Origin of the sequence: Hymenobacter sp. NBH84 (assembly GCF_014217645.1) — a bacterium.
Classification (GTDB): domain Bacteria; phylum Bacteroidota; class Bacteroidia; order Cytophagales; family Hymenobacteraceae; genus Hymenobacter; species Hymenobacter profundi.
This window is the reverse complement of record NZ_CP043644.1, coordinates 1,719,280-1,776,724: the sequence shown is the minus strand read 5'-3', so window position 1 is coordinate 1,776,724 and position 57,445 is coordinate 1,719,280. Positions and strand designations below refer to the sequence as shown.

Annotated in this window: 53 protein-coding genes, 1 tRNA gene and 1 pseudogene (2 of these 55 running past the window's edge); 24 read left to right on the top strand and 31 right to left on the bottom strand. The window is 56.9% G+C overall.

The annotated features are described in order from the left end of the window. Positions 1-94, bottom strand: partial view of a tetratricopeptide repeat protein gene (locus F1C16_RS07425; RefSeq protein ID WP_185283694.1) — the start only. Its footprint begins 902 nt before the window's first position; the window shows 94 of its 996 coding nt (coding positions 1-94); its start codon is at positions 92-94; the stop codon falls past the left edge of the window. 128 nt (positions 95-222) lie between these two features. After that, complete coding sequence (locus tag F1C16_RS07420) at positions 223-1,197, bottom strand: tryptophan 2,3-dioxygenase family protein (RefSeq protein WP_185283693.1); 975 nt, start codon at positions 1,195-1,197, stop codon at positions 223-225. A 400-nt stretch (positions 1,198-1,597) separates the two neighbouring features. Here F1C16_RS07420 and sdaAB point away from each other — a divergent pair, with 400 nt between their 5' ends. From sdaAB to F1C16_RS07390, 6 genes are all read left to right on the top strand, one after another. Further along, positions 1,598-2,278, top strand: a complete 681-nt coding sequence (sdaAB, locus tag F1C16_RS07415) for an L-serine ammonia-lyase, iron-sulfur-dependent subunit beta (RefSeq protein ID WP_185283692.1) — start codon at positions 1,598-1,600, stop codon at positions 2,276-2,278. A gap of 33 nt (positions 2,279-2,311) precedes the next feature. Continuing rightward, positions 2,312-3,847, top strand: coding sequence for a TolC family protein (locus tag F1C16_RS07410; protein ID WP_185283691.1), 1,536 nt, complete (start codon positions 2,312-2,314; stop codon positions 3,845-3,847). A 70-nt stretch (positions 3,848-3,917) separates the two neighbouring features. Further along, positions 3,918-5,306, top strand: coding sequence for an efflux RND transporter periplasmic adaptor subunit (locus F1C16_RS07405; protein ID WP_185283690.1), 1,389 nt, complete (start codon positions 3,918-3,920; stop codon positions 5,304-5,306). Between the two features lie 134 nt (positions 5,307-5,440). Then, positions 5,441-6,430: an NAD(P)H-dependent glycerol-3-phosphate dehydrogenase gene (locus tag F1C16_RS07400; RefSeq protein ID WP_258049055.1), complete on the top strand. Its 990-nt coding sequence runs from the start codon at positions 5,441-5,443 to the stop codon at positions 6,428-6,430. Between the two features lie 290 nt (positions 6,431-6,720). After that, positions 6,721-7,887, top strand: a complete 1,167-nt coding sequence (locus F1C16_RS07395; protein ID WP_185283689.1) for an MFS transporter — start codon at positions 6,721-6,723, stop codon at positions 7,885-7,887. A gap of 99 nt (positions 7,888-7,986) precedes the next feature. Further along, on the top strand, positions 7,987-8,397 hold the full coding sequence (locus tag F1C16_RS07390; RefSeq protein WP_185283688.1) for a DUF4259 domain-containing protein: 411 nt from the start codon (positions 7,987-7,989) through the stop codon (positions 8,395-8,397). 142 nt (positions 8,398-8,539) lie between these two features. Here F1C16_RS07390 and F1C16_RS07385 read toward each other — a convergent pair whose 3' ends face one another. The 5 genes from F1C16_RS07385 to pdxH form a co-directional block, all read right to left on the bottom strand. After that, positions 8,540-9,145 carry a Maf family nucleotide pyrophosphatase gene (locus F1C16_RS07385; RefSeq protein WP_185283687.1) on the bottom strand — a complete coding sequence of 202 codons (606 nt, stop codon included), beginning with the start codon at positions 9,143-9,145 and terminating at the stop codon, positions 8,540-8,542. After that, positions 9,114-10,430, bottom strand: a complete 1,317-nt coding sequence (locus F1C16_RS07380; protein ID WP_185283686.1) for a DUF1015 domain-containing protein — start codon at positions 10,428-10,430, stop codon at positions 9,114-9,116. The genes F1C16_RS07385 and F1C16_RS07380 overlap by 32 nt, the downstream gene beginning before the upstream one ends. A gap of 88 nt (positions 10,431-10,518) precedes the next feature. Further along, complete coding sequence (rffA, locus tag F1C16_RS07375) at positions 10,519-11,670, bottom strand: dTDP-4-amino-4,6-dideoxygalactose transaminase (protein WP_185283685.1); 1,152 nt, start codon at positions 11,668-11,670, stop codon at positions 10,519-10,521. A gap of 39 nt (positions 11,671-11,709) precedes the next feature. Continuing rightward, on the bottom strand, positions 11,710-12,672 hold the full coding sequence (locus tag F1C16_RS07370; RefSeq protein WP_185283684.1) for a glycosyltransferase family 2 protein: 963 nt from the start codon (positions 12,670-12,672) through the stop codon (positions 11,710-11,712). Positions 12,673-12,829: 157 nt separating this feature from the next. Further along, positions 12,830-13,480, bottom strand: a complete 651-nt coding sequence (gene pdxH, locus F1C16_RS07365) for a pyridoxamine 5'-phosphate oxidase (RefSeq protein WP_185283683.1) — start codon at positions 13,478-13,480, stop codon at positions 12,830-12,832. 174 nt (positions 13,481-13,654) lie between these two features. Here pdxH and F1C16_RS07360 point away from each other — a divergent pair, with 174 nt between their 5' ends. From F1C16_RS07360 to F1C16_RS07345, 4 genes are all read left to right on the top strand, one after another. Further along, positions 13,655-14,221, top strand: a complete 567-nt coding sequence (locus tag F1C16_RS07360; RefSeq protein ID WP_185283682.1) for a YqgE/AlgH family protein — start codon at positions 13,655-13,657, stop codon at positions 14,219-14,221. A 61-nt stretch (positions 14,222-14,282) separates the two neighbouring features. After that, complete coding sequence (locus tag F1C16_RS07355) at positions 14,283-16,634, top strand: DUF349 domain-containing protein (protein WP_185283681.1); 2,352 nt, start codon at positions 14,283-14,285, stop codon at positions 16,632-16,634. A 167-nt stretch (positions 16,635-16,801) separates the two neighbouring features. Further along, positions 16,802-16,874: transfer RNA gene (locus tag F1C16_RS07350), tRNA-Thr, on the top strand. 343 nt (positions 16,875-17,217) lie between these two features. Continuing rightward, positions 17,218-18,066 carry an alpha/beta fold hydrolase gene (locus tag F1C16_RS07345; RefSeq protein ID WP_185283680.1) on the top strand — a complete coding sequence of 283 codons (849 nt, stop codon included), beginning with the start codon at positions 17,218-17,220 and terminating at the stop codon, positions 18,064-18,066. 108 nt (positions 18,067-18,174) lie between these two features. On the opposite strand, the gene F1C16_RS07340 is transcribed toward F1C16_RS07345, so the two are convergent. The 3 genes from F1C16_RS07340 to F1C16_RS07330 form a co-directional block, all read right to left on the bottom strand. Further along, positions 18,175-19,020, bottom strand: coding sequence for an alpha/beta fold hydrolase (locus F1C16_RS07340; protein WP_258049054.1), 846 nt, complete (start codon positions 19,018-19,020; stop codon positions 18,175-18,177). Between the two features lie 256 nt (positions 19,021-19,276). Next, positions 19,277-19,543: a hypothetical protein gene (locus F1C16_RS07335; protein WP_185283679.1), complete on the bottom strand. Its 267-nt coding sequence runs from the start codon at positions 19,541-19,543 to the stop codon at positions 19,277-19,279. 312 nt (positions 19,544-19,855) lie between these two features. Further along, positions 19,856-20,188 (bottom strand): hypothetical protein, encoded by a 333-nt coding sequence (locus tag F1C16_RS07330; protein ID WP_185283678.1) that lies wholly within the window; start codon positions 20,186-20,188, stop codon positions 19,856-19,858. Between the two features lie 359 nt (positions 20,189-20,547). On the opposite strand from F1C16_RS07330, the gene F1C16_RS07325 reads away from it, so the two are divergent. The 6 genes from F1C16_RS07325 (at position 20,548) to F1C16_RS07300 (ending at position 28,100) form a co-directional block, all read left to right on the top strand. Next, the gene (locus F1C16_RS07325) at positions 20,548-21,219 is read left to right on the top strand and encodes an HD domain-containing protein (protein ID WP_185283677.1); all 672 of its coding nucleotides are present in this window, start codon (positions 20,548-20,550) and stop codon (positions 21,217-21,219) included. 72 nt (positions 21,220-21,291) lie between these two features. Beyond that, the gene (locus F1C16_RS07320; RefSeq protein ID WP_185283676.1) at positions 21,292-21,864 is read left to right on the top strand and encodes an MltR family transcriptional regulator; all 573 of its coding nucleotides are present in this window, start codon (positions 21,292-21,294) and stop codon (positions 21,862-21,864) included. Positions 21,865-22,008: 144 nt separating this feature from the next. Next, a complete protein-coding gene (locus F1C16_RS07315; RefSeq protein WP_185283675.1) occupies positions 22,009-22,251 on the top strand; it encodes a hypothetical protein in 243 nt (80 codons plus the stop codon). A gap of 127 nt (positions 22,252-22,378) precedes the next feature. Continuing rightward, positions 22,379-24,961, top strand: coding sequence for a DNA gyrase subunit A (gyrA, locus tag F1C16_RS07310; RefSeq protein ID WP_185283674.1), 2,583 nt, complete (start codon positions 22,379-22,381; stop codon positions 24,959-24,961). Between the two features lie 104 nt (positions 24,962-25,065). Beyond that, positions 25,066-26,202: a tetratricopeptide repeat protein gene (locus tag F1C16_RS07305; RefSeq protein ID WP_185283673.1), complete on the top strand. Its 1,137-nt coding sequence runs from the start codon at positions 25,066-25,068 to the stop codon at positions 26,200-26,202. Between the two features lie 902 nt (positions 26,203-27,104). After that, positions 27,105-28,100, top strand: a complete 996-nt coding sequence (locus F1C16_RS07300; RefSeq protein WP_185283672.1) for a hypothetical protein — start codon at positions 27,105-27,107, stop codon at positions 28,098-28,100. Between the two features lie 70 nt (positions 28,101-28,170). Here F1C16_RS07300 and F1C16_RS07295 read toward each other — a convergent pair whose 3' ends face one another. Both F1C16_RS07295 and F1C16_RS07290 read right to left on the bottom strand, forming a co-directional pair. Then, complete coding sequence (locus tag F1C16_RS07295; RefSeq protein ID WP_185283671.1) at positions 28,171-29,850, bottom strand: glycosyltransferase family 39 protein; 1,680 nt, start codon at positions 29,848-29,850, stop codon at positions 28,171-28,173. An 89-nt stretch (positions 29,851-29,939) separates the two neighbouring features. Beyond that, positions 29,940-30,857: a glycerophosphodiester phosphodiesterase family protein gene (locus tag F1C16_RS07290; RefSeq protein ID WP_185283670.1), complete on the bottom strand. Its 918-nt coding sequence runs from the start codon at positions 30,855-30,857 to the stop codon at positions 29,940-29,942. 133 nt (positions 30,858-30,990) lie between these two features. Between F1C16_RS07290 and F1C16_RS07285 the strand changes: the two genes are divergently transcribed. Then, positions 30,991-31,962, top strand: a complete 972-nt coding sequence (locus F1C16_RS07285) for a GDP-mannose 4,6-dehydratase (protein WP_185283669.1) — start codon at positions 30,991-30,993, stop codon at positions 31,960-31,962. A gap of 246 nt (positions 31,963-32,208) precedes the next feature. Further along, a complete protein-coding gene (locus tag F1C16_RS07280) occupies positions 32,209-32,823 on the top strand; it encodes a carboxypeptidase-like regulatory domain-containing protein (protein WP_185283668.1) in 615 nt (204 codons plus the stop codon). 63 nt (positions 32,824-32,886) lie between these two features. Here the strand turns inward: F1C16_RS07280 and F1C16_RS07275 are convergent, their stop codons facing one another. The 3 genes from F1C16_RS07275 to F1C16_RS07265 form a co-directional block, all read right to left on the bottom strand. Further along, positions 32,887-33,588, bottom strand: coding sequence for a lipid-A-disaccharide synthase N-terminal domain-containing protein (locus F1C16_RS07275; protein ID WP_185283667.1), 702 nt, complete (start codon positions 33,586-33,588; stop codon positions 32,887-32,889). A gap of 22 nt (positions 33,589-33,610) precedes the next feature. Continuing rightward, complete coding sequence (locus tag F1C16_RS07270; RefSeq protein WP_185283666.1) at positions 33,611-34,366, bottom strand: glycosyltransferase; 756 nt, start codon at positions 34,364-34,366, stop codon at positions 33,611-33,613. Positions 34,367-34,442: 76 nt separating this feature from the next. Next, positions 34,443-35,387, bottom strand: coding sequence for a sugar phosphate isomerase/epimerase (locus F1C16_RS07265; protein ID WP_185283665.1), 945 nt, complete (start codon positions 35,385-35,387; stop codon positions 34,443-34,445). 128 nt (positions 35,388-35,515) lie between these two features. Here F1C16_RS07265 and F1C16_RS23205 point away from each other — a divergent pair, with 128 nt between their 5' ends. The 3 genes from F1C16_RS23205 to F1C16_RS07255 are packed head-to-tail and all read left to right on the top strand — an operon-like array spanning position 35,516 to position 37,185. Further along, on the top strand, positions 35,516-35,731 hold the full coding sequence (locus F1C16_RS23205) for a Gfo/Idh/MocA family oxidoreductase (RefSeq protein ID WP_308461651.1): 216 nt from the start codon (positions 35,516-35,518) through the stop codon (positions 35,729-35,731). Beyond that, on the top strand, positions 35,667-36,578 hold the full coding sequence (locus F1C16_RS07260; protein ID WP_308461650.1) for a Gfo/Idh/MocA family oxidoreductase: 912 nt from the start codon (positions 35,667-35,669) through the stop codon (positions 36,576-36,578). Before F1C16_RS23205 ends, F1C16_RS07260 begins: the two co-directional genes overlap by 65 nt. A 13-nt stretch (positions 36,579-36,591) precedes the next feature. Beyond that, positions 36,592-37,185, top strand: coding sequence for a cupin domain-containing protein (locus tag F1C16_RS07255; RefSeq protein WP_185283664.1), 594 nt, complete (start codon positions 36,592-36,594; stop codon positions 37,183-37,185). A gap of 21 nt (positions 37,186-37,206) precedes the next feature. Here the strand turns inward: F1C16_RS07255 and F1C16_RS07250 are convergent, their stop codons facing one another. The 10 genes and pseudogenes from F1C16_RS07250 to hisG all read right to left on the bottom strand — a co-directional run bounded on the left by F1C16_RS07250 (position 37,207) and on the right by hisG (position 46,936). Continuing rightward, positions 37,207-37,485, bottom strand: a complete 279-nt coding sequence (locus F1C16_RS07250; RefSeq protein WP_185283663.1) for a hypothetical protein — start codon at positions 37,483-37,485, stop codon at positions 37,207-37,209. Between the two features lie 281 nt (positions 37,486-37,766). Further along, a complete protein-coding gene (gene hisIE, locus F1C16_RS07245; protein WP_185283662.1) occupies positions 37,767-38,408 on the bottom strand; it encodes a bifunctional phosphoribosyl-AMP cyclohydrolase/phosphoribosyl-ATP diphosphatase HisIE in 642 nt (213 codons plus the stop codon). Between the two features lie 138 nt (positions 38,409-38,546). Next, positions 38,547-39,305 carry an imidazole glycerol phosphate synthase subunit HisF gene (gene hisF, locus F1C16_RS07240; protein ID WP_185283661.1) on the bottom strand — a complete coding sequence of 253 codons (759 nt, stop codon included), beginning with the start codon at positions 39,303-39,305 and terminating at the stop codon, positions 38,547-38,549. Between the two features lie 30 nt (positions 39,306-39,335). Then, positions 39,336-40,595, bottom strand: coding sequence for a M1 family aminopeptidase (locus F1C16_RS07235; protein ID WP_185283660.1), 1,260 nt, complete (start codon positions 40,593-40,595; stop codon positions 39,336-39,338). A gap of 41 nt (positions 40,596-40,636) precedes the next feature. Further along, the gene (gene hisA, locus F1C16_RS07230; RefSeq protein ID WP_185283659.1) at positions 40,637-41,353 is read right to left on the bottom strand and encodes a 1-(5-phosphoribosyl)-5-[(5-phosphoribosylamino)methylideneamino]imidazole-4-carboxamide isomerase; all 717 of its coding nucleotides are present in this window, start codon (positions 41,351-41,353) and stop codon (positions 40,637-40,639) included. 92 nt (positions 41,354-41,445) lie between these two features. Continuing rightward, a complete protein-coding gene (hisH, locus tag F1C16_RS07225) occupies positions 41,446-42,033 on the bottom strand; it encodes an imidazole glycerol phosphate synthase subunit HisH (protein WP_185283658.1) in 588 nt (195 codons plus the stop codon). 212 nt (positions 42,034-42,245) lie between these two features. Next, positions 42,246-43,353: pseudogene (gene hisB, locus F1C16_RS07220) on the bottom strand (bifunctional histidinol-phosphatase/imidazoleglycerol-phosphate dehydratase HisB). 186 nt (positions 43,354-43,539) lie between these two features. Beyond that, positions 43,540-44,589 (bottom strand): histidinol-phosphate transaminase, encoded by a 1,050-nt coding sequence (gene hisC / locus F1C16_RS07215; RefSeq protein WP_185283657.1) that lies wholly within the window; start codon positions 44,587-44,589, stop codon positions 43,540-43,542. 97 nt (positions 44,590-44,686) lie between these two features. Continuing rightward, positions 44,687-45,985: a histidinol dehydrogenase gene (gene hisD, locus F1C16_RS07210; RefSeq protein ID WP_185283656.1), complete on the bottom strand. Its 1,299-nt coding sequence runs from the start codon at positions 45,983-45,985 to the stop codon at positions 44,687-44,689. 99 nt (positions 45,986-46,084) lie between these two features. Then, entirely contained in the window at positions 46,085-46,936 is an 852-nt protein-coding gene (gene hisG, locus F1C16_RS07205; protein ID WP_243900103.1) for an ATP phosphoribosyltransferase, read from the bottom strand. Between the two features lie 485 nt (positions 46,937-47,421). On the opposite strand from hisG, the gene F1C16_RS07200 reads away from it, so the two are divergent. Beyond that, positions 47,422-48,402, top strand: coding sequence for a DUF2911 domain-containing protein (locus F1C16_RS07200; protein WP_185283655.1), 981 nt, complete (start codon positions 47,422-47,424; stop codon positions 48,400-48,402). A gap of 227 nt (positions 48,403-48,629) precedes the next feature. After that, the gene (locus F1C16_RS07195) at positions 48,630-49,097 is read left to right on the top strand and encodes a hypothetical protein (RefSeq protein ID WP_185283654.1); all 468 of its coding nucleotides are present in this window, start codon (positions 48,630-48,632) and stop codon (positions 49,095-49,097) included. A gap of 79 nt (positions 49,098-49,176) precedes the next feature. Here the strand turns inward: F1C16_RS07195 and F1C16_RS07190 are convergent, their stop codons facing one another. The 6 genes from F1C16_RS07190 to mnmA form a co-directional block, all read right to left on the bottom strand. Next, positions 49,177-51,711 (bottom strand): carboxypeptidase-like regulatory domain-containing protein, encoded by a 2,535-nt coding sequence (locus F1C16_RS07190; protein WP_185283653.1) that lies wholly within the window; start codon positions 51,709-51,711, stop codon positions 49,177-49,179. A 133-nt stretch (positions 51,712-51,844) separates the two neighbouring features. Then, positions 51,845-52,528: a ribulose-phosphate 3-epimerase gene (gene rpe, locus F1C16_RS07185; RefSeq protein ID WP_185283652.1), complete on the bottom strand. Its 684-nt coding sequence runs from the start codon at positions 52,526-52,528 to the stop codon at positions 51,845-51,847. A gap of 122 nt (positions 52,529-52,650) precedes the next feature. Beyond that, the gene (locus tag F1C16_RS07180; protein WP_185283651.1) at positions 52,651-52,965 is read right to left on the bottom strand and encodes a hypothetical protein; all 315 of its coding nucleotides are present in this window, start codon (positions 52,963-52,965) and stop codon (positions 52,651-52,653) included. A 64-nt stretch (positions 52,966-53,029) separates the two neighbouring features. Next, a complete protein-coding gene (locus F1C16_RS07175) occupies positions 53,030-54,718 on the bottom strand; it encodes a S8 family serine peptidase (RefSeq protein WP_185283650.1) in 1,689 nt (562 codons plus the stop codon). Positions 54,719-54,886: 168 nt separating this feature from the next. Then, positions 54,887-55,630: a hypothetical protein gene (locus F1C16_RS07170; RefSeq protein WP_185283649.1), complete on the bottom strand. Its 744-nt coding sequence runs from the start codon at positions 55,628-55,630 to the stop codon at positions 54,887-54,889. A gap of 170 nt (positions 55,631-55,800) precedes the next feature. After that, on the bottom strand, positions 55,801-56,943 hold the full coding sequence (gene mnmA / locus F1C16_RS07165) for a tRNA 2-thiouridine(34) synthase MnmA (RefSeq protein ID WP_243900102.1): 1,143 nt from the start codon (positions 56,941-56,943) through the stop codon (positions 55,801-55,803). A 275-nt stretch (positions 56,944-57,218) separates the two neighbouring features. On the opposite strand from mnmA, the gene F1C16_RS07160 reads away from it, so the two are divergent. Next, positions 57,219-57,445: the start of a hypothetical protein gene (locus tag F1C16_RS07160; RefSeq protein ID WP_185283648.1), read on the top strand. The gene runs 385 nt beyond the window's last position; 227 of the gene's 612 nt are visible here — the first part of the coding sequence; it begins with the start codon at positions 57,219-57,221; its stop codon lies off the right edge, out of view.

Genomic DNA, 57,445 nt, shown 5'->3' with positions numbered 1-57,445 from the left:
GCAACCTATCCGTGGGAACGTAGCGCGGTGACTGAGCCCACACGCCGAGAGAAAAAACGAGCAGCCAGCTAATTGCCAATAAAATACGCTTCATATATCTGTATCTGCCAGATAGTGCTGTAAGATAGGAGCAAGGCAGAGCTGACGCCGCTCCCCGGTTGCGCCGTATCCTACAAATCTTAAGCCGCTATTGAGAGCAAACAGGCGCCTGTGTATGCCTGTCTACGCTTCCCCCAGCACCTCTTCCACCCACGCCTTGCCCCAGTCGGCTTGCTCTTGCTCGGTCCAGAGCTGGGGGTAGAAGATGCGGCGCTGAAACTTGGGTGGCAGGTAATTACGCCAGTTGGTGCCGCCCGTAGCGGGCACGTCGGTGGGGTCGCGCTGGAGGTAGCGCACCGCCGATTTGAAGTGCATCAAGGGCCAGTTCACGTTCACGCTTACGTCGAGCTGGCGCAGGGCGCGCACCAAGCGGGGGTGGCGCTGGTCTTCCTGGGGTAGGCGTTGCACCACACTCCACACATTGCGGTGCTGGTACTCGGCGGCGTGCTGGTGCAGTTGTTTGGTGTATTTCTCCTCAAACTGCGTGAGCGTAAGCGCCTTGGCCCCAGTTTCTTCCATAGTAGCCCCGGCTTTCCAGTAGATGCAGCCCATCAGCTCCGTCGCGTCGGCCGACTCGCCCAGGAGGCGGCGCTTTTCCTTGTCTACCAAGTTGTCGAGGGAGGTAGAGGCCAGCTCAATCATGCGGTACTGCACGCTCTGAAAACCCGAGGCTGGCATCAGCGCCATCCGGAATTGCAGGAACTGCTGCTTGTCCATGCCGTCCACCATCACATCAAACGAGTCGATCAGGTTTTCGAAGTAGCGGTTGATGCGCCCTACCCGCAGCACCACTTCTTGGAGGGTAGGCGCTTGCAGGTCGCCGATTTGCTCGTACTCGCAGAGGCAGAGCTTGAAATACAGCTCTGTAATCTGGTGGTACATGATGAAAATTCGCTCGTCGGGAATCTGCGTGAGTGGGCGTTGCAGGCTCAGCAGCGTGTCCAACTCAATGTAGTCCCAGTAATTGACGTAGTCGGCATAGTAGAGACCTTCGAGGTAGGCAGCCAGGTCCTGGCCATCGGCGGCGTATTTCTCTTGCAGGCGGCGTAGCTGGGCCAGCACGGCGGGGGAGAATTCTTCGGAAGTGGGGGTAGGCATAAGCAGGAGCAAGCGCGTGTCAGCAACAAGGTAGACCGGTATAAATTTTAAAGCCAGACGGACTACTGCGCAAAGAACGACAAACCCCACCAACCAGCTCTACACTGACGATTAGAACGGTATGTCAAACGCAGTGAAAAATCTTACAGGATAGTACTCCCGATAGGGTCTCTGCGAAAGGCTTCGTCTGTTGTGCGATGTGTAAATAGGTCAAGAAGGCTACGCGTAAGGAGCTGTTAATGGGCTGGCCTGATTGTGTGTTAAGCTGACTAATATATTGCATACCTGTTAAATACTGTAAAGCGACTCAGGCAACGCCTACCTACTTATTGGTATCTAGTAGGCAATGGCAGCTACCGGGTATGGCCGTTCCCCGCGAATCTGATACCTTTAGCCCGTTATGGCAGAGAAGAGCAGTATTTTCGATATGATCGGGCCGGTGATGATCGGGCCGAGCTCCTCACACACGGCGGGTGTGGTGCGCATTGCCAGCGCGGCCATCCGCATTCTGGGCAGCTTGCCTACCCACGCTACCGTCACCTTCTACAATTCGTTTGCCCGCACCTACGAGGGCCACGGCTCCGACCGCGCCATTATTGGCGGTCTGCTGGGCTACGCCACCGACGACGTGCGTATCCGCGACGCGTTCGACCACGCCAAGGAGGCGGGCTTGCAGTACACGTTTCAGAGCGTAGGCAACGCCTCTACCATGCACCCCAATACCATTAAGCTGCAACTGCGCGACGAGCGCACTGGCCACCAGGTAGAGGTAGTGGGGCAGAGTCGGGGCGGGGGCGTCATTCGCATCGTGGAGGTAGACGGCTTTCCGGCTGATTTCTCGGCGGCGCTGCATACGCTAATTCTGGATGCCGACGACCGCACGGGCTCCATTGCCTTTATTGCCTCTGTTATTGCGCACGATGAGTGTAATATTGCGACCATGTCGGTGTCGCGCAAGGGTCGCAACGACCGGGCGCGGCATTTTATCGAGATGGACTCTGATCTGAAACCCATTACCCTGGAGTACCTGCGTCAGTTGCGCTGGATACACCGCGTTATTTATATTCCGAATATTGCTTAAAGAAATTGCTTCCTGTTTCTTTCGCTTGTGCTTATGAAAACAACGTTTACCTTGTTTCGGCGGCCGCTGGTGGCTGGCCTGGGCCTCTTGCTACTGGTAGGGAACGTGCCCGAGGCGCACGCCCAGCAACGGACTCCGCCCGCGCAGCCGCCTGCCGGTAGCATGCAGGCCCCAACCCCCAGCGGCCCCTGGACCCTACAAGCTGCCGTAGACTATGCCCTAGCCAATAACCTGAACGTGCGTCAGTCTCGGCTGTCAGCGCAGTTGGCAGACGTGACACTGCTGCAGAGCCGAGCGGCGCTATGGCCTACCGCCAACCTGAACGGCTCTCAGACCTGGAACTACGGTACCAGCATCAACCCCCTGACCAACGACTTCCAGAGCCAGACTACGCGCTCCAACAACTTTTCCGCCAACACGCAGGTGACGCTGTTTTCGGGATTTCAGTTGCGCAATACGGTGAAACGCAACGTGCTGGACTACGAAGCAGCTCTGGGTGATATTGAAAAAGCTCGTAATGATCTTTCCCTGAACGTAGCCTCAGCGTTCCTGCAGACCCTGCTGGCGCAGGAACTGGTGCGTACCAACCAAACTCGCGTAAACAGCACGCAACAGCAGGTGGAGCGCACACAGGTGCTCTTGAAAGCAGGTAGCGTGGCCGAAAGCAACCTTATTGATAGTCGGGCGCAACTGGCTACGGATCAACTTAACGTCATTACGGCGCAAAATCAGGAAACGCTGGCTCGTCTGCAACTGGCTCAGTTCATGAACCTGAACGAAGCCGCCACGCAGGCGCTGGAAATTACTACCCCCCCGCTGCCCGACCCAGACGAGTTGTCTTTGGCTGATGTGAATCCTTCGACTACTTACCAAACGGCCCAGGCCATCCAACCCGAAATAAAAGCCGCTGATTTGCGCGTGCAGAGTGCCTTGCGCAACGTGGAGGTGGCGCGTGGCGCGTACTACCCACGCTTATTCTTTGGGGCTGGTATTTTCACGGGTTACTCCTCTGCCCGTAACCTGACGGTTATTGGGGATGACTCAACCGCCAGACGTACAACATTTTACGTTGAGAACCCGAACGGAGGCGGGATTACTCCGCTAAGCGTGACGACCTACCAGCGCGACGTATCGACGCTGCCGCAACGCTACTGGGACCAACTGGATAATAACCTGGGTCGCTCATTGCAGTTCAGTCTACAGGTTCCGATTCTGAATGGCTTGCAGGCGCGCACCAACGTGCAACGCTCGAAGATTGCGGTGAGTCAGGCAGAACTACGCGCTGAGCAAGAGCGCCTGCTACTGCGGCAGAACATTGAGCAGGCTTACGCTGATGCCCTAGCTGCTCAACGCCAGTATATAGCCTCAAAAGAGCAGGTAGAATCTCTGACGTTGGCCTACCGTAACGCGGAAATCCGCTTCAACAACGGTCTGCTGAACGGCACGGAGTTCAATATTGCCAAGAACAACCTCACGGCTGCTGAGTCGAGCATGATTCAGGCGAAGTACAGCTTCATCTTCCGCCGCAAGGTGCTGGACTTCTACCAGGGTAAATCGATTGAATTGTAAGAGAGCTTTGGGGCTGGCTGGCAGAACGTCAACTAAGCCTTAAGCTTCTACTCAAGACTCAAAAAAACCTATGAAAAATAACCGCTTACTCTATATTCTGCTGGGCCTGGTCGTGGTGGTCGTACTCGTCGTGATAGTCGGGAAGAAACAGGGCTGGATTGGGCAGCCAACGGGCACGGAAGTGCTGGTAGCCAAGGCCGGTCCGAGCAACATCGTGGAAAAGGTGAGTGCCTCGGGCAAGGTACAGCCGGTGGTAGAAGTGAAGATTTCGCCCGACGTATCGGGCGAAATTACGGAGCTGTACGTGCAAGAGGGCGACTCCGTGAAGCAGGGCCAGCTGCTGCTGCGCATCCGCCCCGATAACTATCAGGCCATTGTCAGCCAGCAGTCGGCAGTAGTGAACACGCAGCGTGCCAATGTGGCCCAGAGCCAGGCCCGCTTGCAGCAACTCATTGCCAATGCCAAGCAAACCGAGCTGACCTACCGCCGCAATGCGTCGCTCTACAAGCAGAAGGTGATTTCGCAGTCGGACTACGAAGCCTCGCAGGCGGCCTACAATGCCTCGCAGGAAGAGCTGAACAGCGCCCGCGCCAGCATAAAAGCAGCGCAGAGCAACGTGTCCAGCGCGCAGGCCTCGCTGGAAGAAGCCCGCCGCACGCTGGATAAAACCACCATTTACGCTCCCGTGAACGGTACCGTGAGCAAGCTTAGCGTGGAGAAGGGCGAGCGGGTGGTAGGTACGTCGCAGATGGCTGGTACTGAAATCATGCGCATTGCCAACCTGAACTCCATGGAGGTGCGCGTGAACGTGAACGAGAACGACATCATCAACGTGCACCTGGGCGACTCGGTGGACGTGGAAGTGGACAGCTACGCCGCCCAGGACAAAACCTTCCGGGGCCTGGTGACCAGCATTGCCAACACGGCCAAAGACGCAGTAACGGCCGAAGCCGTGACCGAGTTTGAGGTGCGGATTCGCCTGCTGCCCGCCTCGTACCAGGACCTGATTACGACCGTAAACGGGCGCACGCGCATTCCGTTCCGGCCCGGCATGACGGCCTCCGTTAACATCATTACCAACCGCAAAAGCAACGTGCTGAGCGTGCCGCTGGCCGCCGTGGCCACCCGCTCCGACTCTACCGCCTACAAGGCCGCCATGGCCCAACGCGGCGGCAACAGCGCCAACAATGCCGAGGCCGACAAAGGCGCTCCGAAAGTGGATGTCCAAGAAGTGGTATTTGTGGTGCGGGGCGGCAAAGCCGTGATGACGCCCGTAAAAACCGGGGTGAGCGACTTTGCCAACATTGAAATAAAGAGTGGCCTGCAAGCGGGTGAGCAGGTGGTGAGCGGTCCTTTCCGGGCCGTGTCGAAAACCCTGAAAAATGGGGATTTGGTGACCATTAAAGATGCCAATACCATCAACAAAGCGGAGATGAAGGAAGACGTAGCCGCGAAGTAGCGCGCGGCCCTACCCTCCGTGTCATCCTGACGAAGGAAGGACCTTATCACGCCGGGGCAGTTGCTCGACGCATGATAAGGTCCTTCCTTCGTCAGGATGACATCGATTTATAACCGATAAAGGAAACCAATACGTTGGAAAAAATAGCCATGTTGGGCGGCGGCTCCTGGGCCACGGCACTCACCAAAATCCTGTCCGAAAACGGTGCCCGCGTAAGTTGGTGGCTGCGCAGCAAAGACGACGTGCAGCACCTGCGCACCACCCGCCACAACCCGCGCTACCTATCGTCGGTGGCCTTTGATCTGACGCGCGTGTTCCCTTCCACGGATATTGCGGAGGTAGTGAAGGACGCCGATTGGGTGGTGCTGGCCGTGCCCGCCGCCTTCGTGAAAGAGGCCCTCGACAAGCTCGACCGCGACGCGCTGAAAGGCAAGCGCATTATTTCGGCCATCAAAGGCATGATTCCGGGGCGCAACGAGTTGGTGACGGACTACGCCATGGAGCGGTTTCGACTGAAGGAAGGGTGTATGGGCGTGGTGGCCGGCCCGTGCCATGCCGAGGAGGTAGCCCTGGAAAAGCAAAGCTACCTCACCATCGGCTCGCCCGACGTGGCTCTGGCCGAGCAGTTTTGCCAGCTGCTGCGCAACCGCTACGTGCGGGCCCACGCCGCCGCTGACCTCGACGGCATTGAGTATTGCGCCGTGATGAAGAACATCATCGCCCTGACCTGCGGCATTGCCCACGGCCTGGGCTACGGCGATAATTTTCAGGCAGTGCTGGTGAGCAACGCGGTACAGGAAATTCGTCGGTTCCTGCACGCGCTCAGCCCCGAACCCCGCGACCTGTCGGCCTCGGCCTACCTGGGCGATTTGCTGGTGACGGCCTACTCGCAGTTTTCGCGCAACCGCACCTTCGGCAGCATGGTGGGTAGGGGCTACTCCGTGAAATCGGCGCAGCTGGAAATGAACATGATTGCCGAGGGCTACTACGCCGTGAAAAGCATCTATGAACTGAACCGGGAGCTGAAGGTAACGATGCCCATCACCTCGGCCGCCTACCACGTGCTCTACGAGAAAATTGCGCCGGCCGTAGAGTTGGAAATACTCAAGGAAAAGCTGCGGTAGGTAGCGGCCATTTGGTTTTTTTTGGTGCCTTTGCGGGGGTAGGGGAAAACGATGCCGAGAGGGGCAAGTAGGGAGGCTGTGGGGCTATCTAAATAGCTTCTCATTTCCGAAAAATCAAACCGAAACGTTTGCGCCCGTTGCGGCAAGGGCCGGGGAACGAGGCCGCGTAAATTCCCTTTTAGAACCTTGAAAACGGCTTTTCTGAAAGCCCAGGGCCGCTGCAATGCGAGACGAGTTCCTACCTTTGCGGCCAGGGAAATACATAGTTCCCTGCTCAGGAGGGTTCTGTTATGGAGTTGAGTATTCCGTCTTTTCCGGCGGCGCGGGCGCGCCGGGTGTACCGGGCGGCCGTGGCCACGTGGTTTTTCTTGCCAGGGCTGGTGTTTGCCAGCTGGGCTTCGCGCATTCCGTTTGTGCAGCAGCGCATGGGCTTCAGCGAAACGGCGCTGGGGCTGGTGCTGCTGGCTATTCCGCTGGGGCAGTTGCCTTCGCTGCCGTTTTCGGGCTGGCTGATTGCTAAGCAGGGTAGCCGACGCACGCTGCTGCTGGGCGTGGCAGGCTACTGCCTGGCCCTGGTGGGGCTGGGCTGGGCGCCCACGCCGGCCCTGCTAATACCCTTCCTGGTGCTGTTTGGGTTTGCCAGTAACTTGATGAACATTGCCGTGAACACTCAGGCGGTGGGCGTGGAAAGCCTGTATGAAGGGCAGCACATCATGGCCTCGTTCCACGGTATCTGGAGTACGGCGGGCTTCGTGGGCGCGGCCATTGGCACGTTTATGAGTGGGCATGGTGTGGTGCCGCTGTGGCATTTTCTGGTAATTGTGGGCCTCATTGCCATCGTAGGGGCCTTTAGCCAGGGCAAGCTGCTGCTACGCGATACGCACACGGCTACCGACCAGCCCATCTTCGTGCGCCCCGATGGGCCGCTGCTGGGCCTGGGCCTGATTGCCTTCTGCGCCATGATCTGCGAGGGCGCCATGTTCGACTGGAGCGGGGTGTATTTCAAGAAAGTGGTGCAGGCGCCGGGCGCGTGGGTAGGGGCCGGCTACACGGCCTTTATGAGCACTATGGCGCTGGGTCGCTTCGGCGCCGACTGGCTGACCGGCCGCCTGGGCGCACGCCGCATGATCCAACTCAGCGGCCTGCTGACGGCGGCAGGACTGCTGGTCGCCGTCGGGTTTCCTACCCTCGTTACGGCCCTGATTGGGTTCATGATGGTCGGCTTTGGGGTGTCGGCGGTGGTGCCGCTGGTGTACAGCGCGGCCGGTAAGTCCAAGGTGATGTCGCCGGGCATGGCGCTGGCGTCCGTCTCCACTATCGGGTTTCTAGGCTTTTTGATTGGGCCGCCCATGATTGGATTGGTTGCCGGCGCTACCAGCCTACGCGTGTCCTACTCCCTCATTGCCGTAATGGGCCTGTGCGTAACGTGGGCCGCCACGAGGGCAAAGCAATTGTGAGGTTGTGAGTGGAGAAGGTGTGAGTACTGGAATTGAAAGAACGATTCGCATCAAGCAGCCGTACCTTATTCACCACTCACAATTTCACCACTCACCATTATGGGCGCCTGGGGCCATTTCAACTTTGACAACGACGACGCCGTAGATTTTGCCGGCGAATTTATGGACACAGGCAGCGAAGTGACGCTACTAGAAGCCCTGGTACCCGCCGCCGAAGCGGATGAGTACCTAGAGGTAGACGCCGCCGCCGCGGCCCTAGTAGCCGCCGAAATCGTAGCAGCGTGGCGCGGCCACCCCGGCTCCGACTTCCTGCCCGGCCTACTCCCCAAAGTCCAGCACCTCGACGTAAGCGACGAGGACGAGCTAACCGACTTGGCGCTACGCGCCGTGGAGTCGGTGCTAAAAGAATCGGAAATGCAGGAGCAATGGGCTGAGGGTAGCGAATTGGCTGCGTGGGAAGCTGCTCAGCAAGATTTGCTGGGTAGGCTGAAGGCAGAGCCGGTGGAGTAAAATAGGTAAGAAGTAGAATAAAATAGTTTGTCCTCCTGAGCAGCGCGAAGGACCTTATCACGTGAGAACGAGTCGTTATTACGCTTGTCGTTCTACGGGCAGAAGGTCCTTCGCGCTGCTCAGGAGGACAAACTATTTTATTCTACTTCTTACCCAATAAACTCGCAAAGTCGTCCCCTAGCAATTGTTCCAACTCCGCCCATACCCTGTGCACGGGCAACCCCATCACGTTGAAGTAGGAACCCTCTAGGCGCGTTACGCCTACCATGCCTATCCAGTCCTGGGCACCGTAAGCGCCAGCTTTGTCCAATGGTTGATAGCGCTTCACGTAAAACTCAATTTCAGCCAAAGACAGTGGGCGGAACGTCACGCGCGTTTGGTCGGAGAAAACCACTTGGCGGCCGTCGCCGGTAAGCAAGCACACGCCGGTGAACACGTCGTGGGTGCGGCCTTGCAGGCGTGTGAGCATCTGCACGGCCTCGGCCGCGTCGGCGGGCTTGTTGAGCACGTCCTCGTCGAGGCAGACGATGGTGTCGGCGGTGAGAATTACTTCATTTTCGGCTAGCTCTTCGCGGTAGGCGGCGGCTTTGCGGGCAGCCAAGAACTCGGCTACCGCGGCGCGTTGCAGGTGGGGCGGAAACTCCTCGTCTACTTCCTTCAGGCGGATTTCGTAGGGTAGGCCCAGCTCGGTGAGCAGCTGGCGACGGCGGGGCGAGTTAGAAGCAAGCAGCAAATGGGTGATGGGCATCGTCGTCACGAATGGAGGAGAACAAGAAGCCTCCGATGGTTTTGGGGTAGAAAAACGTTGATTTGGGCGGCATCACGGCCCCGGAGTGGCACACGCGCTCCACGGCCTGCATGGTCACCTCGTTGGTGATGAGGGCGGCGCGGGCTTCGCCCCGGTCTACGCGGGTAAGGCACTCGGGGAAGTTGCGCACGTAGGCCACGCCCGGCCAGGTACGCTGGGCGTCCATATTGCCCAGCCCCAACGCCTTACCCAGCACGAAGTAGTGCAGCACGGTCAGGTCGAGAGCTTTCACCTCAGGGGTGGTGGGCCAGTCGAGCTGGGCGTGTACCTCGGGCCGCAGCCGGATTTTGTAGGACTGCCCATCGAGGTATAACCCGAAGGCCCAGGGCTTGCCGGCAATCAGCTCGGGCAGGCAGTAGGGGTCGTCCTGGGGTAGTACCGTAAAGTAGGGCGTCAGGCGGGCTAGAAATTCCTCCGCCGTCAGGTTGCCGGGTAACTCCAGCAGCAGGCGATGGGTAGGCAGGATGCGCAGGTCATCGGCAGCGGCGTTGGTCAGGTACATCAAGTGGTAATTCCACGGTTCCTGGCCGGTGTAGGCGTCGCCGGCGGCGGCGCGGCGGGCCTGGCGGTAGGCCAGGGAGCCTTCGTAGCGGTGGTGACCATCGGCCAGAATCACCTGTTTATCGGCCAGTAGTTGCTGAAAACGCTGAATCACGCGGCGGTCCTGAATTACGGCCAGCACGTCGCGGGCACCTTGGTAGTCCTCCTCGGTCTGGTAGAGCGGGTCCTGGATGGCCTCGTCGAGGTAGCGTTCCAGCTCGTGGGCATCGTCGCGGTAAAGGCCGTGGGTGGCGCTGGTTTGCAGCTGCAAGCGGCTGAGCAGCTCGGCGCGGTCGTTCACCGAAGAGGGTAGGGTGTTCTCGTGCCGCAATACCACGTTATCGGCCCAGTTGTAGGCCCGAATGTGGCACATAAAGCCCTTGCGGCAATACTCGTAGCCGGGGTTGCCTGGCAGCCGAAAATACTGGTAGTATACGTAGATGCCCGGCAGCACATCCTGAGTCAGCACGCCCTGCTGCTGCCACTCCCGCAGGCGCACCAGGGCCTCAGCAGCCGGATCGTCGCCGCGGGGTACGGTCAGGTGCAGGCTGTTGAGCGGATTGCGGTACAGCGCTTCGCGCTGTCGCGCCGACACCACATCAAACAGCGGCGATACGTAGTCGTCAATCTGCTGACTCAAAGCGGGCGCATACCGCCAGCCGCGTACGGGTTGAATTTCAGCCAAGTAGGTGAGGTTGTAAGTGAAAGGAAAGTTAGTAGAGCTAGAGTTAGTAGAATTAGCTCCCCTGCTTTTTCAAGGAGGGGAGCTAGCTTTAGCTCTTATCCCATACAGCATAAAATTCCAGAATAGCATCTATAATCCGGTCCTGGTCCGCTTCGGCCAACTCATAGTAGAGGGGTAGGCGCACCAGGTGGTCGGTATAATAGTCGGCCCAGGGGAGGGTGCGGCCGTCGTGGTAGGGCGCGTAGTAGGGGCTGCGGTGCAGGGAAAGGTAGTGAAACACCAGTAGCACCTGTTGCCGGGCCAGGTGCTCGATCAGGGCCGTGCGCTCGGCCAGGGAGCGGCACGTGAGGTAGTACATGTGGGCGTTATTGGTCGCATATCCGGGGATAACGGGTAGGCCCACTTGCCGGGCCGCCAGCGGGCCACGGAGGGCGTCATCGTAGCGCTGCCATAGCACGTGGCGCCGTTGCTGGATGCGTGTCATGCTCTCCAGTTGCGCCCACAGGAAGGCGGCCGTGAGGTCGGAGGGTAAGAACGACGAGCCTGGCTCCAGCCACGTGTACTTGTCTACTTCGCCCCGAAAAAACGCTGCTCGATCAGTGCCCTTTTCCCGGATTATTTCAGCCCTCCGCACCAACTGCGGGTCGTTCACGGTCAGCAAACCACCCTCGCCAGCTATAATATTCTTGGCTTCGTGAAAGGAGAAAGCCCCCAGCGTACCGAGCGTGCCGAGCGGCCTACCCCGGTGAAAGCTGTCGATGGCCTGGGCGGCGTCTTCCACCACGGCCAAGTTGTGCCGGGCGGCTACGGCCAGCAGCACGTCCATGTCGCAGGCAATACCGGCGTAGTGCACCGGTACAATGGCGCGGGTGTGGGGGGTAATGAGCGTCTCTAGCTGTGCAACGTCGAGGTTAGGATTCTCTGGGGTGCTGTCTACGAACACGATGCGCGCCCCCCGCAGCACAAACGCGTTGGCCGTCGACACGAACGTGTAGGAGGGTACCAGCACCTCATCGCCGGGCTGAATATCGAGCAGCAGCGCCGCCATTTCCAACGCGTCGGTGGCAGAGGAGGTCAGCAAGGCTTTCTGAAAACCTAGTTCCTGCTCAAAAAAAGCGTGGCATTTTCGGGTGAATAGTCCGTCGCCGGAAATCTTGCCCGAGCGCACGGCCTGCTCCATATACTGGAACTCGCGACCGGATAAATAAGGCTTGCTGAACGGGATAGGCGAAACGGACATGCGCGGCAGGAACTTCGGCAAAGGTACAGCCCGCAGGGATTACGCGCGCGGTGGGGTAGCAGGGGCCTCATCGACGATATAGAGCGGGCGGTTCTTCACGCCATCAAACGTTTTGCCCACGTACAGCCCTACTATGCCCAACACGCTGAGTAGTAGACCCGAAAAAAACCAGATGGAAATAATCAGGCTGGCGTAGCCGAGTACCGTAATTTGTCCCAGCCAGTAGCGCACCAGCTTGTAGAGCACCGCCAGAAACGCCGTGCTCGAAATCAGCAGGCCCAGCTGCACGGTTAGGCGCAGGGGTTTATCGGAATAGGCCAGCATCACGTCCAGGGCTAAATGCAACCGCTTGCGGAAGCTGTAGCCGGTGGCGCCGCTGGCTCGCTCGGCGTGGATGACATTCACCGTAGCGGCCCGAAACCCTACCCAGCGGGCCATGGTAGGCAGGTAGCGCGCACTCTCGCGCATCTGCCCGATGGCGTCCACCACTTTGCGGTGGTAGAGGCCAAAATTCGCCAGCGTACGGTCCTGAGGCGTATCGGTGAGGTAGGCCAGCGTGGCGTAGAACAGCCGCGACAAGGCTTTTTGCACCCAACTATCCTGCCGTTGGTGGCGCCGGGCCAGCACCAGTTCATATCCTTGTTGCGCCTGGCTGTAGAGGGTAGGGATTTCCTCGGGGCGGTCCTGCAAGTCGCAGTCGAGCACCACCACCCACTCGCCGCGGCTGTAGTCGAGGCCGGCTGTGATGGCGCGGTGCTGCCCAAAGTTGCGGCTCAAGCGCACCCCGCGCACGCGGTGGTCCTGGCGCATGAGTTGCTCAATCACTGGCCAGGAGTTGTCCGGGCTGCGGTCATCCACCAAGATAATTTCGAAACTCTCCGTAATTGGCTGCACACTGGCCACAATGCGTTCCACCAGTTCCACCAGCATCGCCTCGGCCCGATACACCGGGCTGACAATGGAGAGATGGGGCACTGGCGGATCGTGACCGATGGGAGGCATGGGGGGTGAGGTGGGGAGTTAGAAAACGCTTGTCATCCTGAGCTTGCGAAGGACATTCTCACGCATGAACGAGAGGCGTAACAACGACTGGTTCTACCGTGAGAAGATCCTTCGCTCCGCTCAGGATGACAAAGCAAAGCTAGCTGCCAGATGACTCTTACGGTGCCAAACGGCTCAAACGCCAGGTGTCGCCGGCCTGTTCATACACAATGCGGTCGTGGAGGCGGGAGGGGCGGCCCTGCCAGAATTCCACCCGCGTAGGACGGAGCAGATAGCCGCCCCAGTGCGGGGGGCGGGGTAGGGGATCTTGCCCAGCAAACTGCGACTCTACCTCGTGCTCCCGGGCCTCCAGCGTCTCCCGGTCGGCAATGGGCTGGCTTTGGGGCGAGGCCCAGGCGCCTACCTGGCTGCCGCGCGGCCGGCTCTGGAAATACTCCGTTGACATAGTTTCCGGCGCTTTTTCAATGCGGCCTTCCACGCGCACCTGGCGTTCCAGGCCGGGCCAGAAAAATGTAAGCGCTGCCCGCGGCTGCGCGGCTAACTCCTGGCCCTTGCGTGAGTCGTAGTTGGTGTAGAATAAAAAGGTGGCGTCGTCGGGTAGGCCTTTCAGTAACACCACGCGGGCCGAGGGCTGACCGTCTGGGCCGACGGTTGATACCGTCATGGCCGTGGGCTCGTCGAGGTGGGCGGCCAGGGCCTCGTCCAGCCAGGCCCGAAATTGAGGAACGGGTGTGGGTTGTACGTCGGCTTCAGAAAGGGTGCGTTGGGAGTAGCTCTGGCGCAGGTCGGCAAGTTCCTGGTCGGTCATGGCAGCGAAATAAAAAGGAATGCGTAACGAAGAAAAAGGACTACTCCACTTCCGGCAGCCACTAGGCAGCGGAGCGAAGCAGCCGAACCTCCGGTCTTACTTCCAGTAAAAGTACTTTATTGACCTTCTATTTCCCTAACTATCCTATCGGCTACCCTTTTCACTCATTGTCCTATGCCTCAGCTACGCACCAGCAGCCTCCTGATTTCCCAGCCTTTTCTAGGTGACCCAAACTTTGATCGTTCCGTAGTTTTGCTCTGCCGTCACGATGAGGAAGAAGGATCTTTCGGACTCACCATCAACCGCTTATCGAACTTGCGCCTGGGTGATGTGCTAGAGCTGCCCGGCCCCGACGACTCGGTGGTGGCTACCCTGCCGCTCTACCTGGGTGGCCCCGTAGAGCCCGATACCCTGCACTACCTGCACCGCCAGCCCGACCTGCCCGATGCCCTACCCTTGGGGGACGGCGTATACTGGGGCGGCGACTTCCGCCAACTGCTTGGGCTGGTGGAAACCGGCGTGCTGCCGCCCACAGATATTCGGCTCTACGCCGGCTATTCGGGCTGGACGGCGGGGCAGCTGCGCGAGGAGGTGCGGGAAAATGTTTGGATCGTGCACCCTAATGCTGCCGGGAAAGTATTTACTTTGGATAATGATGCCTTCTGGCAAGCTATTTTGCGGGAGAAAGGGGGCCGCTACCGGATGCTGTCCAATTACCCCGTCGATCCTCGCCTGAACTAAATCAGTTGGTCATGTGCCGCGCCGGCGCCCACCCAAGCCGCCGACTTTTTGTTTGAATCGTATGCAACCCGAGAACCCCAACACCGCCCCTCAGAGCCCCGAGAATGCCGCGGAAACCCCGCAGAGCATTCTGGAGCGCCGCCTGGCCGAAATCAGCGCCCAGAAGCAGCCCACCACCACACCTAACGCCGACTCGGAAACCGAGCAAATTCAGGAGCGACCCGCCCAAGGTACGCCTGCGCTGCCCGAGGGTACGCCGCCTGGTGCCGGCACCGCCGAACCAGAGCCCGACGCCACCCCGGCCCCCGCACCTGGCAGCGCCGAGTCGCCGGCCGATGTGGAGCCGGAAACCACGCCGCCCGCTTCTGATATTTCGGCTTCGCAGCAGCGGGCCCAGGCGCACGAAGGCGCCCAGAACGACGCAGCACTGGCAGATACCGCATCTGCGCCCGCTGCGTCTGTTGCCACCGAAGAACCCACTACCCCGCACGGCATTGCCGATATCAAGGAGATAGAAGAGCACGTGCCGCACGTGTCGCTGTCTTCGGCTGAGGCCATCGAGCAGGCTCCCGAAGGCGTGGCGATGCTCTCTACCTCCGCTGAAACGCCCGTGAGTGGCGAATCCGTTGTAGCCGAGGAAGCTGATACTACTACGGATGAAACGAGTGAATCTGAGGATTCTGCTGCCGCTGGTCCCGATTTCAGTTCTCTGAGCCTACCCGAACAAGGTACCTATCTGCTAGGCCTGTTGCGCGACAAGGGCGCCCGTAAGAACCGCAAGCGCATTTTCGACTTCAACCGCCAGTACGAAACTGCCGTAGCTGCCGACCGCACCGCTGCCCAACAGCGCTTCGTGGACGAAGGCAACCCCGCCGACGCCTTCGCCTACCTGGGCCCCGAGGGATATGCAGAAGTGGGCAAAGCCGTGCAAGATTTCCGCGAAAGCCGCGCCCGTGATGCCAAGGCCGAAGATGAGGAGCGCGCCCGTAACCTCACGCACAAGCAACACCTACTGGCCCAGCTCCGGCAGCTAGTAGAATCGGCTGAAACCAAAGACAGCTCGGCTCGTCTGAAGGCCTTGCAGAACGACTGGAAAGCCATTGGCCCTGTGCCCCAGCAAGACTCGCAGGAACTGTGGAATAACTACCACGCGCTGCTTGATATTTACTACAACAACCGCGGCCTTTTCTTCGAGATGAAGGAGCTGGACCGTCGCCGCAACCAAGAGGCCAAAGAAGCTCTGATTGTGCGGGCCGAAGGCCTAAGCGCACAGTCCAACGTCAACAAAGCCCTACAAGAGCTACGGCTGCTGCACGAGGAGTGGAAAAACATTGGGCCCGTGCCCAATGAGCAGCGCGAGCCACTGTGGGCTCGTTTCCTAACGGCCTCAGAGCAAGTACACGCCCGTAAGCAGGAACTTCTGGACGCCCGCGGCACGCAGGAAAAAGAGAACCTGACACGTAAGCAAGCCCTATTAGAGCGCCTGCAACCGCTGGCTGATTTCCAGACGGAACGAGTAAATGAATGGCGCGCCAAAACCGATGAGCTGCAAAAACTCAAAGAAGAATGGGACGCCACTGGGCTTGTACCCCGACAGCAGGCCGAGGCCATCAACAAGCAATTTTGGGCGGGCTATAAGGGCTTCTTCCAGCGCAAGAATCAGTTCTTCAAGGCCATGGACGAGGAGAAGAACGCCAACCTGAAGCGCAAGCAGGAAATGTGCGAGCAGGCCGAAGCCGCTCTGGCTAATCCTAACTGGGAAGAGGGTAGGGAAATCGTAATCCGACTTCAAAAGGAGTGGAAGACGGTGGGTCGTGTGCCCGAGAAACAGTCGGACAAAATCTGGAACCGCTTCCGTACGGCCTGCGACGCATTCTTCGAGCGCAAGCACGAGGAAAGCCGCCAGCGTCAGCAACAGCAGCAGCAAGTGTCGCAGGAGCAGTCGGCCTACCTCGATCAGTTGGAGGAAAGCATTGCACTGCTCACTCCCGAAGCACCGGGCACGCTCGAAGGCTTCCGCCAGCAAGCTGCTGAATGGCGCACGCAGGCCGGAGCCAGCGGTGGCCGTGGTGCCGACCGCGCCGAGGAGAAATTTCAGTCTCTGATGGGGCAATACCTGGATGCCGTACCTGGGGTGAGCTATTCGGAGCGTGCCAACTTATTATTCCAATTGCAGGTAGAGCGGCTGAAGGCCAGCCCCGACTCGCAACAGGCCCTGCACAAGCAAGAGCAGACGCTTCGCCGCGAAATCAACGAGCTGGAAAACGATATTGCTACCCTGCAAACCAACCTCGACTTCTTTGCCCGCTCAAAGAATGCCGATCAGTTGCGCGGGGAGTATCAAGGCCGTATCGATGAGGCAAAAGTTCGTATCGAGCAGTTGAAAAAGCAACTGAAGGTAGTGCGCAGCTAGTCTCCTGCTGACAGAAAGACAATAAAAATGGCCTGCTACACTAGCAGGCCATTTTTATTGTAAAATTTAAGGTGTTGATATGGAGAAGGATACAGGTATGCAGTGTAAAATTATTCGTCTACTATTTGCAAAATAGCCCCGCATGGCTACTTTTGCACCACCAACACGCCTCCATAGCTCAGCTGGTAGAGCAACTGACTTGTAATCAGTAGGTCGCTGGTTCGATCCCGGCTGGGGGCTCACGGTTCCTAAAACGCCTTGCAAATCAAGATTTGCAAGGCGTTTTTTTATTCTGCTCGATGGTAGCCAAACAGGCCATCATATAGAGTCCTTCTCCTGATATAGATCTGCTTATATACCTGCCGATAGTACTTCTACTTGTTTTTGATAGGTGGGCAAGAGGTGAATAGTTTCAGAGTGGGAATACTATTGGAATAGAGTAGGATTGTGCATCAGGGTTTTCACGAACCAACGATGGGAATTACACCCAAAAAAATGAGGTTCTTCATGATACTTACTTATCTAATTGTACTTTTGGGATATGTTAAGAGTAGTGAAATGACGATAAGTTCTTTTTTCGATTATGACGATACCCGCCAATAACCCAGAGAATGACAGGGGGCTTACCTCCACTGCTACTGAGCAATTACTACGGCGTTATAATGTGCACGTACAGGGAGAAGGAGAGGAAACTCTGTTGTTCTGCAATGGTTTGGGTTGCAGCCAGGAAATCTGGCAGTATCTCACGCCTCGCCTCAGAACCCGCTACCAGTTAGTATTATTTGATTATCCGGGTACTGGAAATGCACAGCCAGATGCATATGACGCGCAGCGTCATAGCACTCTGCAAGGATACGTAGAAGATATTATAGCTATTTGCCAAGCACTGCAACTACAGCGCATCATTCTCGTTGGGCACTCAGTGGGGGCTAGCATTGCGCTGGTAACAGCTGCGTATGCGCCTACTTTGGTGTCGTCGGTGGTATTGCTGGCGCCATCTCCTTGTTACCTCAATGAGCCAGGCTATTACGGAGGGTTCGAGCGGGTAGACGTAGACCAACTCCTATCGCTAATGGAACAGGATTATGATGGTTGGGCTTCGTTATTGGCTTCGTTGCTAATCGGGTCGCAAAACCCCGCTACGCTGGGCGAACAACTGAATGGTTTCTTTTGTCAGGCCGACCATCTTATCACGAAAAACCTCGCGCGCTTAACGTTCTATACGGATGTTCGTCCTGTTGTGCCCAGTGTGCGTATGCCTACGCTCATTTTGCAGTGTCAGCAAGATGTAGCTGCTCCCGAGGAGGTAGGCGCTTATTTATCACGGCACTTACCCCAAGGCACCCTCGTGATTATGCAGGCAACGGGACACTGCCCCCATTTAAGTGCTCCACTAGAGACACTTGCTGCCATAGAAGCTTTTCTGGGGTAGCACTGCCGGAAAGAGAAAGTTCTGTAGTGTTACCGGCCAGTTAAATGGTGAGGTCTGCACGGGCACATCATTTGGTCTTGCCTCAGGGTATAGAAAAAGCCACCTTTTTTATGCGGAAGCGAAAGCGGTAGGAAGAGAGGCTAAATAATGTTCCATGTGAGCAATAGTAGCGACAGGTGCATTCAAATGAGGATAATGCCCCGTGGTGTCCAGGATCTGTAAGGTACTGCCTTGCAGATGCTGGTGCAGGTAGTGGCCCACACTGGGGGGAGCTATAATATCCTCTGCGCACTGAAGAATGAGCGCTGGTACTTGCAACTGGGATAATATATTTCGGTAATCAGACAGAAACGTGGCGCGGGCAAACTGCCGAGCAATAGCTGGGTCTACGCGGGAAAAACTTTGCAATACTTCGTCCACCAAATCCGGGCGTAAATCGCCGCCTACCAGGTTTGGGACCACATTACTGCTCCAAGCGTGATAATCCCGATCCAGAAACCCGAGAAGCTCTTCCATGTCCGCTGGGTCGTAGCCGCCTGCGTACTCGCCGTCATTAAGATAACAAGGGGAAGCAGCCAGCAAGATCAGTCGTTCAAACAAAGCGGGTTCCCGAATGGCCGCGAGCACCCCAATAATGCCACTAACGGAATGCCCTACATAGACCACTTTAGGGATCTGCAAAGCACGGATCAGTTCCAGTAGATCAGATACGTAGCCGTCTAGGGTCTGATACCGAGTGAAATCATAGGCTGCTTTATTGGAGTCGCCAGCCCCCATCAGGTCAAACAGTACGACCTGGTAGTGTGCAGCGAAAGCAGGCGCTACATAATGCCATACCTGCTGATCAGTTCCGAACCCGTGCGAAAACACAATGGGGCGTGGTCCAGCACCATAAGAACAGACGTGGTGGCGACAAAAAATATTCATAGGAGGTAAATATTTGTGTGCGCGCATTGTGTAAACTCATCTGAGCGTACCGTACGATGCGAAGTAAGCAGATTCGTATCTGTAAGAGAATCGAACTAAAGCTGCTAATACTATTTGCATAAGACAAGCTCTTCCCAACAAAGTACATGTTTTCCCGTCGTGGGGCTATACTAGAGGGTGAGGATGCACGACGGGTTGTAGTAGCCATAAAAACGCCAGGGGGCCAACTTCACGATGAAGTTGACCCCCTGGTAAATGCGATGCCGGTAGCTTTTCTATCCATTCAGCTCCCACTCAGGCGGTGGCGGGTGAGTGTAGCCAGGTAGGCAGGAGAAGGCTGCTGCTCAGATTCTATCCGGGCCAGCTCTTCGATAGAAAGTACGCCATTGATGTAGGCTTGTAAGCCGGCAATAATGGTATCATCAAGGGGGGCACCACCCATACGGGCAACGGCAACGCCCCACTCGGCGTGGCGTTGGCGGCGGCGGCGGGCAGTAATTTCAGCCACCGGTAAATCTGGTGGTAGGGTAGTAAAGTAGGAGTGAGCCATAGAGTAAACAGTTAGTAGAATACTCCGATGGTCAAATGGTATGCCGATCTGCTGCTCAATCAGGCGTAGAGCATAAATTTGAAATACAATATATGGCGAATGGTTATTTATATAACTATAGAAAGGTAATTATAGTGTATTATCTACTGTAAATGGTGCCAAATAGCATATACTAAAGCTGCGAGTGCTACAGCACTCATCAGAATATACAAAACTCTATTCTGGCGGGGTTCTATTTCGCTTGGTTTCATAGCTGAAGACGTAGGAGTTCCTGCAGCTAACGAATAGCAGTTGGCAAAGTTGGTAATGAGCTTAATTGCGGGCGAAAACGGCGTAGAGTTGAGTGGGCATCAGCAGTCGTGCCAGTTGAGCTGAATATGCATTTTGCTTGAAATGCAGTCCGCGCAGGTATGTGTTCTGAATGGCATGAGCCAGTTGCTCGTCTTCCGCCCGCAGCAGATCCGCTACTACGAGGCATTCCTTCAACGTTGTTAAGCTGCCTTCTTCTGCTGCTTGCTGGGTGAAAACGGCAAAGATTCGGAGTTGACGAGGAAGTGAATGCTGGTTTTCCGGTACGTTCAATTCGGGTGCTAATTCCGGAAAATGACTAACTAAAAACTCTTTAACATGGGTGGGAGAAATCATAGCTATTACTGGTAAAGTAACCCGATACACAACAAAGTCACTGCTAGTGTGCTGTACTAAGCCAACTGTTGTGCCACCTACCTGCTGTGTCTTCCAGTCTCTATCTATCAACTAGTTATGCGATAATGAGTCAACGCTATAAGGTGAATGTTTCCATATTTGAGAATAAATAGCTGTATAATGGGATATTATGGAGATAATATATGCAAAAATAAATATTTTGTATTTTCACAATGGTTTATTGCACGCGACTCTATAATATATGAATTGAAATACCCTTTGATTGTCGTTTGGATACGCACTCTATTAAGGAGTCCTGTACTTTTGCCGCCTGTATCATCCAGTACCACTCGTACGCTATGTCCATACCATCCGCGCCTACTCTGATTTCCCATACTGCCGCATTTGTTCGAGAAAAATTTCTGCATGAAGGGTCGGGCCACGATTGGGCACACATTGAGCGCGTGTGGCGCACCACGCAGGCACTGGCCCGCCAAACACCCGGTGCCGATACCACTATTGCCGAACTAGGCGCCTTACTACACGACATAGCAGACTGGAAATTTCATGGTGGCGATGAAGAGGCCGGTCCCCGTGCTGCCCGCACGTGGCTGCTTGACCAGGGGGTAGGCGAGGAGGTTATCCAACCTGTAGAAACCATCATCCGCGAAATCAGCTTCAAGGGGTTGGGTGTGCCTACCCCCATGAGCACCCTGGAAGGAGCCTTGGTGCAGGATGCCGACCGCCTCGACGCGATTGGGGCCATTGGCGTGGCGCGGGCTTTTGCCTACGGCGGACACAAAGGTCGCCTACTCCACGACCCCGCCGTGCCGCCCGTGCAGCACGATTCCTTCGAGAGCTACAAGAAAAACGACGCGCCCACCATCAATCACTTCTACGAGAAGCTGCTGCACCTGCGGGAGCGGCTGAATACGCCCGCCGCTAAGCGCGTGGCCGAGGGTAGGCAGCGGTTTATGGAAGAGTTCCTGGCGCAGTTTCTGCGCGAGTGGGAAGGGGAGGATGCGGGGTAGGGGGAGTTGGTTTACTATTTCTAGTATCGTAATCATATCTTAGTTGCTTAACCTTACATCGTTCTTTAGCTTATGGAACCTGGACAAAGACCTATCGAAGAATCTAATCGTTATCAATACCAAACTGCCCTAGAGGAGATAACTAAAGGCAGTGACCGAAATGCTGCTATTCTAGCTGCTAGCATGTTGGATTACAATTTAAAACACATCCTCATTAGCTTCCTGATAGATCGAAAAGAAACAGTAAGTCTATTTCGTGATACAAATGCTCCACTTACTACACTTAGTGGTCGGATCAATCTAGCATATGCCCTAGGACTTATTGCAGCAGATGAGTATGAAGACTGCCATATCTTCCGCAAAATTCGGAACGATTTTGCGCATCGGTTTGAGGTGAACTTTTCTTTTCAGGATCCAGAGATATCAAAGCTTAGTAAAAAGTTGAAGAATAATTTATTCATCGGGGAAGGCCGTCTATTTGGAGGAGCAGGGGAGCTAACTGAAGCACGAGAATCCTTCAACTTAGCTATTGAATTCCTGTCAACGCGATTAGAGGATAGAGCAAATTTCGTGATTCAGCAAAGATTAACGGAAGTTAAATGGCCAGGATCTAGCTTGGATGACTACGAATACCAAGTAATATAATGACGTATCTTCAGCACGTGAGTGGCGTGTAGCTCTATAAGCTCCTGTATAAAGTGGCTCAGTTAGAAGTAGAGGTTGACGATTCCCTCAACACCCCGGCCCGGCTTTTGCGCACGCCCTGCGTAACCTGCCTACCTTTGCCGCATGACGCTTCGCTACCCCTTCTCACGCCTGTATCTTCTGTTACTTGTGCTGCTGCTAGCCGCCGGCTGCCGCACGTGTCCTATTGCGTCCTGCCACACCCGTAAGGTGCACATGCACGATGGCGCCAAGTATCGCGGGCAGCCGTTGTGGAAGAAACAGAACCCTGCCATCGGTGAGAAAATCAAGTGGCACCGGCAGACGACAGGCAAGCGCAAAGCCGATAAGAGCAAGCCGTTGAAGTAGGCTGCTGAAAGCCCGCCAAGCCGAAAAAAATGGCCTTTTTTTCGTATCTTGCCAGCTTAACGCAGTACACATTCACCGGTGCCGGCGCGACCCTGTAAGGGCCTGCGCTGGCCGACTTTGTTCTCTTATGGCGGAAGGCGAAAAGATCATTCCGATTAACATTGAAGACGAGATGCGTGGTGCCTACATCGATTACTCGATGTCGGTTATCATCTCCCGGGCCCTGCCCGACGTGCGCGACGGCCTGAAGCCCGTGCACCGCCGCGTGCTCTACGGCATGTCGGAGCTGGGCGTTTCCTACAACAAATCCTACAAGAAATCCGCCCGTATTGTGGGCGAGGTGCTGGGTAAGTACCACCCGCACGGCGACTCCTCCGTGTACGATACCATGGTGCGCATGGCCCAGGATTGGAGCCTGCGTTACCCGCTGGTAGACGGCCAGGGGAACTTCGGTTCCGTGGACGGCGACTCGGCAGCGGCTATGCGTTACACCGAGGCCCGCCTCAAGCGCCTCTCCGACGAGCTGCTGGGCGACCTGGACAAGGACACGGTAGACTTTCAGCCCAACTTCGACGACTCCCTGGAGGAGCCGTCGGTGATGCCGGCCAAGTTTCCGAACCTGTTGGTGAACGGCACCTCGGGCATTGCCGTGGGTATGGCTACTAACATGGCTCCTCACAACCTCACGGAGGTAGTGAACGGCATTGTAGCCTACCTCGACAACGAGGACGTGACCATTGCTGAGCTGATGGAGCACATCATCGCCCCGGACTTTCCAACGGGTGGTATCATCTACGGCTACGAGGGCGTCAAGCAGGCCTTCGAAACTGGCCGGGGTAGGGTAGTGATGCGTGCCAAGGCGCACATCGAAACGCTACCCTCGGGGCGCGAGCAGATTGTGGTGACCGAGATTCCCTACATGGTGAATAAGGCCGCTATGCTGGAGAAAACTGCGGCGCTGGTTGACGACAAGAAAATCGAGGGCATTTCGGCCATTCGCGACGAGTCGAACCGCGAGGGGATGCGGGTGGTGTACGAAGTGAAGCGCGACGCTATGCCCAACGTGGTACTGAATCAGCTCTATAAGTACACCCAACTGCAAAGCTCGTTTGGGGTCAACAACGTGGCGCTGGTGAAAGGCCGGCCCATGACGCTGAACCTGAAGGATCTGATTGTGTACTTCATCGAGCACCGCGAGGAAGTGGTGGTGCGTCGCACCCGCTACGAATTGGCCGAAGCGGAGAAGCGCGCCCATATCCTGGAAGGCCTGCTGATTGCCCTAGACCACCTCGACGAGGTGATTGCCCTGATTCGTAGCTCCCGCGACGGTGAGGTAGCCCGTGGCCAACTCATCGAACGCTTCAAGCTGAGTGAGGTGCAGGCTCGTGCCATTCTGGATATGCGCTTGCAGCGCCTGACGGGGCTGGAGCGTGACAAGATTGTGCAGGAGTATGAGGAGCTGATGCAGCAGATCGACTACCTGAAATCAGTATTGGCTTCACCTGCCTTGCAGCGGCAAATCATCAAAGATGAGCTGACCGATATTCGGGAGCGGTACGGCGACAAGCGCCGCACGGAAATCGAATACGCTGGCGGCGACTTCTCGATGGAGGATATGATTGCCGATGAGAGCATGGTAATTACCATCTCCCGCGAAGGCTACATCAAGCGTACTGCCCTGGACGAATACCGTTCGCAGGGGCGGGGAGGGGTAGGCGCCCGCGGCGCTGCCACCAAGCAGGACGACTTTACGGAGCACCTGTTTGTGGCGACTACTCACGAATACCTGCTGTTCTTCACCGAAGCCGGCCGCGTGTTCTGGCTGAAAGTGTACGAAGTACCAGAAGGAGGGAAGGGGGCCAAAGGCCGTCCGATTCAAAACCTAATTGAGATTCCGCGTGAAGACAACGTGCGCTCTGTGCTGAACGTGCGCGGCCTACGCGACCCCGACTACCTGGAAAATACCTTCCTGATGTTCTGCACCGAGCAGGGCACCGTGAAGAAAACGCCGTTAGAAGCCTACTCGCGTCCTCGCACCGCCGGTATCAACGCCATCAGCATCAATGAGGGCGACCGACTGCTAGATGTGCAGCTCACCACCGGCAACAGCCAGGTGATTCTGGCCTCCAGCGCTGGCCGGGCCGTGCGTTTCGACGAGGAGAAAGTGCGCTCGATGGGCCGGAACGCGGCTGGGGTGCGCGGCATCTCGCTAGCTGAGGATGGTAATGACAAGGTGGTAGGCATGGTTTGCCTCTCCGATCAGACCCAGGAACTGCTAGTGGTTTCCGAAAATGGTTACGGAAAACGCTCGGAGTTGGAGGAATACCGCACGACCAACCGTGGCGGTAAAGGTGTACGCGCCATGAAGATTACCGACAAAACCGGGGCGCTGGTAGCCATCAAGGCCGTGACGGATACCGATGATCTGATGATTATCAACAAATCGGGGATTACTATCCGCCTGCGGATGGCCGACTTGCGGACCATTGGTCGGGCTACGCAGGGGGTGCGTCTGTTGAAAATCAACGAGCGTGACGAGATTTCGTCTGTAGCCAAAGTGGCCGCCGAGGATAAAGATGAGGATGCCGTTGACGGCCTACCCGAGCCGAATGGCACCCCGGGTAATGGGGGCGGAGAGGGCCTAACGGAGGACTCTACGACAACGGATCTAACCTCGCTAACCGATCCGGATGCGCTTAGCGCAAACTAAAAAGCTGAGCTAAAACGGCGGAACCTGGCAATGGGTTCTGCCGTTTTGCGTTAGTTTACATTCTGAATTCACCCATTCTCTACCTATTCTTCGCAAAGAACACCATGAAGAAACTTGTGTTAACCCTCGTGGCTGCGGCTGCGCTAACTACTGCGTCGGCTCAAAATTCGGCTGTCAATAACGCGTTGCTCTACCAAAAGCAAGGCACGCTGGATAAGGCCCGCACCGAAATAGACAAGGCTATTGCCCACGATAAAACCAAAGACAAAGCCAAAACCTGGTTCACCCGCGGCGAGATTTACGACGCCATGACCAGCAACCCGATCTACGGCAAAACGCTAAAGGCTGGAGAGGGTATGAACATAGCTTACGAGTCGTACCAGAAAGCTATTGAGCTAGATGGCAAAGACGGTGAGTATGGCAAACAAGCGGCTGCGAAGATGCAGGGTCTGTATGGCTTGGCGTTGAATGCTGGTGTAGAAAGCTACAATGCCAAAAATTACGACGAGGCGATCAAGTCGTATAAGATGGCGCAGCAGATGAACCCCCAGGATACGACGGCGTATCTGTATGCCGCTTATGCATCGTTGGCCAACGAGAACACGGCTGGCGCTAAGGAAAATTATGGCAAGCTGATGGCGATGAACTACAAATCGCCTACCATGTACAGCCAGTTGATGCAGATTGCCCGGCAGGAAAACAATACCAATGAGTACAACAAGCTTCTACAAAGCGGCTTGCAGGCGTATCCGAACAACAAAACCTTTGTGCTGGAAGATCTGAACCAGTTGATTACCGCTGGCAAGGATAAAGAAGCCATCAGCAAACTACAGCACGCTATTGAACTGGATCCAAAAAATTCCAACCTACAAAGTGTGCTTGGCTCGGTATACGACAAGCTAAAGCAGCCTGAGCAGGCGGAAGCGGCTTATAAGAAGGCCATTGAACTAGACGCAAACAACTTCGATGCGCAGTACAACTTGGGAGTGTACTACTACAACAAAGCAGCCGAGTTGTATACCAAAGCCAGCAAAATGGATTTGGCAGCGTACCAGAAGTCAGGTAAGGCTTTAGAAGCAAACGGCAAGAAGTACTTCCAGCAGTCGTTGCCATACTTTGAGAAAGCGCTAGAACTACAGCCAGAAGAGAAGGCTGTAATTGTACCCTTGCAAAAAGTATACGTTCGGTTGGGACGCAACGCAGATGCTGACCGTTTGAACGCCAAGCTGGAAGGCAAATAGAGTATGAGGAATAATCTCCTTATCCAAAAGGATAGGGGATGCTACCCGAAGCCATTTATACGCTTCGGGTAGTTTTTTGAAAACTCTACTTAACATAATATAAATTATAAGACAAATAGATAGTTGCTTTTTTTGGGAGACGAGTAAAGCGGTTAGAGATCAACGCCCTTGTAGATCTGATAGGCCGGCTGCCTTAAGAGTTTGTGAAGTTCACACTGTTTGACGTGCCACTGATGCGGGTAACCGTGAAGTACGGTTGAGGCAGCGTAAGCATTAAGTATAATCGAGAATAACTGTAAAACTCTAGTTGGTATTTGCAGTATTCGGCACGCCGTCTACAGTTCCCATAACCTTATAAAAGAGCAGTATTTGTTTTGTTATTCGCTTTAAGAGCAAAAGGTTTATTCGTGGACTCGATTTTATAAGTTGATTATTAGATAAGGAGCAGATAAGCTACGCGATTAAAAAAGCGTAGGTAGCGCAATTAGAAAATGAATTTAAACCTCTCTCCTATTACGTGTTACTCTTCTGTGTTAAGCGATATTTCTTAAGATGGTTTAAAGACGCTTTTCCTTCGTTCTAGACGAAGCTTTAATCTAGCCTTCATACTATCGTCTCACGATTGTTGAGTGATTGGAACAAGGTAAAGTAGCTTTATAAGAACAGCTCCCTGCCCTAGCCCCCGGCCCCGGGGTTATATAGATAGTAATTAAAAGAGAGACAATGACAATAGGTAGTAGATTAAATAAGAGTATTAATAATGCCAATACATGTACTATAAAGTAATAAAAAGTATAAAATAATATAATTTGGTATAGCTATTTTATGCTTTATACTACTTTTATATGCTTTTATTGTATATACTTGCTACAGAAAACCGACCTCCATAATCTTCCCCTTTTATGCCAAAGACCATAGACTATCCTCGCACTACCTATGCTAGTGCTTGGGAAGTAGCTGAAGTTGTAGATGATACTGGTGGCAAGTGCGCTATTGAAACAAGTGCAAAGAAGCTGGATCGTAAAGTCAGTGGTTCTTATAAAGCCATTATTGGCTCTGCCGTAAAGTTTGGTTTGCTTACTAGTAAGCGGGAGATTCTCACCACAACCAATCTATACCGCCGTATTAAGCATGCTTATGATAAATACGAGGAGAAGATCTATCATAGGGAAGCATTTCTGCATCCACCGTTGTTCATGCAGATATGTCGCAAATTCCGTAACAGGGAATTACCGGTACATATGTTCGACGTTATGCTGATTCGGGAGTTCGGCGTAGAGGAGATCAACGCGCAGAACGTGGCCAAAGCCTTTGTGGAGGGAGCACGTATGGTAGACATCCTGGATGAGCGCAATGTAATCGCCGACGTAGATCAATTAGCAAATCAACAGACTCCACGTCGGCAGCTAGCCAGCACGGAGATGCCCACTAATCTATTTGCTACTCCTACTACCAACACTGCAAGTCTACCGGAGGCCGAGTCTACCTCTACTCCTACCACTTATACCAATGGTATATCCCCCACTCCTGCTTTTGTGCCACCGGCTCCCCCCTTACGAGGCGGCGATGCTGTCTCGGCCCTCTTTGGCTTAGACACCGATGATTTAGATCATGACGAATCAGAGCAAGATGATACTCCAGCAACTGAGACCTTAGAAAACCCACCGATTGCGCAGCGTGTTTCCCCTATTCCTGTAACGCCACCACCCGTGGCCACCCCCACCGCTACAAAGGCGACTACCCCTCCACCGGCCCCGGCCGTTAGTAGTAGCAGCACGAGCTACTCCATCCATATTAGCGGGCCGGGAATTGAAACTCAACTGCTTATTCAGGATGCGCAGGATCTAGCAATCGTATCTATCCTTTTGGAGAAGATACGCAAGCAACTTTCTGCTTAGCTCAACTACATTGTAAACCCATTACCCAACGCGACTAGGTAGCGGAGTGTGCTACCTAGTCGCGTTGGGTTTATTTTCGGCGCAGTACTGTGTAATACCAGATACCGGCGCCCCGGTCCCGACCCAAGTAGAAACTATCGGAAGGCATCGCATCGACGGACGCCTGCCAGGCCTGGGGCAGATCTTCGTCGTCGTACGGTTCGTCGGAGAGAACCACTACCGGCAGACGGGACAGGGTATGCAACGTATCGTCGGAGATATCGGGCATGGGCTCACCAATCATCCATATTTGCTTGACTGGCACCTCCCCCATACTATACCAGGGTAGCTTTCGAAGGGTAGGCTGCCGCCGCACGTCAACTAAATGGCGTAGACCCTGCTCATCCCGCCGCCCCTCCCATCGCGGATACGCCGGCAGCAATAAGGCCAACAGTGCCGCCATGGCCGTGAGGGAGGTAGCCATGAGCGCTGTCGGGCGCAGGTGCTGCCACCCCTGCCGGATAGCGACAACAGCAACGCTACCTAATACGACCACTACTGCCACAAAACGTAGGGTATTCGGACCGAAGCCGGGTAGGCGTACCACCATCATGGCGAGCGGAGCTAGTGCGCACACGACCACCAATACCACGGTCCACGCCCGCACCAACCGGCGCTCGGTAGGCAATACGGTTGTAGGCCTTTGAAAAGCAGTTTCCAGATAGCGCAGCATTCCTGCTATCAATAATGCTATGGGCGGCAACAGGGGTAGCATGTAGCGTTCTTTTTTCTCAGGTACTAGGCTCAGCAGCACCAGGCTGGTCACCAGCCACCCCAGCAACAGCAGATACGGCACGTAGGCACCAGCCCGATGTCGGGCATAGGGCACATACAGCGCTACCAAGGCCACGAGGGTCCAGATACCCGAAAACACCGGAAAGTTGAGGTAGTACCACGGGGGCTGTACGTGCCGCTCGCCCCAGGAGGTGGTTTCGACTTGCGCCACGGCCAGCACGGCCGCCGGCACATGACTGTATACATACAACGGCCATGACAACCCAATACCCAGCCCCAGCACAGCCGCTAGCGCAGTTCCCTGCCAATGTGCCCGCACGGTAGCCCGCCACGGGTTCAGGCGCGACAGGTAACATGCTACGTAGGGCAACAACATTGCGTAGGGAGCTACGGGTCCCTTGCTGAGCATACTGGCACCCAGGGTAACCCCAGCCGCAGCAAACCACCCATACCCCCGCCCGGCACTGTTCCACCCCCGCGTAAGCAGCCAGAGCGTGCCTACCATAAAGCTATTCGAGAAGATGTCCCACTGCCCTTCCCGCCCACTGGTAATGATAAGCAGACTGCTAGCCAGCACCAAGGCCCCCAACCAAGCAGTGCGCCCAGGCTCGTCGGTCTCGGTGGGTAGACGCCGGGTTAGCTCGCGGGCCAGCCCCCAGAAAAAGAGTATCAACAGCGTAGCCATCAGGGCCGCTGGCAGGCGCAGCACAAACAGATTGGAGGTTGTACCGGCAAGCTTCATGGCCGTTGCCACGGCCCAGGTAGGCAGTGGGGGCTTTGCCAGCCGCAGTTCCAGATTCATGGTAGGAATTAGCCAGGAGCCACCGTTTACCATTTCGCGGGCAGCTACAAAGTTGCGGGCTTCCATCAGACTCACGTTGGGCGTACCCAGGTAGGGAAAAAAGCTGAAGAAGCAAACGACCAGCACCGTTAGTGTACGGAACCAGCCAGCACGCAGAATAGAGGTAGGCAACATACTGAAGTAGTGAGAGTGCCGCCCCACGCGCAACGCAGGCCGGCAGAACAACATAATGGAACTATGCAACAGGGTGCAGCAATAATTGCCTAGCGGCCTAACAACGTCAGGAGTTGGGGAACATTATCTACTTCTATCGCATCCGGACGGCACGCCAAGATCCGGCGGATGGAAGCCGAGGACCGCCCGCCGAAGACCACCACCTCCAAGCCTGCGGCCCGGGCGGCAGCCGAGCGGGCCGGCGTAATCACGTCCTTATGCACCACAATGGCTTCCACCGCCTGCTCCCGGGCAGCCTGCACGCCTTTCGCAAACTCATCGTCCTTGGCAATTTCTACGGCCAGCGGCGCCCCGGGCACGGCGGCGCGTAACAGGGGTAGCGTTTGGGGATGGTCGGTGAGAATCAGGAGGCGGTCAGCAGGTACGCGGAAACGGCGCAGCACGCGCCCTAAGGCCCGCGCCAAGGCCGGCGAGCGGCGGTATGCTTGGCCCTCCGGCGCACAGTCATCGTGCTCGTGCAAATCCAGGTGCAGCAAAGGGTAGCGCCCCGTACGTCGGGCCCGGCGTTGCAACTGGCCCAGCAAGGTTTCGAAGGTAGCGGGCTGCTCTTGCTGAAACCAGTCGTAGGGCCAGCCCCCGTGGTAGTGTAGGGCCGTAATGGCCGCCGCGGGCAGCTCACTCACGCACCCGTGCCCGTCGGTCATGGAGTCGAACCGCGGGTCGTGGTAGAGGATCGGTATACTGTCCTGACTGAGCTGCACGTCAATTTCTACCCCATCAACGCCCTGATCCAACGCGTGCGCAATGCCGCGCAGACTACTGGGAGGTAGCGGGTTGAAAGGATTAATAGGCGTAAAAAATCCCGACCCGGCGTGGCCAACAACCAACACCTGACGCTCCACCGGCGGTACTTTCTCTCCTGCTGACAGCCACTGCCAGGCGACTACCAGGCTGAGGACTACTAGCAGCCCCAGACCCCAACTTAATTTCTTTTTTCTGCTTAACACGTGCTAAAGGTATTTCGCAAAAAACGAAAAAACCGGATGAGTATGCCGCCAGCGGTCCTATTTCATAAATCGCGCTACCTTTGCCCCCCTCCCCGCCCCCGGGGAAATTTCTCCGTTTGCGTTTCCCAATCGTATGCCTTCTGTTCTCGTTACCGGGTGCGCCGGCTTTATTGGCTCCCACCTCTGCGAGCGGCTGCTGGCCGACGGCTACCGGGTGCTGGGCCTCGACAACTTCGATCCGTTTTACGATCGGTCGCTGAAACAGGCCAACCTGACCGCCTTACTCCCCCATGCCCAGTTCAGCTTTCACGAAGTGGAACTGCGCCGCGGAAGCGAGGCCCTGGCAGATGCTTTTCCCGCCGACCCCATCGACATAGTGGTACACCTGGCTGCCAAGGCCGGCGTGGGTCCTTCCGTACGCGAGCCTATCGCCTACCTCGACAACAACGTGATGGCAACCACTCACCTGCTGGAGTGGATGCGCGGACGAGAAATTCATAAACTATTCTTCGCCTCTTCTTCCTCGGTGTACGGCAACACGCCGGAACGTCCCTTTCGGGAGGACATGAACCTGCTCAGCGCGGTCATATCGCCCTACGCTGCCTCTAAACTGGCTGGGGAGCAACTTACCTACACCTACCATCACTTGTATGAGCTGGACGTACTGAACGCCCGCTTTTTTACGGTGTATGGCCCCCGCCAGCGGCCCGATTTAGCCATTCATAAGTTTGTGCGCCTGCTGCACACCGGTCAGGCCATTCCAGTGTTCGGCAACGGCAGCACGGCCCGCGACTATACTTTCGTATTGGACACTGTAGATGGCATTGCCCGGGGCGTGGCCTACTTGCTGAGCCATACAGAGGTGTACGAAACCATTAACCTAGGCAACAACCGCCCGGTGCCGCTACTGGAGCTGATTGAGGCCGTGGGAGACGCTGTGGGCGTAACGCCTCGCTTGGAGTTCCATCCCATGCAGGCCGGTGACGTGGACGTGACCTACGCAGACATCAGCAAGGCCCAACACCTGCTTGGCTACCAGCCCAAAACCAGTTTGGCCGATGGCCTACGGCAATTCGTGGCCTGGCAGCAGGCACAGGTGGAGTAAAGGGGTTGTCCGTACCCGAAGCGGTGGAGTCGAGCGGCATCAGCCTTTCCAGCGTCAAATGCTACCGCAAGTATTTGTAGGCATCATTATTCTCTGTGCCTAATTTTATATGGTTGTAACTAAGTATATTTCATTTTCTATTGCGCTACCTATTGTCTTATTCCGGCTCGTTGACGCTGGTTAGGAAGCTACAGCCTCGATCCATTTTTTATTATATTCCTTTTCAATATGTTAAGCTCTTGTTTATTGAAATCCGCTGGCCTTCTGAGCATCGGGCTGGCCTTGGCGGGTTGCTCCTTATTTGAGCAAAGCGGACAAACTACCGTCGAGGGCGTCGTCGTGGACGACGTGACCGGGCAGCCCATCGCCTTGGCTGACGTGGCCGTACTGGCCAACAAGCGCAGCAGCTCCTCCTCCGCCTTCTCGCAAGTGGGCGACTGGCACCCCACCGACGCGCAAGGCCGGTTCTCGTTTGCCTTTGAAGCCAACGGCGCGACCGACTACGTGCTACGCGCCGATGCGCCCCGAGGGAGCACACAGTACTTGTCGGCGCCCAAAATCAAAGCCGGCCGCAAAAATAAGAACGTGCGCGTCCCCCTGACGTCTATATCCTGGCTTCAGGTGCACTTACGCGACGTACCTCCACGCGCCGATGCGTTGAATATTACGGTCAGCGGCTTTCTTACCTCGGTGACAGTTCGTCCGCCACAGGACACCATCTTCTACCGGCCCGTGCCGGCTGGTAGTAAAAACGTAGTAGTGTGGAGCCTGAACGGGAGCCCAACCGTCTCGAATGCCGAAACGCGCATCCCCTATACCGTGGCGGGAGCGGACACCGCGCGCATCGAGATTCGCTACTAATTCGTCGTCAGAATTCCTGAAAACGAAGCACGGATTGAATGGTAGTACCCCACCTACTTCCACTCACTCTTCAACCGGCACTTTCACTTCCACGATTTTCAACGCCTTGATTTCCCGGCGCAACAGCACAATGTTGCGGGCATAGACCACCGTTCCCGACAGATTTCCCAGCAGCAGTACCACGTCCCAGCGCAGCACGGCATACACCAGAATCAGCACGGAGCCCAGCAAGCTCACCACCCAAAAGCCCAAGGGTAGCACCGACTCGCCCTTGCGCTCGGAGTACAGCCATTGGTACACAAAACGTAGGAGGAAGATGGTTTGGCCCACGGCGCCCAACACCAGCACCCCGCGCGGGATACGGCTGCTCAGCATGGCTTGCAGGCTGAAGTGCGCCTCGCCTACCACAAACCGTACTAGGGTGGCTAGCGGAAACACGTAGGCCGCCACCCGGAACCAGCCATTGAGTTTCTGCCACTGCCCCAACAACTGCAAGTTGCGGATGTAGATGACGTAGCTAATCAGTTGGGCACCCAAAATGACCGGGTCGTGGCGCAGGATGCCGTAGATAATCATCAGAAACGACGATATCAGGCTGATCTGCCAGAACAGCGCGGGCACCAGCACCCGCCGGGCCCGCTCGCTCTGAATCCACTGTAAGACAATACGGCTCGAAAACAGTAGCTGCGATACCAGGCCAATCACTAGGGCCACGTTCTGCACCGAAAACCACCGTTCGAACGTCGCCAGCAGGGTTGTACTCATACTCACCTCAATGCCGCGTTAGTTAGACGGTGCCCCGCTGCTGCTCCCCAATCTCGTAGTTTTTCCAGCGCGAACGGATCCAGCGGAAACCGAACGTATCCACCAGGGGCTTCCAGGCTCGGTTCCAGAGGTTGTATTTGGCCGTGCCGGCGAAGCGCGGGAAGTGGCGCACGGGAATCTGCTTCACCTTACCACCTTGCAGCTGCACCAACGCCCCCAGGAAACGGTGCATGCCGTGGAACAGGGGTAGGCGGCGGGCATACTCAATCTTCATGATCTTGAGGGGGCAGCCCGTGTCCTGAATGCCGTCGTTGATGAGCGTGCGGCGCACCGTGTTGGCAATTTTGGAGGACATTTTCTTGGTGAGCGTATCCTGACGTTTGGCCCGGATGCCATTCACCATATCGAACTCCGGAAAAAACCGGAAAAACTCCAGAAAATCCAGCGGCGTGGTCTGAATGTCGGAATCGATGTAGCCCACCAGCGTGGTGCGGCAGTGGTCCACGCCGGCTTTGATGGCCGTGCTCAGGCCGCGGTTCTGGCTGAGGCTGATAAATTCGTAGCGGTTGTCTTTCGCGCAGATGTCGCGCAGAATAGCCAGCGAACCGTCGCGCGAGCCGTCGTTCACGAACAGCACCGTGGTCTGTACCGGCGTTTGTTCCAGAAACTTATTCATCTCTACCACAAACTGCGGCAGGCTTTCTTCTTCGTCGTAAACGGGCACGAGCACCGTCAGGGTTTGGGTGGCCAGGTAGGCGGCGTTGGAATCGGCGGGCATTGGCTAAAATAGCATTAGAAACGCAAGGTAGGCAGAAACCCAGCAATCCTCAGTGTACGCTACCCACGGCCTACCCCTACCCAATTGAGCGCACTACTTTTTCGATCAGCTCTTTGGTGCGGCGAATACCGGCTTCCTCGCTCAGCTTTTCGCCCTCGTACTCGATGCCCAGATAGCCCTGAAATTTCGCCTTTTTCAGCAGTCCCAGCATCTTGTAGTAATTCGTTTCCACGCAGTTGCCCGTTGCATCAAATTCCAACGTTTTGGCGCTTACGCCGGTTTTGATAACGGGCAGCCATTCGGCCACGGCCTTGTACCGATCGTACTCCTCCACGCACTGGCCCTTGTACAAGTCGCCCGTCTCCCGGCGCACGCAGAAATTGCCGAAGTCCGGAAGAACACCCACGTTGGGTTTGCCTACCCCCTGTATGGTGTGCAGCAGCCACTGTCCGTTGGAGGTGTAGCTACCATGGTTTTCTACCAGCACGTTCAGGCCCAACGGCTGTGCGTAGGCACTCAACTGCCCCAATCCCGCCATCGCCGCCCGCTGCACTTCTTCGGCAGTACCCTTGCCAAAGGCATTCACACGCACGCTCCGGCACCCCAGGTAGGCAGCCGCCTCCAGCCAGGGACGGTGGTTTTCCACGGCCTGCTGCCGCTGCCGCTCATCGGGTGAGCCCAGGTCGCCTTCCCCATCCACCATAATCAGGTGGTTGGTAATGCCGTTGTCGCGGCAGCGTTGCTGCAACGCCCGCAAATAGGTTTGGTCTTTCGCTTTGTCCTTGAAAAACTGGTTCACGTACTCCACGGTCGTGATACCAAATTTCTGCCGGGCCACGCCGGGGAAATCCAGGTTGGTTAACTCTTGCTTGAAAAGGGCTTTGTGCAACGACCACTGCGCCAGGGAAATTTCCCCGAACGTGGGAGCTGGAGTAGTAGCGGTCAGTAGTTGCGGTGCAGCCAGCGCGGCGGTAACCAGGACGGAAGTTTTCTGCAAGAATTCGCGGCGGGAAGTGGACATAGACGACGGGGACAGGTAGGAAAACACTCCTAGATACCACCTTTTTTTGTATATCGAACACGTAGCCGCGCGCCGGAGCGGTTCAACTTCCCCGGTGCGCGGCGCGTACCCATCGAATCGTAACGCCTATGAAAACGTATAAAGTCCTGGTCATTGGGTGTGGCAACATGGGTGCTTCTCACGCCCGCGCTTACCATCAACTGTCCGCCTTCGAGCTGGTTGGGCTAGTCAGCCGCGGCCCGGAGAGCCGGGAAAAAACTGTCGCGGGAACTGGGCGGCGTGCCCACCTACGCCACCACCGAACAGGCCCTGCATGCCACTACCCCCGATGTGGTGTCCATTAATACCTACCCCGACACGCATTTTGCCTTGGTGCGGCAAAGTCTGCTCGCCGGTGCCCACGTGTTCGTGGAGAAGCCCCTGGCTACCACCGTAGCCGAGGCCGAAGCATTGGTAGAGTTGGCCCAACAGCAGCAACGTAAGCTGGTGGTGGGCTATATTCTGCGCGTGCATCCTACCTGGAACCAGTTTGTAGCCCTGGCGCAAACCTTAGGCAAGCCCCTGGTGATGCGCATGAACCTGAATCAGCAGAGCGCCGGGCGCCACTGGTACACGCACCGCCAGCTCCTGCGCTCGGCCTCCCCGCTGGTCGATTGCGGGGTGCACTACGTGGACGTGATGTGCGCCATGACGGGGGCCGCCCCTAGTACTATTAGTGCCATTGGTGTGAACCTGTCGGCGGACGTCGACCCCGCGATGTACACCTATGGGCAGTTGCAGGTGCGCTTTCAGGACGGTTCCGTGGGCTGGTACGAGGCCGGCTGGGGACCGATGATGAGTGAAACAGCCGTGTTTATTAAAGACGTGATTGGGCCGAAGGGGGCCGTTTCCATTATCGACGACGTACAAAACGGGTCGCAAGACATTGCCGGCCACACCCACACCGGCGGCCTGCGCATTCACCACGCGGCCCTGGATGCCGACGGCCAGTTTGCCCGCCCAGACGAGGTGCTGCCTACCCCCACCGAGCCCGACCACGACGCGCTGTGCCTACTCGAACAGCAGTTTCTACTCGATGCCATTACCCACAACCACGACCTGACCGACCACCTACGCTCGGCCGTCACCAGCCTACGCATTGTGCTGGCCGCCGATGAGGCCGTGCGCACCGGCCAAACGGTAATGTTGTAAATGTGCGGAGCCAATGAACCGTTACACCTTCCTGGGCCTGCTGGGCACCGCCGCGACTACCCCCCTGCGCCGGGCGCTGGCGGTCCTCTCCCCCAACTTGCGTCTGATGCAACCTGAACAGTTCCTTTTTCACGACGACGGCCAGATTCCCAACAGCCGCTTTCCCGTCCTGCTCTACCGCAATGCCTTCCCGGCCCGCGACATGGAGGGCGCCGCGTGGCTTGAAAAACGCTTTGCGGCGAATAACTGGACCAACTCCTGGCGCAATGGCGTGTATGCCTACCATCACTACCACAGCACCTCACACGAGGTACTGGGCGTGTATGCGGGCACGGTCCTTCTACAACTCGGCGGCGAGCAAGGCCAACAGGTGCGCGTGCAGGCCGGCGACATTCTGGTGCTGCCAGCCGGCGTAGGGCACAAAAACCTGGGTAGCGAGCAGTTGGGCATCGTAGGCGCCTACCCTGAGGGACGCCACTGGGACGTAAACCGCGGCTTACCCGGCGAGCGGCCTCAGGCCGATCAGAACATTGCGGCCCTACCCATCCCGACGACGGATCCGCTGCTAGGCTCCACCCAGGGCCTACCTACCCTGTGGAAGAAGTAAGGTAGGTGTAGCCTGCGTATTTCAGTTCATCCCAAGCTGACTCAAGGAGACAGAGTACCAGGTGGCGTAAGTCTGCCACTGCCGGCGCCAGTAGGCGTACTCACCCAGCACGCAGATTACTTTGTCGCCCTTGAGGTAGATGCGCGTTTTGGCTTGCTCGTTTTTCCAGGCAATCGGGCCGGCCTCGTCCGGCTCCATGTCCTCTACATTCTGCCATAGGAAAGACCGGGGAGTTTCGTGCTGCTGCCCCAGCATATCTTGCCAAAACCGCGTCGCGTGTGCAATAGGAGAAGGAATCATAAAGAGTGTAAAAGCGAAATGAAGAGAAAAGAGCTAGTAGCTACGGTTCAGGTAAGGCAATATAATCACAATCAACTTTTCAAACCGGCTTTTATTAAAATCCCTACCAACCGAGCATCTGATTACACACTTCTCATATTTATTGCCAAACTCCTTGTATGTATCATAAAAATAAACAGCATCTATTATTTTGTTAACAAAATAATAGATGCTGTTTTGACGATACCATTTCTCACAAAAAGAACAAGTTGTCCCTATAAGCTGAATACGTTTTTCCTACTCTACTCCCGGCGCACGCCTGCTGCAATGGTGCTATGGCGCTGGCGCAGCACGGAAACGATGTCTTCCAGCGTGAGACCCGAGCCCGCCAGCAGCACCAGCAGGTGGTAGAGCAAATCGGCCGCTTCGCCTTTCAGCCCTTCCGTGTTGCCGCCTACCGCATCAATCACCGTTTCGACGGCTTCCTCGCCTACTTTCTGGGCGATTTTGGGCATGCCTTTGCGGAACAGCGAGGCGGTGTACGACTTGGGGTCCTCGTCGGGGAAGTCGCGGCGGCGCTGCACTAGGCGCTCCAGCTCGGCCAGGAAGCCCACTGGGGCAGTGGGTAGGGCAGTTTGCGCGGGCTGCTCGAAGCAGCTGACGGTGCCACGGTGGCAGGTAGGGCCGTCGGGGCGGGCGCGAATGAGCAGGGCGTCGCCGTCGCAATCCTCATGCAGGCTGACCACGGTGAGGTAGTTGCCGGAGGTTTCGCCCTTAGTCCAGAGGCGGTTTTTGGAACGGGAAAAGAACGTCACGCGTCCCTCCTGCCGGGTTTTCTGCCAGGCTTCCTCGTTCACGTAGCCCAGCATCAGCACCTGGCCGGTATCGGCGTCCTGTACCACGGCGGGCAGCAAGCCGCCCATTTTATCGAAATCTAAGTTCATTTTTGTTGATTTTATCTGTCATGCTGAGCTTGTCGAAGCATCTCTACCATGCGTATTCTTTGTTCGCAACGAAGCAGTAGAGATGCTTCGACAAGCTCAGCATGACCCGTAACTATAAACATAACCGACAAACTAATCCTACAGTCGTACCGGAATGCCTTCTGCGCGCAGGGTTTGCTTCAACTCCTGAATACCAATTTCACCGAAGTGAAAAATGCTCGCCGCCAGGCCCGCGTCGGCTTGCGCCTGCTGGAATACGTCGGTAAAGTGTTGGATGCTGCCAGCCCCGCCCGAGGCCACCACCGGCACAGATACGGCCCGGCTCACGTCGCCGGTGAGGTCCAGCGCGAAGCCGTCCTTGGTGCCGTCGTTGCTCATAGAAGTCAGCAGGATTTCCCCGCAGCCACGGTCAGCGACTTCGCGACACCACTGCACGGCGTCGCGGCCGGTATTGTGGGTGCCGGCGCGGGTGTACACCTGCCAGCCGTTTTCAGGCGTGTAGCGGGCATCTACGGCCACCACAATGCACTGGGAGCCGAAGCGCCGGGCTAGTTCGTCTATCAGCTCTGGCCGGTGCAGGGCGGCCGAATTGATGCTGGCTTTATCGGTACCGTTGAGCAGGAGCATTTCCACATCGGCCACCGAGCCAATGCCGCCGCCTACCGTAAAGGGAATATCCAGGGTAGCGGCCACGTCGCGCACCAACTGCACCAGCGTCTGGCGCTTCTGGTTGGTGGCCGTGATGTCAAGAAACACCAGTTCGTCGGCGCCCTGCTTGGCGTATTGTTCGGCTAGCGCCACTGGGTCGCCGGCATCGCGCAAGCCCTCAAAGCGCACACCCTTCACGGTGCGGCCGTCCTTCACGTCGAGGCAGGGAATGATGCGTTTGGTTAGCATGGAGTTGAGTTTTGAAAGGTTCTGTTGGTTTTATTGGCTCAGTTCTGCTAGCAGCCAGGCGCGGGTATTGGAGCCGGCTACTTCCTCCACAGTCGCCAACAACGCCTTGGTGGTGCATATCTTTCTCCCGGCCACAGTAGCCAGCAGATCGAAGTACTTTGCACTACCCAAACGGGCATGCAGCGCGGCAAGCACCACAGTGCCCTTGTTGTAAATAACCCGCCGGTACATGGTAGGTTCGTACTGATATCGGTTGAATCCCAGAATAGCAGGTGTTCCCGCCGCAGACTGTGCAAGCTGAGCAAGCCGCGTCCGGTACGTGGCCGTATCGCCGCTAGCTTGTAGGTAGAGCAGGCTGGAGTAGGTAGCAAAGGCCTCGTTGAGCCAATCGTTTTCGTTGTGAATGGAGCCCCAGCTCCACCATTTATGGCTGATCTCGTGGGCCAGGATGAGCAAATCATCTGGCTTCTTTACGTCGAAATCTGTGTACGTAATGATGGTGGCGTTGTCCAGCAACCCAAACGCATCTGTGTTGGTGCCGGGTAAGAAGATGGTGAAGTGCGTAATAGAGTCCTGCCTACCCAGCGTCCGGTTGTAAAACGCACGAATGGCCTCGGCCTGTTGCAGCAACGCGGCATCATCCTGTGTGGCTACCCCGCCTACTTTCACTACCTGCATACCTCCGGAAGCGACTGGTGGTAGTTGGTTGAACTGCGAGGCGACCAGGGCCGTAATTTCAATAGCGCTGGTTATGCCGCGGAAGGTCCACTGCCCGGAGCGGTGCCGGAGTCCCGGGGAGGTGCTGCGCACCTTGTAGGCCGCGGGTGCCCGCACTCGCAAGGTGTAGTCCACCACGTCGTATTCGTGGTAAGCCCGCATAGGCAACCAGCCCGAATGCGCGCTAAAGACGTTTACTTGCTCTGTGTAATACGATTTCGCCAGCGTGCCCGAATACGTCAACGTAATCTGCCGGGCTTTGCCAATACGCGCCTTGGGGTAGTGTATCGCTATCCGCTGCAACGTATCTGCGAAGTAGGGGTAATAACGCGGTAGCACGCGCTGCTGATCGGCACCGGGTGTTTGCAGACGCGCCAGATGATACCGCCGATTCAGATTGAATGCTATGCTTGTTGTTGTATCCGTCGGCGCTATCCACCAGGTATACCGACACGTAAAGGCATGCGTCTTTGGCTCCAACTGAAGCTGTACTTCTACTACTGGCGTAGCCTGGCAGGTTTGGGCAATTACCAATGCCACCAGCAACCCAATTAACAACAGCGAAGCTTTCATTTTAGCAGAATACAGCGTGCGGTTCTCTACTAGCAAAGTCTTTACAACATCGGCCGCAGTTCATCTAATGTGATGGTACCTTCATAAATCGCTTTGCCGATAATGGCGCCGTGCATCCCCACAGCGGCCAGTGCCTCTACATCAGCCAGCGTGGTCACGCCGCCCGAAGCGACCAGCTGCGCCTGTGGAAGCTGTTGCCGCAGCTGCTGGTACGTAGCCAGGGCGGGGCCTTGCAGCTTGCCGTCCTTGCTCACGTCGGTGCAGATGAAGGTGGTGGCGCCGGCCGCCAGGTAGTCTTCGATGAACTCCGCGAGCGTCCGTTCGCTCTGCTCGGCCCAGGCGTTGATGGAAATATGGTTGTCGCGGAAATCAGCCCCGATGATGATGCGCTCGGCCCCGAAGGTGCGCAGCCACTCCCCTACCAGCGCCGGCTCACGCACGGCAATGCTGCCGGCCGTAATCTGCCGCGCCCCTGCATCGAAAGCCTGCCGCACGGCGGCCTCGCTCTGCAAGCCCCCACCGAAGTCGATAGTCAAGTTGGTATGCCGGGCAATGCGCTCCAGCACGGGCAGGTTGACGGGCTGCTTGGCGCGGGCTCCATCCAGATCGACCAGGTGGAGGCGGCGTACGCCGGCCTGCTCGAAGCGCTGGGCCACGGCCAGCGGGTCCGAATCGTAGGTGGTTTGTTGGGAAAAGTCGCCCTCCGTCAGGCGTACGCACTGGCCGTTGATGAGGTCGATAGCGGGGATCATGTCCATGAGTTAGGGGTATGCATGTCATCCGAGTGCAGGGAGGAATCTGAACCATTGAAGATGCTTATTCAGATTCCTCCCTGCACTCGGAATGACAGTTACAGCTTTAAAAAATTCTCCAGAATACGCGTGCCTACCGGGCCGCTTTTTTCGGTGTGGAACTGCACAGCATAAAAATTCTCGTGCTGCACGGCGGCGCTGAATGGCGTTGGGTACTCGCCCTCGGCAATGGTGTAGCTGCCTACCGGCGCGTGGTAGCTATGCACAAAGTACACGTAGTCCTGCTCGCGCACTCCCTCGAACAAGGGTGAGCGGAGACGGTGCAGATTATTCCATCCCATGTGCGGCACTTTATGCTGAGCGTCGGCCACAAAGCGCTTCACCTCGAAGGGTAGGATGCCTAGCATGTCGGCGTTGTTTTCCTCGCTGTGCGTGCCCAGAAGTTGCATGCCCAAGCAAATACCCAGGAAGGGTTGCCGGCAGGTAGGCAGCACTTGGTCGAGGCCTTTGCTGCGCAGTTCCTGCATGGCTGTAGATGCCTCGCCCTCGCCTGGGAACAAGATCTTATCAGCGCTACGAATCTGCTCGGGGTCGGCCGTCAACGTGGCGTGTATGCCCAGCCGCTCCAGCGCAAACAACACCGACTGCACGTTGCCTCCTTTGTAATCAATTACTGCTATGTTCATTTGAGTAAGATAAAGTCAGACAACTCTATTTCCATTTGTTTAATCATTTGAATAAAATCAATTTCTTACGCCTTTCCTAACTTCCTGTATGAGTGTACTCAATCGTTTACTCCACATACTATTAGCTAACTTGACTTCACCTACTTATGCATAATGCGCAGTGTACCAATATATTAAATTATTTTATTCATTTGTTAAAACAAATGAATAAACTATAGAACCCCCTTTGTGCTAGGTATTTCCATCTTGCTGGCATCACGCACCAGCGCCATCTTCATCGACTTCGCAACTGCCTTAAAGATGGCTTCGATTTTGTGGTGTTCGTTCTGCCCTTCGGCTTTAATATTAAGGTTACAGCGAGCTGCGTCAGCGAAGCTTTTAAAGAAATGGTAAAACATTTCGGTAGGCATATCGCCGATTTTTTTCGCGTTTGAACTCCGCTTCCCACACTAGCCAAGGGCGACCAGAAAAGTCGATGGCGGCTTGGGCCAACACGTCGTCCATGGGTAGTAAAAAACCGTAGCGGGCCAAGCCGCGCTTGTCGCCGAGTGCCTGCGTAAACGCTTCGCCCAACGCAATAGCTGCGTCCTCAATAGTATGATGCTCGTCGATGTGTAGGTCGCCTTGTACTTCTATTTTCATGTCGACACCTGAGTGCTTGCTAAGCTGGTCGAGCATGTGGTCGAAAAAGCCGAGGCCGGTGTGCATCTGCGGCCGGCCGGCGCCGTCGAGATTCAGCTCCACCCGGATTTTGGTTTCGTTGGTGTCGCGCTGCACCACGGCCGTGCGAGCAGGTAGGCGCAGGCGTTGATAAATTTCTTCCCAGCTGGTAGTCGTCAGAGCGGCGCGCTCGTCGGACTCCTCCCCTATCAGAATTGCTTGGCACCCTAGGTTCTCGGCCAGCTGCACATCAGTCGGCCGGTCGCCGATGACGTAGGAGTTTGGCAGGTCGTAGTCGTGCTGGGCGTCGAGGTAGCGCGCTAGCATCCCGACACCAGGCTTGCGGGTGTTGAGGTTTTGGTGGGGGAAGCTGCGGTCGATGTGTTCGCGCACAAACTCCACGCCTTCCGCGCGCAGAATGTCGAGCATGAGCGTGTGCGCCGGCCAAAAGGTTTCCTCCGGGAAGCTGTCGGTACCCAGGCCATCCTGGTTGCTCACCAGCACCAGCTCGTAGTCCAGTTCGCGGGCAATGCGCGCCAGCCCAGAAATGGCGCCGGGCACAAACTGAAACTTATCCGGCGTGAGGGCGTCAATCTGCTGACTCGGTTGCGGCTCGATGAGAATGGTGCCGTCGCGGTCGATGAAGAGTACTTTTTTCATGTAGTGAAGTAGAAACTGTAGGGGCGGCTTGCAGCCGCCCACCAACACGCGCAGCCTGGCAAGACAGTTGGGTTTATAAATACTCGTTGAGAACAACGCAACAATAGCGGCCGCTTCTATATGCTAGAACTGACCGTTTCTATTTTGTACAGGGTAGGGTCGGCTACAAGCCGACCCTACCCTGGCTTACCGATACGCCCGCAGCGCTGCTAGCAGCGACTCATTTTCCTGAGGCGTGCCCACCGTGAGGCGCAGCGTGCCGGCGCAGCCGGGCTGGGTGGTACGGTTACGCACGACAATGCCTTTGCCGAGCAGGTACTCATACACCGCCGTCGCATCAGGGCGGAAGCGGGCCAGCAGGAAGTTGGCGTCGGAGGGGAATACCGCTTCCACGATTTCCAGGGCAGGAAGTTGTTGAGCCAGCTGGTCGCGGCTGGTGAGTAGCTCCTGTTTCATGGCCTCGAAGCGCGGCGCATCTTGCAAGGCGGCTAGCGCATGCTGCTGCGTGGCTTCCGATATATTATAAGGAGGCTTGATTTTGTTGAGGTAGCCAATGATTTCCGGCGAAGCGAAGGCCATGCCTAGGCGCAAGCCCGCCAGGCCCCAGGCTTTGGAGAAGGTTTGCAACACCACCAGGTTTGGAAATTCTGCCAGACGCTTGGTCCAGCTGGGCGCGGCGGCGAAGTCGGCGTAGGCCTCATCTACAACCACCAAGCCGCGGAAGCCGCGCAGCACTTGCTCGATATCCTCGGCGCGGAGCAGGTTGCCGGTGGGATTGTTGGGCGAGCACAGAAACACCAGCTTGGCATCGGAGGCCACAATACCTTCGATTAGCTCCGGCGAGAGTTGGAAGTCGGGCGTGAGGGGGTGGCGCTCCAAGGCCACGTCGTTCAGGTTCGCGGCTACCTCGTACATACCATAGGTAGGCGGCAGGATGAGGATGCGGTCCTGGCCGGGCGTGCAGGTGAGGCGCACCAGCAAGTCGATAGCCTCGTCGGAGCCATTGCCGAGAAAAATGTGGGTAGGCTCCACGGCTTTCAGCTTGGCCAGCTCGGCTTTCACCTCGCGCTGCAAGGGGTCGGGGTAGCGGTTGAAGCTGGCGGGGCCAGCCGAGCCCAGGCTGTTTTCGTTGGCGTCGAGCATCACCTGCGCCTCGCCCTGAAACTCGTCGCGGGCCGAGGAGTAGGGTTTCATCGCGCGGATATTCGGGCGAACCAGATTTTCTAAGTCAAACATGAATCGCAGATTAACGCTGATTTTTTTGATTTCGCAGATAGTTTACCAACCAATGTCAGCACGCGAGATTTTTCACGTCGCGCAGCATGACGTTCTCTTATCTTACTTTTTCCATCAGTGACTCCAGCCGCAATGTCACGGCGCGGGCGTGGGCGCGGAGGCCTTCGGCTTCAGCCATCGTTTCCACAACGGGCCCTACCTGTCGTAACCCCTGAGCGGTGATGCGCTGGAAGGTAATTTTCTTCAGGAACGAATCCAGCGACACGCCACTATAGTTGCGGGCGTAGCCGTTGGTGGGCAGCGTATGGTTGGTGCCCGAAGCGTAGTCGCCGGCGGCTTCGGGCGTGAGGTGCCCCAGGAACACCGAGCCGGCGCTGGTAACGCTTTCGGCCAACTGCTCGGCATTTTCCACCGACAGAATCAAGTGCTCGGGCGCGTACTGGTTCGAGAAAAACAGCATCTCTTCCGGCGTGCGCAGCAGAATGGCGCGACTCTCTTGCAAGGCCTGGGCCGCTACCTCGCGGCGGGGCAACTCGGCTAACTGGCGCGCCACCTCAGCCGTTACCTGGGGTAGCAGCTCCACCGAGTCAGTGAGCAGCAGTACCTGCGAGTCGGGGCCGTGCTCGGCCTGGCTCAGCAAGTCGGCCGCCACGAAGGCGGGGTTGGCAGTGCTATCGGCAATAACCAGCACCTCCGACGGCCCGGCGGGCATGTCAATGGCCACCCCGTGGCGAGTAGCCAGCTGCTTGGCGGCCGTCACGTAGCGGTTGCCGGGGCCGAAGATTTTGTCGACGGCCGGCACGCTCTCGGTACCGCCGGTGAGGGCGGCCACGGCCTGCGCCCCACCCGCCTTAACAATCGTCGTGATACCCAGCAGCTGCGCCGTGAACAGAATCACCGGGTTCACGGAGCCGTCTTTCTGCGGCGGCGTGCACAGCACCACCTCCGGGCAACCCGCTAGCCGCGCCGGTACGCCCAGCATCAGCAAGGTGCTGAACAGCGGCGCCGTGCCTCCCGGAATGTAGAGCCCTACCCGCTGCACCGGCACCGATTTGCGCCAGCACGTCACGCCCGGCATGGTTTCTACTGGTTCTTCCGCATGAAATTGGGTGGCGTGAAATTTCTCCACGTTGGCACGAGCCTGCCGGATGGCCTGCTGCAACTCGGCGGGCACTTGCGCAGCGGCGGCTTCCAGTTCGGCCCCGCTCACGCGCAGGTTGGTGAGCTGCACGCCATCGAAGGTAGCCGCATAATGGCGCAGGGCCTCGTCGCCACGCTGGCGCACATCGGCAAAAATCTGTGCCACGCGCGCCTCCACCTCAGCGGCCTCGGCGGCGGCGGCCCGCTGTTGCAACGCCGGCCACTCGGCCGGCACGGGGTATTGAAAGGTTTGCATTTTTTAGGAGCTGATAGCTATTCGCTGTTGGCTGATAGCTGTTTTTCTTCCACTCAAGAGAAGCTAACAGCTATCAGCCAACAGCGAATAGCTCAAAATCTAGGCTATCATCTTTTCAATCGGCAGCACGAGCAGGCCCTCGGCCCCAACGGCTTTGAGCTGGTCGGTGACGTGCCAAAAGTCATCCTCGTTCACCACCGACTGCACCGACACCCAGCCTTCCTCGGCCAGCTTGGTTACGGTAGGCGACTTGATGCCGGGCAACAAGGCCTTCACCTGGTCGAGCGCCGCCACAGGGGCGTTCAGGATAATATATTTGTTGCGGCGGGCGCGGCGCACGGCCTGCATCCGGAAGCGCAGCTGGTCGAGCAACTCCTGCTTTTCGGCCGACAGGTTTTGGTTGGCAATCAGCACCGCCTCGGAGCGAAACACGGTTTCCACTTCGCGCAGGCCGTTGCCCAGCAAGGTAGAGCCGCTGCTCACGATGTCGCAAATAGCGTCGGCCAGGCCAATGCTGGGAGCAATTTCCACTGAGCCGCTGATGGTGTGCAGTTGGGCTTTCACGCCTTCTCCGGCCAGGTAGCGGCCCAGGATTTCGGGGTAGGATGTGGCAATATTCTTCCCTGCCAAATCGCCTACCCCGTTGTACTCAGCACCGCGGGGCACGGCCAGGCTCAGGCGGCACTTGCTGAAGCCCAAGGTTTCCACTTCCAGCGCCGGCAGCCCGGCTTCGATGAGCACGTTCTGCCCCACAATACCCAGGTCGGCCACGCCATCCTGCACGTAGCCGGGAATGTCGTCGTCGCGCAGAAACAGGATTTCGAGGGGGAAGTTGGTGGCTTCGGTTTTGAGCTTATAGGTACTGCTGAGGAAGGAAATACCGCACTCACGAATTAGATTCAGGGAATCTTCGCTCAGGCGGCCCGACTTCTGAATGGCCAGACGAATCATGTTGGTTATTAAAAAGTAAGAATTAAAAATTAAGAAGCTCCGAGTAGGTAGCGCTTAATTTTTACGTCGGTGGGAAGGACAAATTGGGAAGGCACCCCGGCGAAAATCGCCCACAACGGGTAGGGCCGTCCTGCGGGAACGGCCGGGGAGCTGGTAATGCAGCCTCCCAACGGGGCAATATGATTCATGGATTCCTCTAGAAAGAGGAATGATGTTCGTGTGCATGATGATGCGCCACGCGCAGCCGGCCGGCGGCCACAGGGGCGGCGGGGCAAAGGCAGATTAGCGAGGAGGCAACAACGAACATAGAAAAAGCAACTAGTGGCACAAAAGTACACGCCCGACGGTAGGATGAAAATTTTTTACCGAAAAAATTCAGCAACGTCAGATCTTTGCACCTCAATTGTGCAAAAAACTCTCGTTTTGGCACAATTGTTTCGAGTTTAGTTGTTTCTGATCTGCTTCGCCTACTTTTTTATTGTTGCATGAATTTTCGCTCTCGTCGCCTGTTGCTGGCTTGTTTTAGTTTATGGGCCGGCTCTGCTCTTTTTAATAGCACCGCTACCTACGCACAACAGGTACCCGCTGCCGACACTACCAGGCAAAAATCAGCTGGAACCCCAGCGCAGGCTCCGGCTGCCCTGGCCTCTGCCACCACCGGGCAACCCCAGCTTCCCCTACCCCAGGCCAGCCCGCACGCTGTGATTGCGCAAACCTTGGGGCTGACAGACGTGACGGTAGACTACCACTCGCCCGCCGTGCGGAGCCGGGCCGTGTGGGGTGCTCTGGTGCCCTATAACCAAGTGTGGCGGGCGGGTGCCAACGAAAACACGCTGATTACGTTTTCACGCCCCGTGAAGCTGAACGGCAAGGACGTGGCAGCGGGCCAGTACTCGCTGTACGTCTACCCGCGGGCCGATTCGGAGTGGGACTTCATTCTGAACCGCGTGACTACGCACTGGGGCACCGAGAACTACGACCCCAAAGACGATGTGGTGCACGTGCCCGTATTGCCCGAAAAAGCTAATTTCCAGGAAACCCTGCTCTATTGGTTTTCGGAAGTGAAACCCGCCAGCGGCCGTCTTAATCTTACGTGGGAACGACGCACGCTAAGTATGCTTATTGAAACCGACGTGCAGACGCAAGTGCTGGCCGGTATTGCCCAAACGCTTACGCAACATCCCGGCAACTGGCAGCTACTGGCCCAAGCCGCCGACTATCTGGTGCAGAACAACCTGCAACCAGAACTGGCCCTACGCTACATCAACGAGTCGTTGCGCCTCAACGATGCGTACGCCAATAATTGGATTAAGGCCCAACTGTTAGCCTCCCAGCAGGACTATACTACAGCTCTCATCTACACCCGCAAGGCTCTAAAACTAGGCTCTAAAGATGATGACGACTTTAAAAATCAGCAGGCCACCATGCGTGTCGCCCTCACGGAGTGGCAGGCCAAGGCGTACTAAGTAGTATTCCAAGAGCAAGCATTCAACTAGAAGGGGTATGTAGCTGAGCTACATACCCCTTCTAGTTTTACTACTGAAACTGTATTCAAAAGACGTCCGTCACCTTGGCACAGGCCTTATATAATGTATAATTTATCCTATAAACACTTAGTTAAGCCACGCAGCTTTAAAACATCTATACTATACTTGCAGATCGATTTTCTCTTGTTTATTCTTTTTACACATATATGAAGAAACCTTTACTCTTTCTTACCCTTGCATTCCTACCTTTCGTAACAAAGGCGCAGTCAGCCGTGGCTATTGGACGCTTGATTGGGAGCGGTGTTGTGTTGGCTACGCGAACCAAGTCGAAGGCGGCGCACAAAGCGGACAAGGCCGCCGCTACTACCACGCATTTTAAGGCTGGCTCGCAGTCTATTCCGCAGAAGCGGACGCCGCCCAACCAGGTACAAGGCAAAGCCAAAGAGGATATCCAAACGCTGGAATCGTTTCTGACTTCCTGCCAGCAAGCCTATGCCCGGCCGGAGGAGAAAACCATTTGCCTGACTCCGGATTTTGCCCGCACGCTCATCCAGAATATTCACAAGGTGCAGCCTACCTGGAACGTGCAACCCTACAAGCTGGAACTAGCCTTTTACGAACAGGAGCAGCAGCGTCGTCAGCAGCCTCCCGTTGCCGGTGAAGTTGGTCAGTAACGCACGTAATGTACTAGAGAACAACAGCGCCTTCTTACCATCCGAGGGTAGGGAGGCGCTGCTGTTGTTGACTTAAGTTCTAAAACCGCCCGATCAGGCGCAGGTTTACTACCCGTTGCGAGAGGTAATTGGCCACGGCGTACGTCCGGCCATTGATGTCCTGCACGTAGCTATAGCCGGCTACGTTATTGGCTTGCAGCACGTTGAGGATTTCTAACCCGAGCCACAGGCTTTGCAACTGGCCGGGGTGGCGGCTATTCTCGGACTCGGCGCGCACCGTTAGCACTTTGGAGAAGCCCAGGTCTACGCGCTTGTAGGAGCGCACTAGCGTGCTGGTGCCGCGGGCGTCGGGGTCATTGGGGGGGCTGAAGGGTAGGCCCGTGCCGAAAACTAGGTTCACGTAGCCTCGCACCGAAGGATTGTCGGGAAGGTGGTCCTGGAAGAAAATGCCCGCGTTCAGGCGCTGGTCGCTGGGGCGGCGGATGTAGCCTTTGGCTTCCCTACCCGTTACTTGGCCCTGGGCGTTGTAGACGTTCATCGAGTCGCCATCCAGGTTCTCGCGCGTTGTCAGCACGCCCAGGCTGAACCACGATTCGGCGCCGCGCACAAACTCCCCGCTGATGCGCGCATCGATTCCGGCGGCGTAGGCACGGGCGTTGTTTTTGGCAAAGTAGCGCAGGCGCAGGTTGTCCACGTCGTAGGGCACCACGTCGGTCAGGTACTTATAATACACCTCGCCCGAGAAGCGGAACGGCCGGTCAAACTGCTGAAAACGGATTTCGGTGCCGGCAATGGCGTGCAGTGACTTCTGCGCCCGCAACTCGGGATTGAGTTGAGCCTGAATGAGCAGCGCATCTTGCGGGGTAGCCTGCGTGCCGGTCTGGTTGCGCAGCTCGCGGTAAAAGGGCGGCTGAGCATACAGGCCCACGGCCGCCTTATACGATACATTAGGGTGGCGGCGCGACACCTGCGCATACTGCACTCGCGGGCTCACGACTAGCTGCTGATTGACAGACCAGTAGTGCGCCCGTACGCCCAGCGTCAGCGTACGCAACGAGTCAATATCAACGGTATTCTGCACGTAGCCTTGCGTGCGGTAGCTGTTCAGGTTCAGGTCTGACACCAGGCGGGTGCGGCGGTACTCGGGCACGTAATCAGCCGAATCTACGAAGCTATACTCGTCCAGCTGATCGTCAATCTGCTCCCTACCCGTCTTCACCCCGAAGCGTACTAGGTGGCGGGCGGCGGGTGTCCACTGGCCGCGGGCTTCCAGCGTAAAGACTTTGGCCAGCAGCGTGTTGCGGGAGTGGTCGAAGCGGGAGCCTACGTCGCGCACGCGCACCTCGCGGTTGAAATCGGGGCCAGGGGTGCGGTTCACCTCCGAGAAACGGTAGCTGGCCTCCACGTCGCGGTACTCCAGCTCCCGCGATATAAACGCGCCGGCCAGCAGCTCGCCTTGCAGGCGGTCGGTGAAGCGGTGGCGCAGGTTCAGGCCGCCTTGGTAGGTGTCGTACTGCATCCGCTCGCGGCCGTCGTAGAAGATGGTGAGGCGCGTGAGTTGGTTGCCCGCTACGTTGAAGGTGCTCTGCCCGCTCTCCGGCGTGAAACGAAAATCGTTGTGGGCCGTTGTGGCTAGTATTCCCAACGAGGTGCGGGTTTCATCACCCGCACGGCCCAGGTTAGCATTCACGTAGAACTGGCCGTCGTAGAAGGTAGGGTTGTAGCCGCCCTGCTGCTGGCGTAGCGACTGGAGCACGTAGCGGGCGTTTTTGTAGCGCACGCCGGCCAGGTAGCTCACGCGCTTATTGGGTGAAGTGGCTTCCACGTGGGCCGTGCCACCTACCAGACTAGCCGAGCCCGAAGCAGCAAAACGGCGGGGCGTTTTGTACTGCGCGCTCAGCACCGAGGACAGTTTATCACCATACTTCGGCTGCCAGCCCCCGGTCGAAAACTCCACGTTCTCCACCAAATCGGGGTTGATGAAGCTGAGGCCTTCCTGTTGGGCGGCCGTCACCAGAAACGGCCGGTATACCTCGAAGCCGTTCACATACACGAGGTTTTCCTCGTAGTTACCGCCCCGCACCGAGTAGGTGCTGGTCAGTTCGTTGTTGGCTACCACGCCAGGTAGGGTGGTCAGGATCTTGTTGAAATCGCCAAAGGTGGAGGGCAATTCCTTCACCGCCCGCGGGTCGAGGGGCGTGAGGCTGACTTGCTCGCGGGTATCGGCTTGGTCGCGGCGGCCGCGTACGGTTACGTTGCCGATAGCGCGGGAATCGGCCTGCAAGGTGAGCTGCAATGGCTGAGGTATAGTGGTCGCCAGAGGCACACGCAGAGCCTGAAATCCTAGGCTGCGCACCACCAGCACCGGCGCGGGTTCACCCGCCGGAAATAACACCCGCAGCCGAAAATAGCCTTGCTCGTTTGTCGTAGTGCCGCCGGGCTGGCCTTCCACGCCTACCCCTACCTGGGGCAATGGCTCGCCGGCCGCGTCGCGGACAGTGCCACTCACCAACTGCGAAGCTACTTGCTGCGCCACGGCGGCGGGCATTCCACCCAACAGCAACACCGCTACAATTCCCCAAAAAAAACAACCCGAACGGTCCGAGTGCGTCATATATTGATTATCTAATATGCTAATTGGTTGATATGCTGATGATATAATGCAACACTACGACCTCACTGACAACCATTCTATAACACCTATCATATAACTCCATCAACTCATTAGCGCATTAGCGCATTAGCAATCAATACGCCACCTCATCCACCTGTTGGCGCAACTTGGACAGCGTGCCCACCGGGTCGCCGCCGCTGAACACAAAGCTACCGGCCACCAGTACATCGGCGCCGGCCTGCACCAGGGCGGCGGCATTATCGCTGCTCACGCCCCCATCGATTTCAATAAGAGCCGGGGAGCCACAGTCTACCAGCAATTCTTTTAGGGCAGCTACTTTACGCAGGGTGTTCGGGATGAACGTTTGGCCGCCGAAGCCGGGATTCACGGACATCACCAATACCATATCCAGATCGGGGGCAATATCTTCGAGCAAACTCACGGGGGTAGCCGGATTCAGAGCCACGCAGGCTTTGCAGCCCAGCTTCTTGATTTGCTGCACCACCCGATGCAGGTGCGGACAAGCCTCGTAATGCACCGTGATGCTACTAGCGCCCGCATCGCGAATGGCGTGCAGGTAGTCCTGCGGACTTTCGATCATCAGGTGCACGTCGAGGGGCTGCTTGGCGTAGCGGGCAATGGCTTCCAGCACGGGCACACCAAAGGAAATATTAGGCACGAAACGGCCGTCCATCACGTCGCAATGCAGCCAGTCGGCGGCGCTATCGGCCAAGCGCTCCACTTCGGCTTGCAGGTTGGCAAAATCACTGGCCAGCAGCGAAGGCGCCAGCTGAGGTTTCGGACGGGTAGCATTCATAGGGCGAAGATAGTAGTGAAACGGTGAGTGGTGAGATAGTGAGGTTGATGTTCTAATAGCGCCATGTGCGCAAACTGCGCCAGCAGAACGTCAACCTCACCCTCTCACCACTCACCATTTCATTACTTTTTCCAGGCTTGCCAGTCGATTTCGCCGTTTTCGCGCTTGCGCAGGAAGTAGGTTTGGTCGTCTTTCTGGGTTTTACCGAAGGTCACGTCGCCCCGGCAATCGAGGCATTTCACGCTGGTATATTTGAATTTGTCCTGGGCCACGCGGGAGGTGAGGTCCAGGTTATCGGAGCCGCACAGGCCGCAGGCGGGCACGTCGGGGAAGCTCAGACGGTCGTATTCGGCCACTACCTCGTGGAAGTTGGGGCCTTGCACGGTGAAGTGAAACTGTCGTCGACCAATGCGCTTGGTCACCATTAATTGTAACATCGAAAAAAAGTAAGGAATTAAAAAAACAAGAGAAAGCCAGCCGTGAACCAGGCCAGCGGCTGCGCTACAATCGAATCAGGCGCAACGTGTAGGGGGGGCCGCCGCTCCTACCCAATCGGCAGCTATATACACCCGGCCGCAACGCGGTAGTAGGCAGCTGCACGATGGCGGCGTTAGATGCGGGCAACAGCAGCGTTGTTACCAGCGCCCCCCGCACATCGTAGAGGCGCACTTCCAGCGGCTGACTGCGTAGCTCGGCGGGGAGCTGCAGGGTGCACGCGGCCGCGCCGGCCGGCACAGGATTCGGATACAATTGTACCCGATTCCCTACCCCCACGGTGGGCGCCGTGGGTAGGGGGATACCCGCCACCGCTTGCTGCGCCCGCCCAAAGTTGGGGATGCCGTAGCCTAAGAGAGTATCCGGCGTGGTGGCTTGCGAAGCCGAGCGTTGCAGATACTCAATTACCTGCTGCGGCGTGAGCGTGGGGTGTGCCTGCCAAAAACCGGCGGCCAGTCCCGCCGTGATAGGGCTGGAAAAGGAGGTACCATTGCCGCGCCCTATGGCTCCGCTGGGATACACAAAGGCCGCCTGCCGGCCCATAGCACTCACATTGGGCTTCAGGCGGTTATCGGCCGTAGGACCAATAGAACTGAAGTTAGCCCGAGCGCCCAGCGAATCCACAGCGCCTACCGTCAGGATGGAATCAGCGTCGGCGGGGGCCGTGAGGTAGCGCCAGCGGTTGTTGCCCTCGTTGCCGGCACTGCTGACTACCAGCATTCCTACCCGCCCCGCCACGGTAGCCGCCCGCGTGCTGAGTGCGGTGCGGCCATCTAGCTCGGCGTAGGTGTAGTCGACAGAAGGTGCGTCGAAGGTGTTGTAGCCCAACGAAGAGTTGATGATGTCGATGCCCAGTGAATCGGCGCGCTCGGCGGCAATCAACCAGTTGACTTCCTCAACCGGGTGCTCCGAGGCGACATCTTCCGTAACAAACAGATGGTAGGTTGCCTGCGGAGCCGTACCGATAAAGACGCCGGGTTGGTTACCGGCCATCGTGGAGAGCACCAGCGTACCGTGGTTGTCATACTGATATACATTCTGGTCGCGTCCAACGAAGTTGTACACGCTAGCTAAGCGGTTTTCCTGATAGAGCGAGGCGAAAACCGCCCCCGTATTCACTCCCGGAAAGCCACCATCAAATACGGCAATCTGCATGCCTTCGCCCCGAAAACCAGCATCGTGCATCACGTCGGCCCCAATCTGGTGGGTTTGGGCGTAAGCCCTGCCGTAGCCGGCGCGGGTACCGGCGGGGCGGGCGACAGTAGGCACGCTACCCTCGCCGACCGGCGAAACGACAACCCCTACCCCACTCCGATTGAGCGTACGCGCACTTCGCACGCACGGCAGCGCCTGCACCACGGCCAGGGTAGCAGAGTCGCACTCCACTACCACCGCATTGAACCACCGCGAGGTGTACCATACCTTGGCACCGCTTACGGACTGCACCTGCTCTACGTAGACAGGATCTACAGGTAGGTCGCGGGGTTGTAGGGCGATGCCTTGGCGGGTACGGCGCTCCAGGGCGCGGGCGGTTAGAAAGCGTTGGGGGGCGCTGAGGCTGTATGGGGTGTTGGCTTTGTCGCGCAGATAGACCAGGTGCTTGCGCACAGTGGGCACGCCTGGGGGCCGCAGCGCAGCTGCCGCCCGGTTTGTAAATGACCAACAGGCCATTACTAATAAAATGAGAATCCGCATGAGGATGGGGCTACTTATTAGCTTCCAAGATACAGCTTTTTTGCGGCTTCTACGTATTTTAATACCCTCTCTCTATCCCAATATTCCTTTGCAATACAAAGGAGAAACGGCCCGTGTTTCCACAGGCCGTTTCTCATATTTTTAGCAAACTAAGAACTATCCTACCGCTTATAGATTACCGGTTTCCAACAGCGTTTCCCGGCGCACCTGCCCACGATATATATTGGTTTTGGAGGGAACACAATTGCCGGTACCGCAGTACACAAACCGCCTCCGCACGCGTGCTACCGGACCTACGCCCTGGGCATACACCTGCCGGTACTTGGCCACGTTGTAGAGGCCGTCGTCGAGGGTAGTGCCGGTGGCAGTATTGAGTTCGGTATCGGTGGTGGTTACGGTGCGTTCGTAAGTGCGGCCGTTCACCGTATAGGACTCCCCTACTTGCTGGTACTGCCGGTTCTGGGCCGTCACGGTATCCAAGGCGTTGTACGCGTCGCGGTTCCAGCTGTAGCCGGTGCGGGTAGGAAACACCAGCTCCACGGTGCGGCGGTTGTTGCGAATCTGTTGTAGGGTACGGTCAGTGGGCAGCAGCACCAGGGTGCTGTCGTCCTGCCAGGCATCGGTGGCGGTAGCGCGGCGCGAGCGGATCACGTTGTAAGCCGTCTGCCCGCTGGCATCGGTGAAGGTACCCGCCACCCGCTCCCGGAACTGAAACTGCTGCACCGTCAGCACGTTGTCGCGCCAGAGGCTGTCAGTCACGGCGTAGGTACGGTAGGTGCCTACCGTCACAGGGTAGTAATCGTTTTCGGGTGCGGGTGTTTCCTCATTGCTTTCTGTGCAGGCCACAGCGGCCAACACCAGTGAGCCAATAAGTAGTAACTGGCCTAGCGGCCGCGTATAGCGTTGCGTCATAATTCAGTTTCTAGTTGTCAGTTGCTAGTTAGACTGTCATTTCGAGCTTGTCGAGAAATCTCGCGTGCTACAGTAATCCAATCGTTAGGAATTACCAGGAGGACGCAAGATTTCTCGACAAGCTCGAAATGACGGTCTTCATATACAACTTGCTACGGGCAACCCGCCACTTAAAGAGCAGCTAGCTCGGCCGGCAGTGGTAGCTCGCCAATAACGTGCCGTTCTATCCAACCGCCGCCCAGCACGTCCTGGCCGTCGTAGAACACGGCGGCCTGACCGGGCGTGATGGCGTGCACGGGCTCCTCAAAGTAGACGCGAACTTTATCGCCTACCTGCTCCAGAAACGCTGGAGCGCCATCGTGGTTGTACCGCACTTTGGTGGTACTGGGAACCAGACCGCGGCCTTCCAGAGAGGCAAATTTGCCCATATTCAGCTTGCCAACCACGGTGGCCGTACTGGCCAAGTCGTCGTAATTGCCCAGCACTACCTGGTTGGTTTCGGGGTGAATGGCCGTGACGTAGACCGGGAAACCCAGCGCCACGCCCAGGCCCTTGCGCTGCCCAATGGTGTAGAAGGGGTAGCCCGCGTGGGTACCCACCACTGTACCGTCGCGCAGCACAAACTGGCCGCCAGCCACGCGCTCCTCCAGGCCCGGCACCCGGCGACGCAGAAAACCACGGTAGTCGTTGTCAGGAATGAAGCAGATTTCGTAGCTCTCGGGCTTGTTTACCAGCTCTGTGAAGCCACGGCGGCGTGCCTCGTCGTAAATCTCGGTTTTACGCATGGCGCCCAAGGGGAATAGCGTGCGGCTCAGGCTTTCCTGCGACACCCCCCACAGGGCGTACGACTGGTCCTTGTTCTCGTCCACGCCTTTGCTAATCACGTAGCGGCCGTCTTCGTGGCGCACCTGAGCGTAGTGACCCGTGGCGATAAACTCGCAGCCAAGCTGATCGGCGCGGCGCAGCAAGGCATCCCACTTGATGTGGGTGTTGCAGAGCACGCAAGGGTTGGGCGTGCGGCCCGCTAAGTACTCGTCGGTGAAGTTGCTAATGACAAAATCCCCGAACTCGTCGCGGATGTCAATGATATAGTGCGGAAAACCCAGCTCCACGGCAATCTGCCGGGCGTCGTTGATGCTGTCGAGGGAGCAGCAGCCGGTTTCCTTTTTGGAACCACCCGCCGAAGCATAGTCCCAGGTTTTCATGGTCATACCGACCACCTCGTAGCCTTGCTCGTGCAGCAGTACCGCCGCCACCGAGCTGTCGATGCCGCCGCTCATCGCGACCAGCACCCGTCCTTTCATCGTGTTCATGGAGAGTAGAAAAACGCCCGGGAGTCCAAAGTTCCCGGCCGCTGGGCAAAGATACGGAATTGCGTTTTGAGGCTGATTGTCGTTGTCATTCCGCGCAGAGCGAGAAATCTAAAAAACACCAACACAACGATTATTCAACAGATTCCTCGCCGTGCGCGGAATGGCAAGTATACTTTTGTCAATCTTTGCACTTTCAACCGGCCGGTGCTTGCGGGCTGGGCGTCTAATAAAACCACGGCCCCAAGTTCCCCAAGTCCCTAAGACCCTACCCCTCTATGCTCCGTATCCCCGTTCTCGTTCGCGGCATCAACAACCTATCCGACGCCCGCTACTGCGCCGGCATGGGCGCCGACGGCCTCATCTTCACCCTCGACCCTACCCTGCCTGATGCCGTGACGCCTACCCTCATGGGTGAGCTGGCCGGTTGGGTGGCCGGCGTGAAGCTGCTGGGCGAGTTCGACGCGCAGCCGGTATCAGAGATTAATCGGCTGGTGGAGGAATG

Coding starts and splice junctions, on each gene's coding strand:
- F1C16_RS07385 (WP_185283687.1), bottom strand. CDS start 9,145: ATGCCCATCACCCATTTGCTGCTTGCTTCTAACTCGCCCCGCCGTCGC.
- F1C16_RS07175 (WP_185283650.1), bottom strand. CDS start 54,718: ATGCGGATTCTCATTTTATTAGTAATGGCCTGTTGGTCATTTACAAAC.
- hisH (WP_185283658.1), bottom strand. CDS start 42,033: ATGAACATAGCAGTAATTGATTACAAAGGAGGCAACGTGCAGTCGGTG.
- sdaAB (WP_185283692.1), top strand. CDS start 1,598: ATGGCAGAGAAGAGCAGTATTTTCGATATGATCGGGCCGGTGATGATC.
- F1C16_RS07190 (WP_185283653.1), bottom strand. CDS start 51,711: ATGACGCACTCGGACCGTTCGGGTTGTTTTTTTTGGGGAATTGTAGCG.
- F1C16_RS07355 (WP_185283681.1), top strand. CDS start 14,283: ATGCAACCCGAGAACCCCAACACCGCCCCTCAGAGCCCCGAGAATGCC.
- F1C16_RS07410 (WP_185283691.1), top strand. CDS start 2,312: ATGAAAACAACGTTTACCTTGTTTCGGCGGCCGCTGGTGGCTGGCCTG.
- gyrA (WP_185283674.1), top strand. CDS start 22,379: ATGGCGGAAGGCGAAAAGATCATTCCGATTAACATTGAAGACGAGATG.
- hisA (WP_185283659.1), bottom strand. CDS start 41,353: ATGGACATGATCCCCGCTATCGACCTCATCAACGGCCAGTGCGTACGC.
- F1C16_RS07390 (WP_185283688.1), top strand. CDS start 7,987: ATGGGCGCCTGGGGCCATTTCAACTTTGACAACGACGACGCCGTAGAT.
- hisIE (WP_185283662.1), bottom strand. CDS start 38,408: ATGAACTTAGATTTCGATAAAATGGGCGGCTTGCTGCCCGCCGTGGTA.
- F1C16_RS07420 (WP_185283693.1), bottom strand. CDS start 1,197: ATGCCTACCCCCACTTCCGAAGAATTCTCCCCCGCCGTGCTGGCCCAG.
- F1C16_RS07305 (WP_185283673.1), top strand. CDS start 25,066: ATGAAGAAACTTGTGTTAACCCTCGTGGCTGCGGCTGCGCTAACTACT.
- hisG (WP_243900103.1), bottom strand. CDS start 46,936: ATGATTCGTCTGGCCATTCAGAAGTCGGGCCGCCTGAGCGAAGATTCC.
- F1C16_RS07270 (WP_185283666.1), bottom strand. CDS start 34,366: ATGCCCGCCGATTCCAACGCCGCCTACCTGGCCACCCAAACCCTGACG.
- F1C16_RS07295 (WP_185283671.1), bottom strand. CDS start 29,850: ATGTTGCCTACCTCTATTCTGCGTGCTGGCTGGTTCCGTACACTAACG.
- F1C16_RS07235 (WP_185283660.1), bottom strand. CDS start 40,595: ATGAAAGCTTCGCTGTTGTTAATTGGGTTGCTGGTGGCATTGGTAATT.
- F1C16_RS07320 (WP_185283676.1), top strand. CDS start 21,292: ATGGAACCTGGACAAAGACCTATCGAAGAATCTAATCGTTATCAATAC.
- F1C16_RS07340 (WP_258049054.1), bottom strand. CDS start 19,020: ATGCGCGCACACAAATATTTACCTCCTATGAATATTTTTTGTCGCCAC.
- F1C16_RS07285 (WP_185283669.1), top strand. CDS start 30,991: ATGCCTTCTGTTCTCGTTACCGGGTGCGCCGGCTTTATTGGCTCCCAC.
- F1C16_RS07370 (WP_185283684.1), bottom strand. CDS start 12,672: ATGCCTCCCATCGGTCACGATCCGCCAGTGCCCCATCTCTCCATTGTC.
- F1C16_RS23205 (WP_308461651.1), top strand. CDS start 35,516: ATGAAAACGTATAAAGTCCTGGTCATTGGGTGTGGCAACATGGGTGCT.
- F1C16_RS07405 (WP_185283690.1), top strand. CDS start 3,918: ATGAAAAATAACCGCTTACTCTATATTCTGCTGGGCCTGGTCGTGGTG.
- F1C16_RS07180 (WP_185283651.1), bottom strand. CDS start 52,965: ATGTTACAATTAATGGTGACCAAGCGCATTGGTCGACGACAGTTTCAC.
- F1C16_RS07395 (WP_185283689.1), top strand. CDS start 6,721: ATGGAGTTGAGTATTCCGTCTTTTCCGGCGGCGCGGGCGCGCCGGGTG.
- F1C16_RS07265 (WP_185283665.1), bottom strand. CDS start 35,387: ATGTCCACTTCCCGCCGCGAATTCTTGCAGAAAACTTCCGTCCTGGTT.
- F1C16_RS07255 (WP_185283664.1), top strand. CDS start 36,592: ATGAACCGTTACACCTTCCTGGGCCTGCTGGGCACCGCCGCGACTACC.
- F1C16_RS07300 (WP_185283672.1), top strand. CDS start 27,105: ATGCCAAAGACCATAGACTATCCTCGCACTACCTATGCTAGTGCTTGG.
- F1C16_RS07170 (WP_185283649.1), bottom strand. CDS start 55,630: ATGACGCAACGCTATACGCGGCCGCTAGGCCAGTTACTACTTATTGGC.
- rpe (WP_185283652.1), bottom strand. CDS start 52,528: ATGAATGCTACCCGTCCGAAACCTCAGCTGGCGCCTTCGCTGCTGGCC.
- F1C16_RS07250 (WP_185283663.1), bottom strand. CDS start 37,485: ATGATTCCTTCTCCTATTGCACACGCGACGCGGTTTTGGCAAGATATG.
- F1C16_RS07335 (WP_185283679.1), bottom strand. CDS start 19,543: ATGGCTCACTCCTACTTTACTACCCTACCACCAGATTTACCGGTGGCT.
- F1C16_RS07345 (WP_185283680.1), top strand. CDS start 17,218: ATGACGATACCCGCCAATAACCCAGAGAATGACAGGGGGCTTACCTCC.
- mnmA (WP_243900102.1), bottom strand. CDS start 56,943: ATGAACACGATGAAAGGACGGGTGCTGGTCGCGATGAGCGGCGGCATC.
- pdxH (WP_185283683.1), bottom strand. CDS start 13,480: ATGACCGACCAGGAACTTGCCGACCTGCGCCAGAGCTACTCCCAACGC.
- hisF (WP_185283661.1), bottom strand. CDS start 39,305: ATGCTAACCAAACGCATCATTCCCTGCCTCGACGTGAAGGACGGCCGC.
- hisC (WP_185283657.1), bottom strand. CDS start 44,589: ATGTTTGACTTAGAAAATCTGGTTCGCCCGAATATCCGCGCGATGAAA.
- F1C16_RS07330 (WP_185283678.1), bottom strand. CDS start 20,188: ATGATTTCTCCCACCCATGTTAAAGAGTTTTTAGTTAGTCATTTTCCG.
- F1C16_RS07360 (WP_185283682.1), top strand. CDS start 13,655: ATGCCTCAGCTACGCACCAGCAGCCTCCTGATTTCCCAGCCTTTTCTA.
- F1C16_RS07195 (WP_185283654.1), top strand. CDS start 48,630: ATGAAGAAACCTTTACTCTTTCTTACCCTTGCATTCCTACCTTTCGTA.
- rffA (WP_185283685.1), bottom strand. CDS start 11,670: ATGTCCGTTTCGCCTATCCCGTTCAGCAAGCCTTATTTATCCGGTCGC.
- hisD (WP_185283656.1), bottom strand. CDS start 45,985: ATGCAAACCTTTCAATACCCCGTGCCGGCCGAGTGGCCGGCGTTGCAA.
- F1C16_RS07315 (WP_185283675.1), top strand. CDS start 22,009: ATGACGCTTCGCTACCCCTTCTCACGCCTGTATCTTCTGTTACTTGTG.
- F1C16_RS07200 (WP_185283655.1), top strand. CDS start 47,422: ATGAATTTTCGCTCTCGTCGCCTGTTGCTGGCTTGTTTTAGTTTATGG.
- F1C16_RS07325 (WP_185283677.1), top strand. CDS start 20,548: ATGTCCATACCATCCGCGCCTACTCTGATTTCCCATACTGCCGCATTT.
- F1C16_RS07275 (WP_185283667.1), bottom strand. CDS start 33,588: ATGAGTACAACCCTGCTGGCGACGTTCGAACGGTGGTTTTCGGTGCAG.